The organism is Rathayibacter sp. AY1F6, assembly GCF_002932035.1.
Lineage (GTDB): Bacteria > Actinomycetota > Actinomycetes > Actinomycetales > Microbacteriaceae > Rathayibacter.
This window is the reverse complement of sequence record NZ_PSVD01000018.1, coordinates 1-56,942: the sequence shown is the minus strand read 5'-3', so window position 1 is coordinate 56,942 and position 56,942 is coordinate 1. Positions and strand designations below refer to the sequence as shown.

The following is a 56,942-nucleotide window of genomic DNA, read 5'->3' as shown; positions in this document are numbered from 1 at the left end:
TCCTCGGCACACCGACCATCGCGCTGGGGATCGCGCTCCTGGCCGGTCTGGTCCTGCTCGGACGCGGCGGCCGGATGAACCGCACCGAGCTGCAGGCCTCGCTCTCGAGCTCGCTGCCGCCGATCGCGGGCATCCTGCTCATCGTCGGCGCGGGCGGCGGTTTCAAGCAGGTCCTCGTCGACACCGGGATCGGCGGGGTGGTCGCCCAGCTCGCGGAGGGGAGCGGCGCCTCGGCGCTGCTGCTCGCCTGGCTCGTGGCCGTCGTGATCCGCGTCGCCACCGGCTCCGCGACCGTCGCCACCGTGACCGCCGCAGGGATCCTCCAGCCGCTGACCGAGACCATGGACGGGCCGATGGTCGCCCTCATGGTGCTCGCGATCGGCGCCGGCTCGGTGTTCCTGTCGCACGTCAACGACGCCGGGTTCTGGCTGGTGAAGGAGTACCTCGGGCTCAGCATCGGCCAGACGCTCAAGACCTGGACCGTGATGGAGTGCCTGGTCTCGGTGACCGGGCTCGCCGGGGTCCTCCTGATCGGTCTCTTCGTAGGAGGTATCTGATGACCGCTCTTCCCACCGTCCCCGTCCGCGCCGTCGTCGTCATGGGCGTCTCCGGCAGCGGCAAGTCGACCGTCGCGTCGCTCCTGGCGCGCCGACTCGGCTGGGAGTTCCTCGAGGGGGACGACCTGCACCCGCAGGCGAACGTCGACAAGATGCACGCCGGCATCCCGCTGACCGACGAGGACCGGGCGCCCTGGCTGGCCGAGATCGCCCGCGTGGTGGACCAGCAGATCGCCGCGGGCGGCTCGGTCGTCGTGACCTGCTCGGCCCTGCGCCGCCGCTACCGCGACGTCCTGCGCCGCGACGACCTCGTCTTCGCGCACCTCGCGGGATCGAGGGACCGTATCGCCGGGCGGCTCGCCTCGCGGGTCGGCCACTTCATGCCGACCACGCTGCTCGACTCGCAGTTCGAGGCGCTCGAGCCCCTCGGCGACGACGAGCTCCACGTCACGGTCGACCTGGGCGGCGCTCCGGAGGAGGAGATCGCCGAGATCCTCGGGGGGCTCGGCCTCGCGCCCGCGGGCGCCTAGAGCAGCAGCGACTCCACCGGCACGGCCGGGAGGTCGAAGGCCGCGGCGACGGCGGTGTTCGTCACCCGGCCGTCGTGGGTGCTCAGGCCGCGGGCGAGCGCCGGGTCGGCGGCCAGGGCGGCCCGCCACCCGCGGTCGGCCAGCGCGAGCGCGTAGGGGAGCGTCGCGTTGGTGAGCGCGCGGGTCGAGGTCTCGGGAACGGCGCCGGGCATGTTCGCGACGCAGTAGTAGACGCTCCGGTGCACGGGGAACACCGGGTCGTCGTGCGTGGTCGGACGCGAGCCCTCGAAGCAGCCGCCCTGGTCGATCGCGATGTCGACCAGCACCGAGCCCGGCTTCATCGTGGCGACCATCTCGTCGGTCACCAGCTTGGGCGCCTTGGCGCCCGGGATGAGGACGGATCCGATCACGAGGTCGGCGTCGGCCAGCTGCGCGGCGATCTCGTAGGCCGAGGAGGCGCGGGTCTGGATCGCGCCCTGGAAGCGGTTCTCGAGCTGCGCGAGGCGGGGGAGCGAGAGGTCGACGATCGTGACGTCGGCCCCCATGCCGAGGGCGTTGGCCGCGGCGTGCTCGCCGGCCGTGCCGCCGCCGATCACGACGACCTTCGCCTTCGGAGTGCCGGGGACCCCGCCGAGCAGCGTGCCCCGTCCGCCGACGGCGCTCATGAGGTGGTACGCGCCGACCGTGATCGACAGGCGCCCGGCGACCTCGCTCATCGGCGAGAGCAGCGGCAGCCGCCGGTCGTCCAGCTGGACCGTCTCGTAGGCGATGGAGGTCGTCCCGGCGGCGAGCAGCGCATCGGTGCACGGGCGGGAGGCGGCGAGGTGGAGGTAGGTGAAGAGCACCTGGTCGCGGCGCATCCGCGGGTACTCGGCCTCGATCGGCTCCTTGACCTTGAGGACCAGCTCGGATTCGCCCCAGACCTCGTCGGGCCCGTCGACGACGCGGGCGCCGGCGCGGCGGAAGTCGTCGTCCGACACGCGGGAGCCCAGGCCCGCGCCGGCCTCGACCAGGACCTCGTGGCCGCGGCGCACCAGCTCGTGGACGCCGGCCGGAGTGGCGGCAACCCGGTTCTCGTTGTTCTTGATCTCGGTGGGGATCCCGACGCGCACGGCGGCTCCTTCGCTGCGGCCCGCGGGGCGGGCGGTGGGCGCCGATCCTGCACCGGCTCGCCCCCATCGTGCGAAGATCGTGCCCGGGGCGGAGGAATTCCGCATAATCGGTCGGAAGTCACCGCACGGGCCGAAGGTTCGTCGGCGGAGTGGGGGAGCGGGCGCATGCCACCGAAGGATCTGCACGACCTCGACGACCTGGATCCGGTCGACCGGACCCTGGTGCGCCTCCTCCGCGCAGACGCGCGGACGCCCAACAGCCGGCTCGCCGAGCGCGCCGGCATCGCCCCGTCGACCTGCGTCGCACGCGTCCGTGGCCTCGTCGAGCGCGGCGTCATCACCGGCTTCACCGCCGAGCTCGACCCGGCGGCGCTCGGCCTGACCCTGCAGGCGCTGATCAGCGTCAGCATCCGCGTCGGCCAGCGCCAGGCGATCACGCGCTTCGCGGAGGAGATCCGCGCGCTGCCCGAGGTGGTGCAGGTGTTCTTCCTCGGCGGCTCGGAGGACTTCATCATCCACGTCGCGGTCCGCGACTCCAGCGACGTGCGGGACTTCGTGGTCTCGAACCTCTCGGCGAACCCGGCGGTGGCCTCGACGCGCACGAGCCTGGTGTTCGACCACCACCGCAAGGGCCCGGCGGTCCCCGAGTAGCGCGAGGAGGCGCGGCCCGAGCGGCCGCTCGGCCCGCGCCCGTCCCTCGGGGCTAGTGCGCCCCGGGGTTCACGTCGCCGCCCCCGCGCTGCATGAGTCCGGGGATGCGCTTGGCGAGCCCCGGGATCGCCTCGTCCGAGATCGAGATCCGCGTGTCGCGCAGGCGCTGGCGCAGCAGGGTCTCGACGTCCTCCTCCGGTCGCAGCTCGGCGTCGCCGGCGACCTGCAGCAGCACGCCGCGCAGCTTCTCGTCGAGCTGCGCGTCGTCGCTGCCGTGCTGGATCGGGTGGTCCTGGGATGCGTTCGTCATGCCTCCATGCTGGCACCGGCGACCCCGTGCCGAGAGGACTTGCGCCGCGGCAGGATGGTCGCATGCCGTTCACCCGCGCCGAGCTCGCAGCGTTCCAGGACCGCACCGTCGAGGACCTGCTGGGCGACGACGTCCGGCTCCTCTTCGTCGGCATCAACCCGGGACTGTGGACCGCCGCCACCGGCGCGCACTTCGCCCACCCCGGCAACCGCTTCTACCCGGCGCTCATCGCGGCCGGGATCCTCGAGCGCGCGCCGCGCGTGTCCGAGGGGATGAGCGCCGCGGACCGCGCGGAGCTCGTCTCCCGCGGCGTCGGCATCACCAATCTCGCCTCCCGGGCGACCGCCCGTGCCGACGAGCTGACCGCGGAGGAGCTGCGCGAGGGCGCTCAGCGGCTGGTCGCCACCGTGGAGCGGGTGCGGCCCCGGGCCGTCGCGGTCGTCGGCATCACCGCCTACCGGATCGCGTTCGGAAGCCGCAGGGCGGTGCAGGGCAGGCAGGAGGAGGACGTGGCGGGCGCGCCGCTCTGGGTGCTGCCAAACCCGAGCGGCCTGAACGCGCACGACACCGTCGCCTCGCTCGGGCGCGCCTACCGCGAGCCGGCGCTCGAGGCGGGGATCGTCTCTTCCGACGCGCTCCTGCCCGGGGACGTCGGACCCCGCCCGCAGGAATAGCCGTCGACCCCCGGAGGTTGCAGAAGTCCATGAGTATGCATGAAGTCAAGTTCGGCGTCGACACGTTCGGCGACGTCACCGCCGGCCCCGACGGCGCCCCGCTGCCGCACGGCCAGGTCCTCCGCGACGTGGTCGAGGAGGGAGTCCTGGCCGACCGGGTCGGCATCGACTTCTTCGGGATCGGCGAGCACCACCGCGCCGACTTCGCCGTGAGCGCACCGGACGTCGTGCTCGCCGCCATCGCGGCCCGCACCGAGCGCATCCACCTCGGCTCCGCCGTGACGGTCCTCTCCTCGGACGACCCGGTGCGCGTCTACCAGCGCTTCGCCACCCTCGACGGACTCTCCGGCGGCCGGGCCGAGGTCATCCTCGGCCGCGGCTCCTTCACCGAGTCCTTCCCGCTCTTCGGCTACGACCTCGCGCAGTACGAGGTCCTCTTCGAGGAGAAGCTCGACCTCTTCCACGCTCTGATAAAGGGCGGCCCGGTCACCTGGCAGGGCACGACCCGCCCCGCGCTCACCGAGCAGAGCGTCTACCCGACCCTCGACAACGGCACTCTCCGCACCTGGATCGGCGTCGGCGGCAGCCCCGAGTCGGTCGTCCGCGCCGCCCGGTACGGCTTCCCGCTCGTCCTGGCGATCATCGGCGGCTCGCCGGCCCGCTTCCGCCCCTATGTCGACCTCTTCGGCCGCGCGCTCGACCAGCTCGAGCAGCCCCGCCTCCCGGTCGCCGTGCACTCGCCCGGCTTCGTCGCCGACACCGACGAGGAGGCGCGCGAGCTGTACTTCCCGCACCACAGGGCGATGATGGACGCCATCGGCCGCGAGCGCGGCTGGTCCCCGATGACCCGCGAGCGCTTCGAGGAGGAGGCCGGCCCCGACGGCGCCATCCACCTCGGCTCGCCCGAGACGGTCGCCCGGAAGATCGCGCGAACGGTCGAGGCCCTGGGCATCGACCGCTTCGACCTCAAGTACAGCGCCGGGACGCTGCCGCACCCGGCGATCATGCGCAACATCGAGCTCTACGGCACGCAGGTCATCCCGCGGGTGCGCGAGCTGCTCGCGCACTGACCCCCGCCGGGCGCCCGTTCCCCCGCTGGGCGCTCGGCGCGTTCCGAGCCGACGCGGTGCGCGCTCCCACCGGGCGCCCGGCCCGCGTCGATACACTCGGAACCCCCCCGCCCCGACCCTCCCGGAAGCACATGCCCGACAGCCACGCCGCCCGCACCCCCTACGAGGTGCTGGGCGTCGCCGCCACCGCGTCCGACGACGAGCTCCGCCGGGCGTACCGGCTCCGCCTCCGCGAGACCCATCCGGACACGGGAGGCGACGCCGCGTCGTTCCACGCGGTGCAGCTCGCCTGGGAGCGGATCGGCAGCGCCTCCGCCCGCGGCGACTACGACCGAGGCGCTCCCGCCCCCGGGAGGTCCTCCCCGCAGTCGCCGTACACTGGCTCGCCGCGCCCGCAGACCGCCTCGGCCGTGCGCGCCCGCTCCTACGGTCACCCGGGAGGCGCAGCGCGCGAGTACTACCTGCGCCTGGTGCGCGAGTGGCTCGGCCGCGGCGTCGAGACCGAGGACCCCTTCGACCCGGCGATCGTCCGCTCCGCTCCTCGCGAGATCCGCTCCTGGCTCGCGAAGGCTCAGGCCGAGGAGGCGACGGCCGCGCTCGTCGGCGCGCTCGGCATCGCCTACACGATCTGGAACGACGTCGCGGTCGGCGACGGCGGGCTCAAGATCGACCACCTCGTGCTCGGGCCGGCCGGCCTGCTCGCGCTGACCTCCGCCGACTGGGGCGACCCGGTCCGCTTGAAGAAGGGCGAGCTGGAGGGCCCCGGGATCGCCGAGGACGAGAAGCCGATCGCCTCGCTCGCGAAGGCCGCGCGCCGTCTCGGCCGCGAGCTGGGCGTCCGCTTCTCGACGAGCGTCGTGGTCGTGCCGGACGACGCGCTGGAGCAGCCGTTCGAGCAGGTCGAGCGCGGCAGGCACCAGGGCGCCGTCGTCATCCGCCGCTCGCTGCTGCCGCAGCTGCTGCGCTCCGGCACGGACGACCCGCGGCTCGGCGGGTACGGCGAGTCGTTCGAGGTCCGCACCCGCGTGCAGAACCGCATCCGCTTCGTCTGACGCCGCGCTAGCCGCCGCTCGCGACCGCGGCAAGGGGTTAGCGCGCATCCGGCGCCCCGCCCACCATGGGACGTGCCCCCGGGCATCCACGACGAGCGGAACGAGGACGGACGATGGTGCGATTCGGATACACCCTGATGACCGAGCAGAGCGGACCCAAGCAGCTGGTGGGCTACGCGGTCGACGCCGAGAGGCTCGGCTTCGAGTTCGCGGTCTCGAGCGACCACTACTCGCCGTGGCTGACCGAGCAGGGGCACGCCTCCTACGCCTGGACGCTGCTCGGAGCGGTCGCGCAGGCCACGTCGACCATCGACCTCACGACCTACGTCACCGCGCCGACCATCCGCTACCACCCGGCCGTGGTCGCGCAGAAGGCCGCGACGCTCGCGATCCTCTCCGACGACCGCTTCACGCTCGGCCTCGGCTCGGGCGAGAACCTCAACGAGCACGTCGTCGGCGAGGGCTGGCCCTCGGTCGCCGTGCGCCAGGACATGCTCGAGGAGGCCGTCCACCTCATCCGCGAGCTGCACACCGGCGAGCTGGTGACCTGGGAGGGCGAGTACTTCCGCGTCGACTCCGCCCGCATCTGGGACCTGCCGGACAAGCCGGTCGAGATCGGCCTGGCGGTCTCGGGGGAGAAGTCGATCGCCCGCTTCGCGCCGATCGGCGACCACCTCATCACGACCGAGCCCGACGCGGATCTGATCTCGCAGTGGACCGCGGTCCGCGGTGCGGACGCCGCCCCCTCGCGCACGATCGGCCAGATCCCGATCTGCTGGGCGCCGGACAAGGAGCAGGGAGTGGCGCTGGCCCACGAGCAGTTCCGCTGGTTCGCCGGCGGCTGGGCGGTCAACTCCGATCTGCCGACCCCCGCCGGCTTCGCCGGAGCGAGCCAGTTCGTGCGCCCGGAGGACGTCGCCGAGCAGATCGCCTGCGGCCCCGATCTCGACGAGCTCGCCCAGAGCTTCGTGCCCTACATCGAGGCGGGCTTCACCGACATCGCCCTCGTCCAGGTCGGCGACGAGCTGCAGCAGCGGTTCCTCGACGAGGCGGCGGAGGGGCTCCTGGAGCGCCTGCGCGCACTCGCCCCCTGAGGCCGCTGGCGGGTCGCGCGGTCAGAATCCGCGGAGGCGCTCGATGTCGCGCCGGTCGCGCTTGGTCGGGCGGCCCGCTCCGCGGTCACGGACGATCACGCCCGGCGCGGACTCCCGGGGTGGCGGCGGGGGTGTCCGGTCCTCCATGCACTCGGCGGCCACCGGCGCACCGACCCGCTTGACCACGAGTCCGCGGACGATCAGCTCCCGGTCGAAGCCGCCGATCCGGGCGCGGACCTCGTCGCCGACGCGCACGGTCTGCGCCGCCTTGGCCCGCTCGCCGTTGACGCGGATGTGGCCGGCCCGAGCCGCGGTCGTCGCGGCGGAGCGCGTCTTGTAGATGCGCACCGCCCAGAGCCACGCGTCCACCCGCACGGCACCGGTCACCGGGATCTGCATCCCCCCAGTCTACGAACGGCGCCCGCTCGCCACCCACCCCGCGGTCCTACACTGGCCGCCGACAAGGAGGTTCCCATGAACCGAGACGACAGCATCTACACCGGAGCGGACGACGCGCTGCGGAGCGGCGACGACCGCATGGTCGCGGCGAACGACAGCTCCGGAGCCGGCGGAACCCGCGGCGACGTCGGCATGAGCACGACGAGCGGCGAGGGCACCGGGGTCCCCACCCGCGGCGCGCCTCCGCAGAGCGGATCCCCGTCCGAGCTGCGCCCCACCGGCTTCCCGCACGCGGGCCTGGAGTTCTCGCTCGTCCCGTCCGGGCACGAGGAGTGGCGGATCGAGCACCCGGGCGGTCGCACCGTCGGCGTCCTCGCCGTCATCTCGCACGCGGGCGAGGAGTCGGAGGCCGTGTTCGTCACACGCCGCGTCGGCTCCGAGGAGGCCGTGGCCGAGGGCACCGACTGGCGCGGCATCGTCTCGGCCGTGATCAACGACGAGGCGGCGGACGAGCGCGATCCGGTCCAGCTCGACCCCACCGTCGAGCACGTCCGCGGCGGACTGATCAGCCGCGGCCCCGCGGACGTCGACGGCCTCTCCTGAGCCCTCTCTCCTCCGGGACGCCGTCCGCGCTCGGCGCGGGGCGTCCCACGGAGGAGGGTCGGACGCTCAGCGGGCGAGCAGCGCGGCGTTGATCCTGGCCGAGAGGTCGGCGTCGGCGCGGCGGTCGGTCCCGTCGACGGCACGGACGGGAGCGGCGTTGCGCGCGCTCGAGACCAGCCACGCCGCGTCCGCCGCCTCCAGATCGCCCGCGCGCAGCGGACGCACCGCCGTCCCGAGGCCGAGGCCCGGCGCGAGCGCGAACAGGTCGGCCTGCGTGGTGCCGGGCAGCAGCCCGAGGCTCGGCGGAGGAGTCACGAGCTCCCCGCCCGCCAGCAGCACGAGGTTCGAGGTCGGCCCCTCGAGCAGGTAGCCGTCGCTCGACACGAACAGGGCGTCGTCGGCACCGCGCCGGGCGGCCTCCCGCACGGCCGCACGGTTCACCGCGTACGAGAGCGTCTTCGCGCCGGCGAGCAGCCAGGGGGACGTCGACTGCACGTCCGAGCGCAGCCCGCGGTCCAGCAGCACTACGCGCACGCCGTCGCGGCGGGCCGGGCCGAAGTCCGGGCTGGTCTGGACGAAGACGACGCCGGTGGGCCGCCCGCCGCCCTCGACGCCGCGGGTCAGGATCGTCTTCACCATCGCCTCGGCGACGGGCGGGTGCGCGGCCACCGCCGCTCCGATCGCCTCGAGCCAGGCGGGCCGGTCCGGCCGGGGCAGGTCGAGCATCCGGGCCGAGCGCTCGAGGCGGTCCAGGTGCGCGTCGAGCGCCTGCAGCCGTCCGTCGACCAGGTTGATCGTCTCGAACACGCCGTCGCCGCGGGTGAAGCCGAGGTCGGTGACGTCCAGATCGCCGCGCCCGCTCGGATCGATGCGGTGCGCGGGTCCTCCCGGCGAGTGCGCCTCGGCGTCGAGGGAGGGTCGGTCGAGGACGACGAGGGTCTCAGCGGGCACGGGCGGTGCGGTCCTTCCGGGAGCGGCGGCGGGGGGAGAAGCGGAGCAGCGCGATCGTCAGCAGGGCGCCGATCAGGGAGCCGCTGCCGTTCGAGACGAGGTCCTGCACGTCGGAGACGCGGGTCGGCAGCCACAGCAGCTGCGCGGTCTCGACGGCCGCCGACACGGCGAGCCCGATGACGGCGGCCCACAGGCGGCGACCCGCCGGCAGCTGCGCGGCGATCAGCGCACCGAGCGGCACGAAGAGCAGCACGTTCGCAGTGAACTCCGCCACGTCGAAGTCGAACCAGCCGGTGAGCGGCGTGGAAGCGAGGAAGGCGATGATCCCGCGGATCAGCGCGTTGGGCTCCCCGGCCGGGTAGGGCGCGGGCGTCAGCGTGATCAGGGCGATCAGCGCGAGCCAGGCGAGCGTCGCGAGGCGGAGGGGTCTCGAGCGGCGCATCGTCCGATTCTGCCAGCCCGTCGGGGTCGGGCGCGGCGGGCGCGGTGTGGGAGGCTGGAGGGCATGACCAGCGAGGACCCCGGCGCGGACGCCGTGCTCCCGCGCCACCCCTTCGACGCGTCGCTCGGCGACGGCTGGGTCGAGATCGGCGACGGACGCCGCTTCTGGGGGCGCTTCGGCGCCGCCGGCCTCCTCCTGCGCGATCCGTCGGGACGCGTCCTGCTCCAGCACCGCGTCAGCTGGAGCCACTTTGGCGACACCTGGGGGCTGCCCGGCGGCGCCCGTCACCCCGAGGAGACGGCCTTCGAGGCGGCCCTCCGGGAGTCGGAGGAGGAGGCGGGCGTCCCCGCCGACCTGATCCTGCCCGTGCTCTCCAGCGTCGTCGTGATCGGACCGTGGAGCTACTCCACCGTCCTGGCCGAGTCCCGCGAGCACTTCACTCCCCGCATCAGCGACGCCGAGAGCACCGAGCTGCGCTGGGTCGCCCCCGACGAGGTCGACTCCCTGCCGCTGCACCCGGGCTTCGGAGCGGCCTGGCCGGGTCTGCGCGCGCTCGGCTCCTCGATCCCGGTGCTCGTCGTGGACGCCGCCAACGTGGTCGGCTCACGCCCCGACGGCTGGTGGCGCGACCGCGCCGGCGCCGCGGAGCGCCTCCTCGCCTCCCTGGCCCGCCTCGCGGAGGCCGGCGTCCCCGGCCGTCTCCTGGGGATCGACGCCGACACGGTCTGGCCGCGCATCGCCGTGGTGCTCGAGGGAGTGGCGCGCGCCGCCCGTCCGGAGGCGGGCGCTCTCACGGAGCGGCTGACGGTCCACGCGGCCGACGGCTCGGGCGACGACGCGATCGTCGAGCTGGTCGGCGCGCTCGAGACCGCGGTCGTCGTGACGGCCGACCGGGGGCTGGCCGCCCTCGTCGAGGCGCTCGGGGCCGCCGTGGTCGGTCCGCGGTCGCTGCTCGACCTCCTCGATCCCGCCCGGGAATAGGCCGCGGGGGCACCCGGTTGCATCCCCCATGGCTACGACTGCGATGACCCTCGACTCCCACGACCAGACGATCGCCGACGGCATCGTCCTCATCGACTTCTGGGCCGACTGGTGCGGCCCGTGCAAGCAGTTCGCTCCGGTCTTCGAGGCCACGAGCGAGAAGAACGCCGACATCACGTTCGCGAAGGTCGACACGGAGGACCAGCAGCAGCTCGCCGCGAGCTACGGCATCTCCTCCATCCCCACCCTCGTGGTGTACCGCGACGGCATCCCGCTGATGGCTCAGCCCGGCGCCCTGCCCGCCCCCGCGCTCGACAACCTGATCGAGCAGGTCCGCGGCCTCGACATGGTCGAGGTGCGCCGCCAGTACGAGGAGGCGAAGGCCGCTCAGGAGGCCGGCGTCGCCCCGCAGGCCTGATCCGCCCGGCGCCTCGACCCGCTCCGCAGGCGGGAGGCGCCCGCAGACGCACGAGAACCCCCGGCAGCCGTGAGGCCGCCGGGGGTTCCGTCGTTCCGAGCCGGGATCAGCCGGTGTTCTGCAGACCCGCCGCGACTCCGTTGACCGCGAGCAGGAGCAGCCGCTGGTTCTGCTCCGTCCCGGATCCGCCCGGGCCGGTGCGGAGCGCCTTCAGTGCGCGCAGCTGCAGGAGCGAGAGCGCGTTGACGTACGGGGTGCGCAGGCGCACGGCACGGCCGAGCACGCGGTGGCCCGTGAGCAGGCTCTCCTCGCCGGTGATCGAGAGCACCCACCGGCGGGTGAGCGCCATCTCGTCGAGCACGAGTCCGGCGAGGTCGTCGCGGGAGTCGAGGGCGAGGTACCGGCGGGCGATGCCCTCGTCGGTCTTCGCGAGCGACATCTCGACGTTGTCGACCATCGTCGTGAACAGCGGCCAGGAGGCGTAGGCCTCGCGGAGCAGGTCGAGGTCGCCGACGGCCTCGAGCGCGCTGCCCAGCCCGAACCAGCCGGTCAGGTTGACGCGGGCCTGGGTCCAGGCGAAGACCCACGGGATCGCTCGCAGGTCCTCGAGCGACTCGACGGAGAGGCCGCGGCGGGCCGGACGCGAGCCGAGGGCGAGCAGGCCCACCTCCTCCTGCGGGGTGACCCGGGCGAACCACGGCGCGAAGCCGTCGGCCTTCACGAGCTCGAAGAAGCGGCGGCGCGACTCGCGGTCCATCGTCGCCGCCACCTCGGCGAAGCGCTCCGCGGCGCCCGCGTTGCGCTCGCCGACCGCGGGGGAGGAGGCGAGCAGCGTCGCTCCCGCCACCTGCTCGATGTGCCGGGTGGCGATGTCCGGGTTGCCGTAGCGGGCGAAGATGACCTCGCCCTGCTCCGTCAGCTTGAAGCGGCCGTCCACCGATCCGGGCGGCTGCGCGAGGACGGCCCGGTTGGCCGGCCCGCCGCCGCGGCCGAGCGCTCCGCCGCGCCCGTGGAACAGCGTGAGCACGATGCCCTCGTCGGCCGCCCACTGCGCGATGCGCGCCTGCGCGTCGTAGAGCGCGAGCGTCGCCGAGACCGGTCCGACGTCCTTCGACGAGTCGGAGTAGCCGAGCATCACCTCGAGCCGGTTGCCGGTGGCCGCGAGGCGCGCCTGCACCTGGGGGAGGCGGATCATCTCGGCGAGGATGTCGGTCGAGGCGTCGAGGTCGGCGAAGGTCTCGAAGAGCGGGACCGCGTCGATGATCGGCGGCTTGCCGTCGGTCGCCGCCTCGGCCAGTTCGAAGACCGTCCGCAGGTCGTCGGCCGACTGCGTGAAGGAGACGATGTACCGCCTCGCCGCGTCGGTGCCGAAGCGCTCCTGGACCTTCGCGATCGCCCGGAACACCGACAGGACCTCGAGGCCGCGCTCGTCGAGCTCCTCGCCGGCGCGGATCGCGGCGATCGTCTCGCGGTGCACCTTCGAGTGCTGGCGCACCTCGATCTCGGCGAGGTGGAAGCCGAAGGTCTCGAGCTGCCAGACGAAGTCCTGGAGGTCGCCGTAGGCGGCGCGGACGTCCTCGGCCTCGACCAGGGACTCCTGGAGGGTGCGCAGCTCGGCCAGCAGCTCGGCGGCGGCGGAGTAGGCCAGCGGCCCCTCGGACCGGGTCGCGGCCAGGCGCTCGGCCGCGAAGAGCAGGACGCGGCGGTGCGCCTCGTTGGGCGAGCGCTCGGCGATGTCGGCGGCGAGCTCGGGAGCCCGCTCGACGCAGGAGGCCCAGAGCGCCTCGACGGCGGCCGACGGGGGAGTGGTCGACGCGTCGAGGGTCAGCGCGCGGCCCACGCGGCGGGCGACCCGCTCGAGGCCCATGAGGACGTGCTCGGAGGCGATGTCCACCGCAGCGAGGGTCGTCTCGGCGGTGACGAAGGGATTGCCGTCGCGGTCGCCGCCGATCCAGGTGCCCAGGCGGACGAAGGCCGGTGCGACCGGAGCCCGGGTGCCCGAGCCCTCGCCGAGCAGAGCGTCGTCGAGGCGGCGGTAGACGCGGGGGAGCACCGAGAACAGCGACTCGTCGAAGACGCTCATCGCGGTGCGCACCTCGTCGAGGGGAGTGGGCTTGGACTCGCGCAGCGGAGCGGTGCGCCACAGCGTGTCGACCTCGGCCAGCAGCCTGCGGCGGATCTCCACCAGCACGACGCCGCCCATGCGCGGGTCGTCGCGCTGCTCGAGCAGGTCGCTGATGCGGCGGATGGTCGAGGCCACTGCGCGGCGGCGCGCCTCGGTCGGGTGCGCCGTGAGGACCGGGCGGAACTCCAGTCGGGACAGGCGCGCGAACGCCTCGTCCTCCCCGAGCTCCCCGGTCAGCCGGCGCATCGAGGCGAGGATCGAGTCCTCGGGCGACTGCGCGCCGGCGTCGGCCTCGCGCCGGCGCAGCACGCGGACGCGGTGGAACTCCTCCGCCACGTTGACGAGGTGGAAGTAGCAGGTGAACGCCCGGGCGACCTCCTCGGCGCGCTCGAGCGTGAGCGAGGCGACGAACTCCTCCGCCTCCGCGGTCCCGGCGGCGTCGCCGCTGTCGTAGGCGCTGATCGTGAGCGCGCGCAGGCGCTCCACGTCCTCGTAGAGGGAGGGCTCGCCCGACTCGCGGAGCACCTGGCCGAGCAGCTCGCCCAGCAGGTGGACGTCGGCGCGGATCCTCTCGTCGAGCGGAGGCGCGGTCGTCCCGTCGGCGGAGGAGGGGGCGGTGGCGGAGGCGGGTGCTGCGGTCGCGGCGGACGCGTCGGAGAACGGATGCACGGGAGAGACCTTAGCGGCGGTGCGTATCGAGCACATGACGCCTGCGTCACTATCCGAACTGGAATGATCGAGGGGTGACCGTGACAACCGCACCCCCCGCTCCCGCCGTCCAGACCGAGCAGGCGGCACCCCATGTCGTCGTGCTGTTCGGCGCCGTCGGCGACCTGGCCCGGCGCAAGCTCATCCCGGGGATGGCCCACCTCGCGCTCTCCTCCCTCGCACCGGACCTGCAGATCGTCGGCACCTCGCTCGAGGAGCACGACGACGCCTCGTTCCGCGCCTTCGCGAAGCTGGCCTACGACGAGTTCGGGAGCCGCTCCCTGACGCCGGCGCAGTGGGACGAGTTCGCGTCCAAGCTCCGCTACGTCCCGCAGTCCGCCGGTCCGGCCGCGCTGGCCGCCGCCGTGACCGACGCCGAGGCGGTCCTCGGCCCGGACGTGAGCCGGCTGCACTACCTCAGCGTCCCGCCCAGGGCAGCTCTCTCCGTCGTGCGGATGCTCGCCGAGGCCGGGCTGGTCGAGCGCTCGCGGATCATCATGGAGAAGCCGTTCGGCGTCGACCTCGAGAGCGCGGTCGTCCTCAACGCGGAGCTCCACGAGACCTTCAGCGAGGAGCAGATCTTCCGGATCGACCACTTCCTCGGCAAGGAGCCGGCGCAGAACATCCTCGCCTTCCGCTTCGCCAACGGCCTCTTCGAGCCCATCTGGAACCGCAACTTCATCGATCACGTCCAGATCGACATCCCCGAGCGCCTCACGCTCGACCGTCGCGCCGAGTTCTACGAGTCCACCGGCGCGTACAAGGACATGGTCGTCACCCACCTCTTCCAGGTGCTGGCGTTCATGGCTATGGAGCCGCCGACCGCGCTGGAGCCCCAGGCCATCAGCGAGGAGAAGAACAAGGTCTTCCGCTCGATGCGTCCGCTGAACCCCGAGAACGTGGTGCGCGGCCAGTACATCGGCTACCGCGACGAGCCGGGCGTCGCCGCCGACTCCGAGACCGACACCTTCGTCGCGCTGAAGTGCGAGATCGACAACTGGCGCTGGGCGGGAGTGCCGTTCTACCTCCGCACCGGCAAGCGGATGGCCGAGGGCCAGCGCATCATCTCGATCGCGTTCCGCGAGCCCCCGAAGAGCATGTTCCCGCAGGGCTCCGGAGTCGGTGCCCACGGCCCGGACCACCTCACCTTCGACCTGGCGGACGCCTCGAAGGTCTCGCTCTCGTTCTACGGGAAGCGCCCCGGTCCCGGCATGCGGCTCGACAAGCTGAGCATGCAGTTCGCGCTCCAGGAGACCGACCGCGCGGGCGACGCTCTCGAGGCCTACGAGCGCCTGATCCTCGACGCGATGCGCGGAGACCACACGCTGTTCACCACCGCGGAGGGCATCGAGCGGCTCTGGGAGGTCTCCGCGCCCCTCCTGCAGGATCCGCCGCCCGTCCGTCTCTACGCGCCCGGCTCCTGGGGGCCGAACGCCATCCACCAGCTGATCGCGCCGCACGCCTGGCGCCTGCCGTTCGAGCGGGTCTGGCGCGACAAGCGCTGACCACGCCGCCGTGCGCCCCGCCTAGGCTGGGCGCATGGCGCGCACCGGTGAGGACCGGATCTGGACGGTCCCGAACGTCCTCAGCATGGTGCGTCTCGCGCTGGTGCCGGTGTTCCTCGTGCTCGTGGTCCTCGGCGAGGACGCGCTCGCGCTCCTGACCCTCGTCGTCTCGAGCCTCACCGACTACCTCGACGGCTGGATCGCGCGCCGCTTCGACCAGATGACGCGCCTCGGCCGCGTCCTCGATCCGGCCGCCGACCGCCTCTACATCTTCGCCACCGTCCTGGGCCTCGCGGCCCGCGGACTGGTGCCCTGGTGGCTGGTCGCCGTGCTGCTCGCCCGCGACCTGATGCTCGTGGTCCTGGCGGTCGTCCTGGCGAACAACGGCTACGGACCGCTTCCCGTGCACCACCTGGGGAAATTCGCGACCTTCTGCCTCTTCTACGCGCTCCCGCTGATCATGCTGGGGCAGGCGTTCCCGGCCCTCGCGCCCGCCTCGCTCCCCATCGCCTGGGCCTTCGCGCTGTGGGGCGCGTTCCTCTACTGGTGGGCCGGGATCGTCTACGCCGTCCAGACACGGGACCTCGTCCTGGGGGTCCGCACAGGTGCGCAGGGGTCCGACGAGGGTCACGATTCGGATACGCTGACCTGATAGGAGGTACGTCTTGGTCGAGCCCGTCGGTGGAGCATCATCCGCCCAGCACAATTCCGTTCCCGGTGAGCCGTCGACGGAGACGACTCTGACGTTCACCGACGACATCGGCGCCCAGCTCGCCGCTCTCGACAACCGCGCGTCGCGCGAGGAGGCCGAGGCCGTCGGCGCTCTGCCCTCGGGATCCGCGCTGCTGGTCGTGCGGCGCGGACCGAACACCGGCGCCCGCTTCCTCCTCGACACCGACTCCACGACGGTCGGCCGTCACCCCGATGCGGGCATCTTCCTCGACGACGTCACGGTCTCGCGCCGGCACGCCGAGTTCGTCCGCCGGGGCACGGCGTTCGAGGTCCACGACCTCGGCTCCCTGAACGGCACCTACTTCGACGGGGTCCGGATCGAGTCCGCGATCCTCACCGACGGCTCCGAGGTGCAGGTCGGCAAGTTCCGACTCACCTTCTACGCGTCCCGCGCCGACCTCGTCGCCGCTCCGGACGCGTGAGCCGTGGGCCGCTCCTCCGCGCGCGCCCTCCCCACCGGCTCCGCCGCTCTGCTGAGCATCGGGCAGGTGCTGGCCAGGCTGACCAGTGAGTTCCCGGACGTCACCCCGTCCAAGCTGCGCTTCCTCGAGGAGCAGGGGCTCGTCTCGCCGGCCCGCACCGACTCCGGCTACCGCAAGTTCTCGGGCTCCGACGTCGAGCGGCTCCGGATGATCCTCGCGCTGCAGCGCGACCACTACCTCCCCCTCAAGGTCATCCGCGGGTACCTCGACGACATCGACGCCGGGCGCGAGCCCGCCCTGCCGGCCGGCGTCGGGGGTCCGAGCGCCTCGCTCCTCGGCCCCGCCACGCGCTTGACCCGCGAGGGCCTCGCGGCCGAGTCCGGTGCCACGCCCGCTCTCGTCCAGGAGGCCATCGCCGCCGGGCTCGTGCGGGGCGGCGACGTGTTCGGGGACGAGGCCGTGACGACGCTCAAGGCGCTCGTCGACCTCGGCCGATCCGGTATCGAGCCCCGCCATCTCCGACCGCTCCGCGTCGCCGTCGAGCGCGAGATGTCGCTCATCGAGAGCGTCGTCGCCTCCAGCGCCCGCCGCGGAGAGGCGTCCGGCTCCGCCGGCGCTGCCGAGAACGCGGTGGGGCTCGCGACCCAGCTGGGCACGATCCGCGGGGCGATGGTGCGCAGCGCCCTCTCGCGGATCGCCCGCTCGTGAGGGCCGCGCCGCCGGCCGTCGGGCGGCCCGTGCGACACGCCGCGGCGCCGAGGCCGATGTCGTTTACTCGGCCTGCGCCGGTCGGTACGGTAGGGAGCGCGTTCGGAGGATCCGGCGTCCGGATCCGAGAGGCACAGGGATGAGAGAAGTCAGCCGCGACGTCAGCGGCCAGCGCGACCTCGTCCTGTTCACCGACGGACTGCCCGAGCTCGACGCCGACGCGGGCTACCGCGGGGCCGTCGCGGCGCGCGCCGCGGGGATCACCTACCGTCAGCTCGACTACTGGGCGCGGACCGAGCTCGTCGAGCCCACCGTGCGCGGCGCGTCCGGCTCCGGCACGCAGCGCCTCTACGGCTTCCGCGACATCCTCGTGCTGAAGCTGGTCAAGCGCCTGCTCGACACCGGGATCTCGCTCCAGCAGATCCGCACGGCGGTCAACCAGCTCCGCGAGTCCGGGGTCGACGACCTCGCCCAGACGACCCTGATGAGCGACGGCGCGAGCGTCTACCTCTGCACCTCGAACGACGAGGTCATCGACCTGCTCAGCCGCGGCCAGGGCGTCTTCGGCATCGCCGTCGGCAAGGTCCTCCGCGAAGTCGAGTCGAGCCTCGTCGAGCTCGACCACCAGTCGGTCGACCCGGGCGACGAGCTCGCCCAGCGCCGCGCCTCCCGCCGCGTCGGCTGACCGCCCACCCCTCGCGGGTCGGCCGCGGCCCCGGGGACTCCGGGGTCTCCTCCGCGCGCTCAGCTGATCAGGAGCGGACCTGCCTGCAGCCGTGCTGAGCGGGCAACGGGCGGCACCCGAGTCTCACCGAGCTGGTCGAATGGCGGGCCCCGCCCGCGTGATCCGTCCGCCGGACGCGAGCTCCCCGCCGATCACGCCCGCTAGCATGCGGGTCCGATGACGGGCTCCGTCCGTGTCCCGCCCTGCGGATCCGACGATGGGCTCCGCCCGCGCATCGAGAGTCCGCGCTGAACTCCGACGCCGAGCGTCCGCCGGCGCCGTCCCTGGCACTCCTCGGGCACCGAGCATCGCCCGCGTCCCGAGATCTCGAGCCGGAGAAGTCCGGCGGACCCGCCGGCCCTAGGTCGCGGCGGGGACCTGCTCGCCGATGCGTCCGGTGCGGATGACGCGGTCGAGCAGCAGGTCGAAGTTGTGCGCCATCTCCTGGGCGCTCTCCCCGGGCCAGACGTGGACGGGCTTCGCCGCGCCCTGCGCCTGCTGAAGGGAGGTGCGCTCCGGGAGCTGCGGGCTGAGGACGAGCGGCCCGAACATGTCGCGCAGCTCCTTGATCCGGAACTGGTGCTCCAGCGACTGGACGCGGGCGCGGTTGACGATGATGCCCAGCGGCTGGAGGCGCGGGCTGAGTCCGCGGCGGATCTCCTCGATCGCCCGGAGCGCCCGGTCGGCGGCGGCCACCGAGAACAGGCCCGGCTCCGTGACGACGGCGACGCGGTCGCTCGCGGCCCAGGCCGTGCGGGTCAGGGCGTTGAGCGACGGGGCGCAGTCGATCAGCACGAGGTCGTAGTCGGCCTCGACGCTCGCGAGGGCCTCCTCGAGCTTCCAGATGTCGCGGATGCTGGGGTGCGGCCCGTCGAAGTTGATCGCGGAGGGGCTGCCGATCAGCACGTCGATCGTGCCGTGGTGCTCCTTGGTCCAGCCGGAGGGGGCGATCGCCGAGCGGACGATCTTCTCCTTCGGCGACGTCAGGACGTCGGCGATGTTGAGGTGGCCGGCGACGTTGATGTCCATTCCGGTCGACACGTCGGACTGGGGATCGAGGTCGACGACCAGCGTTCGCAGGCCCTTCGAGAACGCCGCGGATGCAAGGCCGAGCGTCACCGTGGTCTTGCCGACGCCGCCCTTGAGGGAGCTCACGCTGAGTACATGCATGGCTGACTACTTTACGTTCCTCCGGGCGGCAGAACCTAACCGTTCGCTGCACGCGCCGTCCGCGCCGCATCCGGAAGCGGGCCGCACTAGCAGTCGGAGCGCGCTCCGACCAAGCCGCCCGGCGCGATCCGGGCCCGCCGGTACACTCGTCCTGAGCGGAAGGAGGCTCGTTCGCATGGATGAGCGCAACGACGAACAGCCCGACACCGGCACCGGTCCCACGCCGCGGACCGCCATGGACGCGGCTCGGGAATCGGGTCAGTACTCCCCGCGAGCGAGCGACACCGCTCCGACCCTCCTGCCCGACGGCGTGCGGATCACTCCGCCCGGCCCGCGACGCCGCTCCACCGCCCCCGCTCCGGTCGAGGACGAGGACGCGATCGACGTCGGCCGCCTCGGCCTGCCGCCCTCGCGCTCGCGCGCTCTCGTGCCCCCGGAGCCGAGTCCTGCTCCGACCCCCTCACCGGCTCCCGCTCACCCGTCCGGCGCGAACGGACCGGTCTCGGCGGGGATCCCCGCCCGAGCGGAGTCCGCCGAGAAGCCCGCGGCGTCCGAGTCCGCGGGGGAGCCCGCCGCCGTCCCCACGCGCCGCGACCGCCTCCGCGCCGAGTCCTCGAGCGCCGCTCCCGCCCCGTCCGCGCCGAGCGCCGCCGTCCCCGAGTCGGCGTCGATGCTCACTCCGGACAGGCTCCTGGAGGTCAACCGCAAGACCCGTCCCGCTCCCACGGGCGGCTGGCACCGCTTCCTCTACGGCCTGACCTTCCACACGGTCAACCTCGGCGACTCCGCCAAGGTGAAGGCGTGGAAGGCGATGGACGAGCGGATCGGCCGGCAGTTCGAGGGCGGCACCCGCTTCGTCCCGGTCATGACCCGCAAGGGCGGCGTCGGCAAGACCACGGTCACGACGCTCCTGGGCATGGCCCTCGCCGACGCGCGCGAGGACCGCATCATCGCGGTCGACGCGAACCCCGACCGCGGCACCCTGGCCGAGCGCGTCCCCAAGCAGACGCGGGCGACCGTCCGCGACGTCGTGAACCGCGCGGCCGGCGTGACGGGGTTCACCGAGTTCTCGACGATGGTCTCCCGCGACGAGACCCGCCTCGACGTCCTCGCCTCCGACACCGACCCGCAGCTCTCCGAGGCCTTCGACGAGGACGACTACAACGTGGTCGCCGACCTGGTCGAGCGCTTCTACTCGATCATGCTCACCGACTGCGGCACGGGCATCGTGCACTCGGTGATGCGGCCCACGCTGCAGCGCGCCGACACGGTGGTGATCGTCTCGGGCGGCAGCGTCGACGAGGCCCGCCTGGCCTCCGAGACCCTCACCTGGCTGGACGCGAACGGCTACGGCGCCCTGGTGCGCAACGCGGTCGTCGCGCTCAACACGGCGACGCAGGGCACGAGCCTGGTGAAGCTGGAGGAGATCGAGTCGCACTTCCGCTCCCGCGTCCGCGACATCGTCCGGATCCCCTACGACCCGGTGCTCGCCGCCGGCTCCGTGGTGAAGTGGGAGCAGCTGCGCGAGGGCACGAAGGACGCCGCGCGCCTGCTCGCCGCGCTCGTGGTCGAGGGCATGCCGGTCCGACGTGTCTGAGCCCCGGGCTTCCGGGGCGGCGTCCGCCGCGCACCAGGACCGCACCGACGGGCCCGACGCGTCCACCGACGCCTTCGACCTGATCGTCATCGGGGCCGGCTCCGGCAACTCGATCGTCGGTCCGGAGTTCGACGGCCTGCGGGTCGCGATCCTCGACGACGGGGAGTGGTTCGGCGGCACCTGCCTCAACGCCGGCTGCATCCCGACCAAAATGTTCGTCCATGTCGCCGACGTGGTCACCGACGTCGACCAGGGCGGCCCGATCGGCGTCCACTCCCGCCTCCGCCGCCCCGAGTGGGCCGAGGTGCGCGACCGGGTGTTCGGCCGGATCGACGCGATCAGCGAGGGCGGTTTCGAGTACCGCGATCAGCGATCCCCGAACGTGACCGTCCTCCGCGAGAGCTTCGGCTTCGAGTCGCTCGGAGACGGCGACCGCCCGCACGTCCTCGTCAGCGCCAGCGGTGCCCGCATCAGTGCGCCGCAGGTGGTCGTGGCCGCCGGCTCGCGGCCCAGGCCGCTCCTCGCCGCGTACGAGCCGGACCCCCGCATCCAGGACTCCTCCTCCGTCATGCGGCTCGACGAGCTCCCCGAGCGGATGCTGATCCTCGGCGGCGGCGCGGTGGCCGTCGAGTTCGCCCACGTCTTCTCCTCCTTCGGCACGGCCGTGACCGTCGCCGTCCGCGGCGACCGCCTCCTCCGCGCCCTCGACGAGGACGTCTCGCGCCGGTTCACCGGGATCGCCGCCGAGCGGTACACGGTGCTCACCGGAGTGAGCGCCGAGAGCGTCGACGCCCGCCCTGACGGGCTCCGCGTCGCCCTCAGCGACGGCACGACGGTCGAGACCGACCTGCTCCTCGTCGCCCTCGGCCGCGACCCCAACAGCGACACGGTCGCCGCCGCCTCCGTCGGGATCGATCTGCACGAGGACGGCCGGATCAGCGTCGACCCCGAGCAGCGCGTCCTCTCCGGCGGACGCCCCGTGCCCGGCCTCTTCGCCCTCGGCGACGTGTCGTCCCGCTGGCAGCTCAAGCACGTCGCCAACCACGAGGCGCGCCTCGTGGCGCACAACCTCCTGCACCCGGGCGAGCTGCTCTCCAACACCCTCTCGCCGGTGCCCGGCGCGATCTTCGCCCACCCGCAGATCGCCCACTTCGGGCTCACCGCGGCCGAAGCGCGGGACCAGGGCCTGGACGTCGTCACCGTCACCCAGGAGTACGGCTCCACCGCCTTCGGCTGGGCGCTCGAGGACGACTCCAGCGCCTGCCTCCTGGTCGTCGGCATCGACGGCGCCCTCCTCGGCGCGCACATCATCGGGCCGCAGGCCAGTATCCTCATTCAGCCGCTCGTCCAGGCCGCCAGCGCCGGCACCGGCATCCGCGGACTCGCCCGCAGCCAGTACTGGCCGCACCCCGCAGCGAGCGAAGTCGTCGAGAACGCCCTCCTGAGCGCGGAGGAGGCCCTGAGGGAGCGCACCACATGACCGAACGCCAGATCCGCATCTTCGGGGACCCGGTGCTGAAGACCCCGTCCACGACCATCGAGACGGTCGACGCCGGCGTCCGCGGCCTCGTCGAGGACCTCGTCGACAGCGTCCGACCGCCCGGACGCGCCGGCGTCGCAGCCCCCCAGATCGGCGTCAACCTCCGCGCCTTCAGCTACAACGTCGACGGCGTCATCGGGTACATCCTCAACCCCGAGATCATCGAGCTCAGCGGAGACCCGCAACCGGTCGACGAGGGCTGCCTCTCCGTCCCGAACCTCTGGTACCCCGCGATCCGCTACCCGCACGCGAAGGTCCGCGGCACCGACCTCGACGGCAACGAGATCGTCCTCGAAGGCGACGGCCTCATGGCCCAGGCCCTCCAGCACGAATGCGACCACCTCGACGGACGCCTCTACCTCGACCGCCTCTCCCAGGACGACCGCCGCGCCGCCATGAAGGCCGTCCGGGAATCCGACTGGTTCTGAGTTGGATTCCGAGCCGGTCCTTGCCCGGCTCGGCGCGGTCGGCTTCTCGAGGTGGGCGCGTTCGGTGGAGCGTCGTGCGTTCCGCCGACGGTGAAGCGCTGGCACGCGCTTCACCGGATACGGCTGCGTTGAGGGGGGAGCCGGTCCCTGCCCGGCCCGGCGCGGTCGGCTCAGCGAGGTGGGGGCGTTCCGTGGAGCGTCGGGCGTTCCGCCGACGGGAAAGCGCTGGGACGCGCTTTCCCGGATACGGCTGTGTTGGTGGGGAGCCGGTCCTTGCCCGGCTCCACGCAGTCGGCCGCTCGAGGTGGGCGCGTTCCATGGAGCGTCGTGCGTTCCGCCGACGGGAAAGCGCTGGGACGCGCTTTTCCGGATACGGCTGTGTCGAGGGGGGGCCGGTCCTTGTCCGGCTCCGCGCGGTCGGCTTTTCGGGGTGGGCGCGTTCTATGGAGCGTCGTGCGTTCCGCCGACGGGAAAGCGCTGGGACGCGCTTTCCCGGATACGGCTGTGTCGAGGGTGGGCCGGTCCTTGTCCGGCTCCGCGCGGTCGGCTTTTCGGGGTGGGCGCGTTCGGTGGAGCGTCGTGCGTTCCGCCGACGGGAAAGCGCTGGGACGCGCTTTTCCGGATACGGCTGTGTCGAGGGTGGGCCGGTCCCTGCCCGGCTCCGCGCGGTCGGCTTTTCGAGGTGGGCGCGTTCTGTGGAGCGTCGTGCGTTCCGCCGACGGGAAAGCGCTGGGACGCGCTTTCCCGGATACGGCTGTGTTGAGGGGGAGCCGGTCCCTGCCCGGCCCGGCGCGGTCGGCACCGCGACAGGGGCGCGTCGAGGAGAGCGTCGGGCGTTCCGCCGACGGGATAGAGCTGGGCGCGCTGTCCCGGAGGCGGCTGCGATCGGGACGGCCTGGTGGTAACGGCGGGAGAGCGCGGGGTCAGCGGAGGGAGATGCCCTCGGTGGCGGGGGCGGCGGAGTAGACGGCGGCGATGGTGTCGGCGAAGTCGGCGAGGATGACGTTGCGCTTGATGCTCATCTTCGGAGTCAGGTGACCGCTCGCCTCCGTGAACTCGGTCGGGAGGATCACGAACTTCCGGATCGACTCGGCGCGGGACACGCGCTCGTTCGCCGCATCGACGGCCCGCTGCACCTCAGCCAGAACGACCGGGTTCACGGCCGCGTCCTCGAGTGAGAGGCCCTTGTCCTGCCCGTTGTTGGCGAGCCACGTCGGCAGCATCTCGGAGTCGAGCGTGACCAGAGCGGCGATGAACGGGCGCTGATCGCCGACGACGACGACCTGGCCGACCAGCGGGTTCGCGCGGATCGGATCCTCCAGCGCCGCCGGAGCGACGTTCTTGCCGCCGGCGGTGACGATGATCTCCTTCTTCCGCCCGGTGACGCGCAGGTACCCGTCCTCGTCCAGAGTTCCGAGGTCGCCCGTGCGGAACCACTCGCCGTCGAACGACTCGGCCGTCGCCGCCTCGTTGTTCCAGTAGCCGCCGAAGACGTCGATGCCGCGCACCTGGATCTCGCCGTCGCCCGCGATCCGGATCGAGACCCCGGGCATCGCCGGGCCCACCGAGCCGATCTTGAACCGCTCGGTGCGGTTGACCGTGGCGGGCGCCGTCGTCTCCGTGAGGCCGTAGCCCTCGAGGATCTTGATGCCGAGGCTGTGGAAGAAGTGCCCGAGCCGGTCTCCCAGCGGCGCCGAGCCGGACACGGCGAAGCGGACGTTCCCGCCCATGGCGGTGCGCAGCTTCGAGTAGACGAGCCGGTCGAAGAGGAGGAACTGCAGCTTCAGAGCGAGCGGCACCGAGCCCGCCTCGAGCGCCATCGAGTGGGCGACGGCGACGTCGGCCGCGCGGCGGAAGATCTTCCCCTTCCCCCCGGCCTCGGCCTTCTGCTCGGCGGAGTTGTAGACCTTCTCGAACACGCGCGGCACGGCCAGGAGGAACGTCGGCTTGAAGGATGCGAGCGAGGGGAGCAGCTGCCTGGTGTCGGCCTGGTGCCCCACCTTCACCCCGCCGTGCACGCAGAGGATCGCGATGAAGCGGGCGAACACGTGCGCCGTGGTGATGAACAGCAGCGTCGACGCGCCGGGCTGGTGGATCAGCTCCGTCAGGGCGACCGCCGAGTTGCGGCTGAGCTCGACGAAGTTCGAGTGCCGGATGATGCAGCCCTTGGGGCGGCCGGTGGAGCCGGAGGTGTAGATGATCGTCGCGATGTCGGTGCCGGTCGCCAGCGAGCGGCGGCGCTCGATCTCGGCGTCCGGCACGTCGACGCCGCGCGCGACGAGCTTGTCCAGATCGCCCAGCCCGATCTGCCAGGCGAGTCGGACCTCGGGAAGGTCGGCGCGGATCTCGTCGAAGCGGGCGAAGTGCTCGGGAGTCTCGACGATCACGGCGTGCGCGCCGGAGTCGGCGAGGTTCCACTGCACCTGCGCGGGGGAGGAGGTCTCGTACACCGGGACGAGGATCCCGCCGGCGAACCAGACGGCGAAGTCGATCAGCGTCCACTCGTAGCGCGTCTTGCAGATCAGCCCGACCTTCTCGCCCGGCTCGAGGCCGGCGGCGACGAAGCCCTTCGCGAGGGCCGTGACCTGGTCGAGGAACTCCTGCGCCGTCACATCGCGCCATCCGTCGCCGTCGGGCAGCGCGAAGAGCGGGCGATCGGGCGTCTCGCGGACGCGGTCCAGCAGGAGGGCGGTCGTGTTGGCCTGGGGATCGGCCGGAACCACCAGGGGGGAATCGAACTGGTCCACGGCAACTCCTTCGGTACCTGAATGAACGTCGTCTCCACCCTACCGGCGCGGCGCAAGCTGTGGATCCGTTCAGGGTAACGATCCAGGGGTGGCTCCGCGAGGAGGGCCGACACGCGTCGCCGGGTCTCGCCGCTGAGCCGCATCGGAGCGCTCGCGGTCACTACACTCGTCCTGGCCGCCGCTCAGGGCGGCCCGCCGACGCTGCCGCGCCGGCGGCGACGGGAAGGCGGTTCGCGTGCACGCGATCGGGATCGACATCGGCGGCACGAAGATCGCCGGAGCCCTGGTCGACGAGTTCGGGGGGATCCTCCGCGAGGACCGTCGGCCCACTCCCGCCGGGCACCCCGAGCTGATCGTCGACGTCGTGGTCGAGATGGTCGAGCATCTGCGCTCCGGCCTGCTCCCGGGAGACGTCTCCGCGGTCGGAGTCGCCGCCGCCGGCTTCATCGACGCCTCGCAGTCGATCGTCTACTACGCCCCGAACATCAACTGGCGCAACGAGCCCTTCCGCGAGAAGCTCTCGGCCCGCATCGACCTGCCGATCATCATCGAGAACGATGCGAACGCCGCCGGCTGGGCCGAGTTCCGCTACGGCTCGGGCCGCCTCGTCAGCGACATGCTGATGCTCACCATCGGCACCGGAGTGGGTGGCGCGATCGTCATCAACGACCGGCTCCTGCGCGGCGGCTTCGGCGCCGCGGCCGAGATCGGGCACATGCGCGTCGTCCCCGGAGGCCTGCCCTGCGGCTGCGGCGCCCGCGGCTGCATCGAGCAGTACGGCTCGGGCCGCGCGCTCCAGCGCTTCGCCGGCGAGCTGGCCGACGCGGGCGGAATCGGCCAGGGCATCGCCGACGCCCGCGCCCGCAACGGCGGCGAGCTGAACGGCCACCTCATCTCCGAGCTGATCACCGCCGGCGACCTCGGCGCCCTCGCGGCGCTGCGACAGCTCGGCCACTGGCTGGGCGAGGCGGCGGCCAGCCTGAGCGCCGTCCTCGACCCGCAGATGTTCGTCATCGGCGGCGGAGTGGCGCAGGCGGGCGACCTCCTGCTGGACCCCATCCGCCAGGCCTACCTCGACAACCTCCCCGCCCGGGGCTACCACCCCGAGCCCGAGTTCCGCATCGCGGAGCTCGTCAACGACGCCGGAGTCGTGGGGGCCGCCGACCTGGCGCGCCTGCACGCGAGCTCCCTCTAGCGGCACCCGCCGCACCCGATCCGCCGCACCGCCGAGGAGCCCGATGTTCTACTGGTTCATGAAGCACATCGTCGCGGGCCCGCTCCTGAAGACGATCTTCCGGCCGTGGGTGGTCGGCGCCGACAAGGTGCCGCAGAACGGCGGCGTGATCCTCGCGAGCAACCACCTCTCCTTCATCGACTCCGTGATCCTCCCGCTGGTGATCGAGCGGAACATGGTCTTCCTCGCCAAGAGCGACTACTTCACCGGCAAGGGCCTCAAGGGCTGGGCGACGCGGACGTTCTTCACCGCCACGGGGATGCTGCCCATCGACCGCTCCGGTGGCAAGGCGTCGGAGGCCTCGCTCAACACGGGCCTCCGCGTCCTCGCGGGCGGCCACGCCCTGGGCATCTATCCCGAGGGCACGCGAAGCCCCGACGGCCGCATGTACCGCGGCCGCACCGGTGTCGCGCGCATGGTCCTCGAGGCCCGCGTGCCCGTCATCCCGGTCGCCATGATCGACACCGCGCGCATCATGCCCATCGGCAAGCGCCTGCCGAAGCTGGGCCGCATCGGCATCGTCTTCGGGGAGCCGCTCGACTTCAGCCGCTTCGAGGGCATGGAGGGCGACCGGTTCATCCTCCGCTCGATCACCGACGAGATCATGTACGAGCTCCTCGCCCTGAGCGGCCAGGAGTACCTCGACGTCTACGCGACCTCGGTCAAGGAGAAGCGCGCGGCCCTCACCCGCTGAGCGCCCGCTCGATGCCGGGGCCCCCTCCCGGCCGAGCGCCCTGCCAGGCGATAAGCTCGTCAACCGCTGCCGTCCGTCCGGACGGCAGCCCTCCGCGCGCCGCTGGCGCCCGTCAGAACCGGGAACACCCTCGTGGTCATCGATCCGAACGAACCGTACGTCCTCGCCGCCCCCTCCGTGGTCGCCGGCCTGGACTATTGGCGCGAGCTCGAGATCAAGCAGCAGCCGCAGTGGCCCGATGCGGAGGCCGTGCGAGCGGCGTCCGCCGAGGTGGCCGCGCTCCCTCCGCTGGTGTTCGCCGGCGAGGTGGACCAGCTGCGCGAGCGTCTCGGAGCCGCGGCCCGCGGCGAGGCGTTCCTCCTGCAGGGCGGCGACTGCGCCGAGACCTTCGCCGGAGCGACCGCCGAGCAGATCCGCAACCGCGTCAAGACCGTGCTGCAGATGGCCGTCGTCCTGACCTACGGCGCGAGCATGCCCGTCATCAAGATGGGCCGGATGGCCGGCCAGTTCGCGAAGCCGCGCTCGAGCGACCTCGAGACCCGCGGCGACGTGACCCTGCCCGCCTACCGCGGCGACATCGTCAACGGCTACGACTTCACCCCGGAGTCGCGCGCCGCGGACCCGCGTCGCATCGTGCAGGGCTACCACACCGCCGCCTCGACGCTGAACCTCATCCGCGCCTTCACGCAGGGCGGATTCGCCGACCTGCGCCTCGTCCACTACTGGAACAAGGGCTTCACCGAGAACCCGCAGAACCAGCGCTACGAGCAGCTGGCCCGCGAGATCGACCGCGCGGTCAAGTTCATGGTGGCGTGCGGGGCCGACTTCGAGGGCATGAAGCGCACCGAGTTCTACACCGGCCACGAGGGCCTGCTGATGGACTACGAGCGCCCCATGACGCGCATCGACTCGCGGACCGGCACGCCGTACAACACCTCCAGCCACTTCATCTGGATCGGCGAGCGCACCCGCGAGCTCGACGGCGCGCACGTCGACTTCCTGTCGCGGGTGCGCAACCCGATCGGCGTGAAGCTCGGCCCGTCGACCACGCCCGAGACGATGCTCGAGCTGATCGACAAGCTCGACCCCGAGCGGGAGCCCGGTCGCCTCACCTTCATCACCCGCATGGGTGCCGGGAGGATCCGCGACGCCCTCCCGCCGCTGCTCGAGGCCGTCAAGCGGAGCGACGCCCTGCCGCTGTGGGTGACCGATCCGATGCACGGCAACGGGCTGACGACGCCGACCGGCTACAAGACCCGTCGCTTCGACGACGTGGTCGACGAGGTCAAGGGCTTCTTCGAGGCGCACCGCGCCGCGGGGACGCACCCGGGCGGCATCCACGTCGAGCTCACGGGCGACGACGTCACCGAGTGCCTCGGCGGCTCGGAGCACATCGACGAGGCGACGCTCGCCACCCGGTACGAGTCGGTCTGCGACCCGCGCCTCAACCACATGCAGTCGCTCGAGCTCGCGTTCCTCGTGGCGGAGGAGCTCCGGGGCCGCGCGATCTGATCCGACCCCGACCGCCGGTCGAGTCCTCGTTGAGGGCTCGACCGGCGGCGTCAGGTCGTGATGGTGATCGACAGCTGGATCGTCGTGCCGCGCTGCACGAGATCGCCGGCCTTGTTGGACTGGTTCGTGACCTTGGTCAGCTCGTTCGGCGCCGCGTCGATCAGCGGGCCGAGCGTCGTCAGGGAGTAGCTCCACGACAGGTCCGCCGCCTCGAGGGCCGCCTTCGCCTCGTCGCGGTTCATCCCCACGACGTTCGGCACGGCGACGGGCTCGGGCCCCTTCGACACGACGACCGAGACGGTGTCGCCGGTCACGGCGGGCGCCTCCGGGTTCGCCTGCGTGAGGACGACGCCCGCGGCCACGGTGTCGCTCCAGTCCTCGCCGCTGCGGTCGAGGGCGAGACCGGCCGCCTCCGCCTTCGCCGTCGCGTCGTCGATCGAGAGGCCGACGACGTTCGGGATCGGTCCGAGGCTCACCACCATCGCGATGGTGCTGGTCTCGGACATCGTCTCGGGCAGCGCCGATCCGTCAGGCAGCGAGGCGGAGACGACCACACCCGCGTCGACGTCGGCGTCGAAGATCTTCGAGACGTCGCCGACGGTGAAGGAGCCGCCCGTCACCGCGGCAGCAGCGTCGGCCTCCGAGAGGCCGGCGAGCGACGGGACCGGCAGCTGGCGCGGCCCGCTCGAGACGGTCAGCGTGATGACGGAGCCCTTGTGCACCCCCTGCCCGCCGGGCGGATCGGAGCTCACCACCGTCCCCGCGGGCACGGTGAGGTCGGGCGTCTCCTGCGGCTGCACCTCGAAGCCCTGCGCCTGCAGCTGGGCCGTCGCGTCCTGCTGCGATTGGCTGACGACGTCCGGGATCGACACGATCGCGCCGGGTCCCTCGCCGAACCACCAGGCCGTCCCGCCGCCGATGAGCGCCAGGAGGAGGACGACCACCGTGAGCAGGACGCCGCGGCGCCGTCGGACGCGGCGCCTGCTCGCGAGCCGGGCGACGGTGTCGTCGTCCTCGTCGACCACGAGCACCGCTCCGGGGGCCGGCGCCGGGTCGAAGACCGAGGTCTGCCCGGGCTCCGCCGGATCGAAGACGGCCGTCGCGGGCGCCGGATCGGCGACGGGCGCCGGGAGCGGGGTGACCGCCTGCGTGTCGCCGCGGCGGTCGCTCGGTGTGATGCCCATGAGCCGCTCGGCCTCGAGCAGCTGCGCGAGCATGACACCGGCGTCGCGGGGCCGCATGTCCGGGTCGCGCTCGGTCGCCCAGAGGACGAGCTCGTCGAGCGAGGTGGGGACGGAGGCGACCGTCGCGCTGGGGTACGGGACGGAGTCGTTCGCGTGCTGGTACGCGATCTGCATCGGCTGCTCGCCCGTGAAGGGCTGCTCTCCGGTGAGCATCTCGTAGATCATGATCCCGATGGCGTAGATGTCGCTGCGGGTGTCGGCGGTGCCCCGCGTGACCAGCTCGGGGGAGAGGTAGGCGATCGTGCCGAGGAGGGCCTGACCGGAGGCGGTGTTGGCGGAGGCGGCGCGCGCGAGGCCGAAGTCGCCGATCTTGATCCGGCCGTCGTCGGCGAGGAGCACGTTCTCGGGCTTGAGGTCGCGGTGGAGGATCCCGGCGCGGTGCGCGGCGGCGAGACCCGAGAGCACGGAGTGCATGATGTCGACGACCTGCTGGGCGGTCAGCCGGCCGCGCTCCTTGAGCAGGTCGCGCAGGGTGATCCCGGGGAGGTACTCCATCACCAGGTAGGCCATGTCCGAGTCCTGGCCCTGGTCGAAGACGCTGACCACGTTCGGGTGGGCGAGACGGGCGGCGGAGCGCGCCTCCTGGACGAAGCGGTTCTTGAACGTCGCGTCGTCGGAGAGGTGGCCGTGCATGACCTTCATCGCCACGCGGCGCTCGAGGCGCTGATCGTGCGCGAGGTAGACCGTCGCCATGCCGCCGCGGGCGATCCTCGAGCGCACCTCGTACCGGCCGTCGACGAGACGGCCGAGGAGAGGGTCGAGCTGGCTGGTGGTCACGCGACGAGTCTAGGCAAGACCCCCGGGGGAACCGGTGAGCGACGCCCGGGCGGCGCAGGACGGGCTCGGCTCCTTCTCCGGGGCGCCCGCAGTTGGCGGCCCTCCGGGCTCGTGGCAGTCTTGACGCGTGACCGACTCGTCCGCTTCCCCCGCCACCTCGACCGATTCCGAGCTCGAGTGGCTGACCGTCCCCGACCTCGTGGAGCTGACCGGGCTCGGCGCCGGCCGGGTCCGCCGCCTCCTCGAGGAGCGCCACCTGCTCGGCACCCGCCGCGACGGCGTGCTGAAGGTCCCCGCCCTCTTCCTCCGCGACGGGGAGCCGATGAGCGAGATCCGCGGCACCGCGATCCTGCTCGCCGACTCCGGCTTCACCGACGACGAGGCGGTCGACTGGATGCTGACGGTCGAGGAGAGCCTGGGCACGAGCCCGATCGTCGCCCTCCGCGCCGGCCGCAAGGCCGAGGTCCGGCGGGTCGCCCAGGCCCTGGCCTGATCCCGCCCGTCCGCTCCTAGGAGGTGCGGACCGTGACCTGGGCGGCCAGCTCGCGCAACTCCGCCACGCCCTCCGTGCGGAGCGGCGCGTCGGGGAGGACCGCGATCGCCGCGGCCACCTCCTGGTCGATGCGATCCTCGAGCCGCTCGAGGGCGCCGCTGCCCGCGATGATCTCCTGCGCCCGCGCGATGGACGCCGCGTCGGCGTCGCTCCGGCCCACGACCGCGTCGAGCTCGGCCCGCTCGCCCGGCGAGCACGCGCCGCGGGCGAGGCCGAGCAGCACGGTGCGCTTGCCCTCCCGCAGATCGTCGCCGGCCGGCTTTCCCGTCACCGCCGGGTCGCCGAAGACTCCGAGGACGTCGTCGCGCAGCTGGAAGGCGATCCCGACCGGGAGCCCGAAGCGGCGCAGGGCGTCCAGCTGAGCGTCGTCGCCGCCGGCGAGGGAGCCGCCGATCACCAGCGGCGCCTCGATGCTGTACTTCGCGCTCTTGTAGACCACCACCCGCTCCGCCCGCTGCAGGTGCTCGTGCTCGGGGTGCTGCACCCACGCGCTCTCCTCGAGGATGTCGAGGTACTGGCCCAGCGTGACCTCGGTGCGCATCAGGTTGAACTCGGCGCGCGCGCGCTCGGCCGCGACTCGATCCCCGAGCGACCACTCCGCCGCGGCGAAGATCTCGTCCGACCAGACCAGGAGGAGGTCGCCGAGGAGGATCGCGGAGGAGCGGCCGAACTCGTCGCGGTCGCCGGTCCAGCCGCCGTCGGCGTGGAAGGAGGAGAAGCGCCGGTGGGCCGCGGGAGCGCCGCGGCGGGTGTCGGAGTTGTCGATCACGTCGTCGTGGACGAGGGCGGCGGCGTGGAACAGCTCCAGCCCGGCGCCCACCCTCGCGATCGGATCGGAGCCGCTCGGATGGGCCTCGCTCGAGGTGCTCGACACCGCGTTCCAGCCCGCCTCGCAGAAGCGCGCGCGGAACCGCTTGCCCCCGCTGAGAAAGTCCCGCGAAAGGTCGCCGAGGGCGGAGACGTCCTCTCCTATGGAGCGCAGAATTGGCGTGCGCCCGGTGAGGAATTCATCGATTCGGAGCTGGACGCGATCGACCAGTCGAGAGCTGTGGTTCACCCGACCAGCCTATGCACCGAAGGTGCCTGGTGCCTGCGTCGGGCTCGGTCTACACTGAAGCGCCGCCCGACCGGTCGAGCCCAGACGCCGCCTATTCCGGTGCCGATCCCCGAAAGGGTCGACGCCGCACCCTGAAGGGGTCACGATGCCGCTTTCGGAACACGAGCAACGGCTCCTCGATGAGATGGAGCGGAACCTCTACCAGAACGACGCCGATTTCGTGGCGGCGGTCGGCAAGGGGCGCGGCGGCACCAACTACCGGGCCCTCGTGCTCGGCATCCTGCTCGGCATCCTCGGTCTCGCCGTGCTCGTCGCGGGCGTGGTCGTGCGCCAGCCCCTCGTCGGCATCCTCGGGTTCGCCTTCATGCTCGGCGGCGTGATCGTGGCCATGCGCCCGGCCGCCGGCGGCTCCGCCGAGCCCGGCCTGCCCGACGTCGGCCGTCCGTCGAAGCCCCGCTCGGGCAACCGCCAGGGGTCCGGCTTCATGGACCGTCTGAACGACAGGTGGGACAACCGCGGAGACGGGCGCGGCTAGCCTCCCCTCCGCTCCACCACAGGGTCGATCCTCACGGATCGGCCCTTTTTTCGTGCCCGCGGCCTCCCTCCCGCGGCATTCCCCCTCCACTTCGCCCCACTGTCGCGATTCCGCGGAAACACGCGGATGACCGGGGCCTCTCCAGCGCGCCCCGCGCCGCGCCGGGGTTGTGAGTGGGGGGAAGTGGAGTACTGTGGAGGACACACCATCCTTGGCCGGAAGAAGTGGGGGGCAGTCCGTGTTCCTCGGCACCTATTCCCCCAAGCTCGACGAGAAGGGCCGCGTGATCCTCCCCGCCAAGTTCCGCGACGAGCTCTCCTCCGGAGTCGTCGTCACGCGCGGCCAGGAGCGGTGCCTGTACGTGTTCAGCCAGGCCGAGTTCGAGGTGATGCACGAGAAGATCCGGCAGGCGCCGGTGACCAGCAAGCAGGCGCGGGACTTCCTCCGGGTATTCCTCTCGGGCGCGAGCGCCGAGACGCCGGACAAGCAGAACCGCGTGACCCTCCCGGCTCCGCTGCGCGCCTATGCCGGCCTCGACCGCGACCTCACCGTCATCGGAGCGGGCAACCGCGCCGAGATCTGGGCGCAGGGCGCCTGGGAGACCTACCTGCAGGAGCAGGAGTCCGTGTTCTCCGACACCCAGGAGGAGGTGATCCCCGGCCTGTTCTAGGTCCTGTCGCGCGACTCCCAGCCACTCGGCGCCCGGACGCACCTTCCCCGGTGTCCGGACGCGAGGTGGATGGGGATCGGACGACAGGAACGGGAACGGCGGGACCGCCATGGCAGAGAACACTTCGAAGGACGCTCCGCGCCCGACCGAGGAGCGGCACCTCCCGGTGCTGCTCGAGCGCTGCGTCGAGCTCCTGGCTCCGGCGCTGGAGCGCGACGGGGCGGTCGTCGTCGACGCGACGCTCGGCATGGGCGGGCACTCGCTCGCGCTGCTCGAGCGCTTCCCCGGCCTGCACCTCGTGGGCCTGGACCGCGACCCCGAGGCGCTGCAGCTCGCGGGGGAGCGGCTCTCCGCCCACGCCTCCAGGATCGACCTCGTGCACGCCGTCTACGACGAGCTGCCCGACGTGCTCGACGAGCTGGGCATCGACACGATCGACGGTGCGCTCTTCGACCTCGGCGTCTCCTCGCTCCAGCTCGACGAGACCGAGCGCGGGTTCTCCTACTCCAAGGACGCGCCGCTCGACATGCGGATGGACTCGACCGCCCCGCTCACGGCGGCGAGCATCCTCGCCGACTACGACGAGACCGCCCTGCGCCGCATCTTCCACGAGTACGGCGAGGAGCGCCTCGCCGCGCGCTACGCCAAGAAGATCGTGGAGGCCCGTCGCGAGGCTCCGCTGGAGCGCTCCGGCCGTCTCGTCGAGATCATCCAGGCGGCGACCCCGGTCGCGATCCAGCGGAACGGCCACCCCGCCAAGCGCGTCTTCCAGGCGCTGCGGATCGAGGTCAACCAGGAGCTGTCCGTCCTCGAGCGGGCGATCCCCGCCGCGCTGGGCCGGATCAACGAGGGCGGGCGGATCGTCGTCGAGGCGTACCAGTCGCTCGAGGACCGGATCGTCAAGCGCGCGCTCCAGGCCGCGTCCTCCTCCACCGCCCCGGCCGGCCTCCCGATGGAGCTGCCGGAGCACCGACCCGAGTTCCGACTCGTCATCCGCGGAGCCGAGCTCGCCTCCGACGACGAGAAGGCCCGCAACCCCCGAGCGACACCCGTGCGTCTGCGCGCGGCCGAGAGGATCAGGAGCACCGCATGAGCGCCACCGCCGTCATCGACCCCGCCGTCATCGACACCGCCCGCCGAGCACGCCCCGAGGAGGAGGCGCCCCGCCCCCGCATCGAGGCCGTCCCGGCCGGTCAGGCGCAGTCGCGCCCGAAGCTCGTCTACGGGATCGTCGCCGTCGCCGGCCTCTTCGCGATCATCGTCGTCCAGCTCCTGGTGAGCGTCGGCCTCTCGCAGGGGGCCTACCAGATCTCGGCGCTGCAGACCGAGCAGAAGTCGCTCACCCGCAGCAACGCGGAGAAGCAGGACGCCGTCGACACGCTGAGCTCGCCGCAGAACCTCGCCACCGCCGCACAGGGCCTGGGCATGGTCGCCAACACCGCGCCGGTCTACCTCCGCCTCTCGGACGGCGCCGTGCTGGGCGACCCCTCCTCCGCCGCGTCGAGCGAAGTCGCGGGCACCGCCTCCGCGCCGCTCGTGCCCAACGCCCTCGTCCCGGCTCTCCAGCCCGGCGCGAGCGCGTCCTCCCCGGCTGTCGACGGTGCGGCCGTACCGTTGCAGGGCGAGCTGCCCGCGCCCATCACGCACTGACGCACGGCGTCGCGGTCCGCCTCCGCGCGGGCACCCGCCCCGCGGGGCGCACGACGACCATCCGGACCCGACGAACGGCGGCCCGCCCGCCCGGAGCAAGAAGGACACCGCCGCAGTGAGACACCACCGCTCGAGCAGACGCCGCACGGCCGTCACGTTCGTCATCATCGTCGCCGTCGTCGGACTCTTCATCGGCAAGCTGGTTGACATCCAGATCGTGCGGGCGAACGAGCTCACCGATGCGGCCGCCCAGAACCAGTCGAACAGCGTCGTCACCTACGGCCAGCGCGGCCCCATCGTGGACCGCTCCGGGACGGTGCTCGCGGACACCACCACGCGCTACCGGCTGACGACCTCGCCGAAGAACGTGGCCGAGTTCCCGCGCGAGCTGGGCGAGGACCAGAAGGTCATGGTCAGCGTGCAGCAGGCCGCCTCCGAGATCGGCGCGATCACCGGGCAGTCGGTCGAGCAGATCACCGGAGCGGTGGACGCCGCGCTCGCGAAGGACGCCAAGGCCAACTACCTGATCCTCTCGGAGGGGCTCGACCTCGAGGCCTACCAGAAGCTCGTCGCGCTCGACATCCCGTGGACCTACTTCGAGACCCAGCAGGGACGCAGCTACCCCAACGGCGCGGTGGCCGGCAACCTCGTCGGCTACGTCGGTGCGGACGGAGCGGCCCAGGAGGGCATGGAGTACGCGGAGAACACCTGCCTCGCGGGGCAGAACGGGTCCGAGAGCTACGAGCGCAGCGCCGACTACGTCCGGATCCCGGGCAGCACCGTCTCGGAGACCCCGGCCGTCGACGGCGGGACGCTGAAGCTCACCATCGACTCCGACCTCCAGTACTACTCCCAGCAGGTCCTCTCGCAGCGCGTCGCCGAGGTCGGCGGCAGCTACGGGATCGTCGTGGTGCAGGAGGTCAAGACCGGCAAGCTGCTCGCCGTGGCCGAGACGCCGACCGTCGACCCCAACAACGTCGAGGCGAGCGCCTCCGCCGACCGCAGCTCGCGCGCCTTCCGGGCGCCGTTCGAGCCGGGCTCGACCTTCAAGCCGATGACGGCCGCGATGCTGATCGACCAGGGCCAGGCGGGCCCGACGACCCAGGTCGTCGTCCCGGACTCCTTCGAGAAGGACGGCGCCTCGTTCAGCGACGACTTCGCGCACACCCCGACGAACTACACGCTGACCGGCATCCTCAAGGACTCGTCGAACGTCGGCATCTCGATGCTCGGCTCCCGCCTGTCGGCCCAGACCCGCTACGACTACCTGCAGAAGTTCGGTCTCGGCACGCCCACCACGAGCGGCTTCCCCGGCGAGGAGGGCGGCCTGCTCGCCGACTACCAGGACTGGGACAACCAGACGAACTACACGACGATGTTCGGCCAGGGCGTCTCGGCGACCGCGGTGCAGGTCGCGAGCATCTACCAGACGCTCGGCAACGGCGGAGTGCGGCTCCCGTCGCAGCTGATCGACGGCTGCACCACGGCCGACGGCTCCGTCGTGGACGTCCCCGATGCGACGGGCACCCAGGTGGTGTCGAGCTCGGCCGCGAAGCAGGTCGTCGACATGCTGCAGACCCATTACAACGAGGGCTGGCTGGCGAGCGACATCCACGTCGACGGCTACAACATCGCCACCAAGACCGGTACCGCGCAGCAGCCCGACGGGAAGGGCGGCTACTCGAAGAGCTACACCGTCTCGCTCGCCGGGCTCGCGCCGGCGGAGGACCCGGAGTACGTCGTGACGGTCACCATCGCCGATCCGGTTAAGATGAACACGTCCCAGGCGACGGCTCCCGTCTTCCAGCAGGTCATGACCCAGGTGCTCAAGACCAACCGGGTGGAGCCGTCCACGGTGCCGCCCGTCGAGTACCCGACGACGTGGTGAGCCCCGCCGGGACCACGATCCACGCACCAGAACGAGAGAAAGAGCGGGCAGTGCACGACCCTCGCCCGCAGTCCTCCCTCCGCCCCGAGCACCCCGTGCCGCGGAGCCTCTCGCAGCTCGTGGCCGAGTTCTCCCTCGGCCCGGTCCGCGGCCTCGAGGGCGTCGAGGTGAGCGGAGTCACGCTGGACTCGAACCAGGTCGAGTCCGGGGACCTCTACGTCGGTGTCGCAGGACGCCGTGCCCATGGCGCGGCCTTCGCGTCGGCCGCCGCGGCGTCCGGAGCCGTCGCCGTGCTGACCGACCCGGCCGGAGCGGAGCTCGCCGCCGACAGCGGCCTGCCCGTGCTGGTGACCCCCGACCCGCGGGCCGCACTCGGCGACGTCGCCGCGTGGATCCACCGCACCCGCGAGGACGTCCCGACGCTCTTCGGCGTGACGGGGACCAACGGCAAGACGAGCGTCGTCTACATCCTCGACGCGCTGCTGCGCCGGCTCGGAGTCGTCTCCGGCCTCAGCTCCACCGCCGAGCGCCGGATCGGCGACGTCGCCGTGGTCAGCTCGCTGACCACTCCCGAGGCGAGCGAGCTGCACGGCCTGCTCGCGCGGATGCGCGAGTCCGCCGTCCGCGCGGTCTCGATCGAGGTCTCGGCGCAGGCGCTCACGCGGCACCGGATCGACGGCCTCGTCTTCGACGTCGTCGGCTTCACGAACCTCAGCCACGACCACCTCGACGACTACTCCGATCTGCGCGAGTACTTCGAGGCCAAGGCCGACCTCTTCGAGCCGGAGCGCGCACGCCGCGGCGTCGTCACGGTCGACAGCGCCTGGGGGCGCGAGCTCGCCGAGCGCAGCCGCATCCCCGTCGCGACGCTCGCCGGCTCGCCGGTCGTCGGAGTCGCCCCGACGACGCCCGCCGACTGGTCGATGACGGTGCTGGACGCGACGCCCGACAGCACCACCTTCCGCCTGGAGGGGCCCGAGAACCGCTCCGTCGTCGTCACCGTCTCGCTGATCGGCTGGTACATGGCGTCCAACGCGGCGCTGGCGATCGTGATGCTGGTGGAGTCGGGCTTCGACCTGGACGCCGTCGCGCACGCGCTCGAGGACAGCCGTCTCGACGTCTACATCCCGGGCCGCGCCGAGCTCGTCTCGGGGGAGCGCGGACCGCGCGTCTACGTCGACTACGGCCACACCCCCGACGCGTTCCAGAACGCGCTCGAGGCGCTGCGGACCATCACGCCCGGCCGCCTGTTCATGGTGTTCGGGGCGGACGGGGACCGCGACACGACCAAGCGGAGCGATATGGGCGCCATCGCCGCCCGCCTCGCCGACGTCGTGGTCATCACGGACTTCCACCCGCGCTGGGAGGATCCGGCCGCCATCCGCGCCGCGCTCCTCCAGGGCGCCCGGGCCGCCGTGCCCGACCGGGAGATCCACGAGATCGCCGACCCGCGCGCCGCCGTGCGCGCCGCCGTCGCCCTCGCGCGCGAAGGGGACTCGATCCTCTACGCCGGGCCCGGCCACGAGGACCACCAGGAGATCGCAGGAGTGCACATGCCGTATTCGGCCAGAGACGACGTCCGTCACGCGCTGCGCGAGGCGGGCTGGCTGTAGATGATCGCCCTCACCCTCACCGAGATCGCCGAGGCCGTCACCGGACGCCTCCACCTGGCCGGCTCGTCCGCCACGGCCGCCACCGTGATCGATGGAGCGACCGAGACCGACTCCCGCGAGATCGCGCCCGGCGGCATCTTCGTCGCCAAGCGCGGCGAGCACACCGACGGCCACCTCTTCGCTCCCGCCGCTCTCGAGCGCGGTGCCGCGCTCCTCATCGTGGAGCGCCCCCTCGACCTCGACGTGCCGCAGGTCCTCGTCGACGACTCCGTCGAGGCGCTCGGCGCGCTGGCGACCGAGGTCGTCCGGCGCGTCCGCGCGAAGGGCGGGCTCACCGTCATCGGCGTCACCGGCTCGAACGGCAAGACGACGACCAAGAACCTCCTCCGCACCGTCCTCGAGCGGGTCGGCGAGACGGTCGCTCCGCGCGGATCCTTCAACAACGAGGTCGGCGCGCCGATCACGATGCTCCAGGTGTCCGAGTCGACGAGCTTCCTCGTCGCCGAGATGGGCGCGAGCGCGGTCGGCGAGATCCGCCGCCTCGTCCGGATGGCCAGGCCCGACGTCGGCGTCGTCCTCGCCGTGGGCCTCGCGCACGCCGGCGAGTTCGGCGGGATCGAGCGCACGCTCGAGGCCAAGACCGAGATGGTCGCCGACCTCACCGCCGACGACGTCGCCGTGCTGAACGCCGACGACGGCCGGGTCGCCTCGATGGCGGGCCGCACCGCCGCCCGGGTCCTCTGGTTCGGCCGCGGCGAGAGCGCGGACGTCCGCGCCGTCGACATCGACGCGACCGCCGACGGCACCCGCTTCGCCATCGAGGTCTCGGCGGGGGAGGGCCGCGAGGCCGCTCGCGCCGAGCTCCTGCTGCGCGTCCTCGGCGAGCACCACGTGATGAACGCCCTCGCGGCGACCGCCGCCGCGCTCTCTGTCGGAGTGGCGCTGCCCGCGATCGTCGAGGCTCTCGCGACCGTCACCCTCGCCGAGCGCGGCCGCATGGAGGTCCTGGGTGGCGAGGACGTCCGCGTCATCAACGACGCGTACAATGCGAGTCCCGACTCCACCGCGGCCGCCCTGCGCACCCTCGCCCAGATCGCGAAGCCCGGGGGGCGCACCGTCGCCGTCCTGGGAGAGATGAGCGAGCTCGGCGAGTGGGCCGACGAGGAGCACGAGCGCGTGGGTCTGCTGGCCGTCCGCCTCAACATCTCCCAGATCGTGGTGGTGGGCCGAGGCGCCCGCCGGATCCACGTCGCGGCCGAGCGCGAGGGATCGTGGAGCGGCGAGTCCGTCTTCGCGGAGACCTCCGACGAGGCGTTCGACCTCCTCGAGGACTACCTGCGACCCGGCGACACCGTGCTGGTCAAGTCGTCCAACTCCGCGGGGCTGCGCTTCCTCGCCGACCGTCTCGGGGAGCGTCACCGATGAGGGCACTCCTCCTGTCCGGCGCGTTCTCGGGAGCCTTCACGCTCCTGATGACGCCCCTGTTCATCCGCCTCTTCCACCGCCTGCAGTGGGGCCAGTTCATCCGCGAGGACGGACCGAAGTCGCACCACGTCAAGCACGGCACGGCGACGATGGGCGGCATCGTCATCATCATCGGCACCGTGGTCGGCTACTTCCTCGGGATGCTGTTCGGCAACCGGGCGATCGCGCCGTCGGCCCTGCTGGTGCTCTTCATGATGGTCGGGCTCGGACTCGTCGGCTTCGTCGACGACTTCCTGAAGACCCGCAACCAGCGCAGCCTCGGCCTCGGCGGCTGGGCGAAGATCGCCGGCCAGGTCATCGTCGCCGCGGCCTTCGCGGTGATCGCGATCATGGTCCGCGACTCCAATGGGCTCACCCCCGCGTCCACCTCGATCTCGTTCATCCGCGACCTGCCGTTCGACTTCGCCTCCCTCGGCTGGATCGGCATCGGCCTGTTCGTGCTGTGGATCTGCATCATCGTCACCAGCACGTCGAACGGCGTGAACGTCGCCGACGGGCTCGACGGACTCGCGACCGGGTCCTCGATCCTCGCGATCGGCTCCTACGTCATCATCGGGTTCTGGCAGTCGAACCAGTGGTGCTTCGACCAGCACCTCAACCCCGAGGTCGTCGACAAGTGCTACCAGGTGAGCGACCCGTTCGACCTGGCCATCATCGCGGCGGCCGTCTCCGGTGCCCTGGTGGGCTTCCTCTGGTGGAACACCTCGCCGGCGCAGATCTTCATGGGCGACACCGGCTCGCTCGGCCTCGGCGGCGCGCTCGCGGCCCTGGCGATCCTCACCCGCACCGAGCTGCTGGTCATCCTCATCGGCGGCCTGTTCGTCATCGTGACCGGCTCGGTCATCCTCCAGCGGATCTACTTCAAGCTGACCCGGGGCAAGCGCATCTTCCTGATGAGCCCGCTCCACCACCACTTCGAGCTCAAGGGCTGGGCCGAGATCACGGTCGTGGTCCGGTTCTGGATAATCGCCGGCATCTTCGTCGCCGCCGGAGTCGGGCTCTTCTACCTGGAATGGCTGTCGCTGGCATGACCGATCCCGCCCGTCCCGACTCCCTCCGCAGCTGGCACTCGGACTGGCGCGGCCTGCGCGTCGCCGTGCTGGGCCTGGGCGTCACCGGGTTCTCGGTGGCCGACACCCTGACCGAGCTCGGCTCCGAGGTGCTGGTCCTCGCCGACCGCGCCGATGAGGAGCGCGAGCGCCTGCTCGAGGTGATCGGCGCCCGCCTGCACCGGGCCGACCTCCTCGACTCCGCTCCGGAGGAGCTGCACGCGTTCTCACCGGAGCTGGTCGTGGTGTCGCCCGGCTTCCGGCCGACGCACCCGATCCTCGTGTGGGCGGCGGAGTCCGGGATCCCCGTGTGGGGCGACGTCGAGCTCGCCTGGCGTGTCCGCGACAAGGTCGTGCGCGCCGACGGCACTCCGGCCGACTGGGTGGCCGTCACCGGCACCAACGGGAAGACCACGACCGTCCAGCTCACGGCGACGATGCTCGTGGCCGGCGGCCTCCGCGCCGCCCCCTGCGGCAACATCGGCGTGCCCGTGCTCGACGCGGTCCGCGACCCGCAGGGCTTCGACGTCCTCGTCGTGGAGCTCTCGAGCTACCAGCTGCACTACCTGGGCGCGATCGAGCCGATCGCGAGCGCGTGCCTCAACATCGCCGACGACCACCTCGACTGGCACGGCTCGTTCGACGCCTACCGCGCGGCCAAGGGCAAGGTCTACGCCGGCACCCGCGTCGCCTGCGTGTACAACCGCGCCGACGCGGCGACCGAGCAGATGGTCCTCGACGCCGAGGTGGTGGAGGGCGCCCGGGCGATCGGGTTCGGCCTCGGCGTGCCCGGCCCGAGCGACTTCGGGATCGTCGACGGCATCCTCTGCGACCGCGCCTTCCTCGAGGACCGCCGCACCAGTGCCCTCGAGATCACCACCGTGGACGAGCTCGCCGCTCGGAACCTCGCCGCTCCGCACATCGTCCAGAACGTGCTCGCCGCGGCAGCGCTCTCCCGAGCGTGCGGGATCGAGGTCACGGCCGTCCGCACCGCGCTGGCGTCCTTCGAGCTCGACGCCCACCGCATCCAGGTCGTCGCCGAGCACGACGGGGTGACCTGGGTGAACGACTCCAAGGCCACGAACCCGCACGCCGCCGACGCCTCGCTGCGCGCGTACCCGTCGGTCGTCTGGGTCGTCGGCGGCCTGCTCAAGGGCGTCGACGTGGACGCCCTCGTGGCCGCGCACGTCGGCCGCCTGCGGGGCGCCGTGGTGATCGGCGCCGACCGCTCGGCGCTGCTCGCGGCATTCCGACGACACGCGCCCGCCCTCCCCGTGAGCGAGGCGGTGCCGGACGACACTGGTGCGGTGATGCAGGCGGCCGTCGAGGCGGCCGCGACGCTCGCCCGCTCGGGGGACGTCGTCCTGCTCGCACCCGCCGCGGCCTCGATGGACCAGTTCCTCGACTACGCGGCTCGGGGCCGCTCCTTCGCGGCCGCCGTGGCGACACACCTGGGAGGGGGAGCCGATGACCGCTCCGACGACGAGCCGCCCCGCGGGCCGCTCGCGCACTGAGCCGCGCGGGAAGGACCGGAGCGGGGCCCGCTCCGCGCGGATCGTCCTCTCGAAGGTCTTCGCCTCCCACTCGCCGAACTTCTACCTCCTCTTCGGAACCACGCTCTTCCTGGTGCTGTTCGGACTGACGATGGTGCTCTCCTCCTCGTCGGTCACCTCCTACGTGTCGAGCGACGACTCCTTCGGGGGCTTCCTGCGCCAGGGCGGGTTCGCCCTCCTCGGGATCCCGATGATGCTGGTGGTCTCGCGGCTGCCCCTCGGCGTGTGGAAGCGCGTGACGCCGATCCTGCTCATCGCCGGCTGCGTCCTCCAGTGCCTCGTGCTCTTCACACCGCTCGGCGACTCCGTCGGCGGGAACCGCAACTGGATCCGCCTCGGCGCCTTCAGCATGCAGCCCTCCGAGATCATCAAGCTCGCGCTCGCCCTCTGGCTGGGGCTCCTGCTCGCCCGCCGCTACCGGTCGCCGAAGGACTGGAAGGACGCGCTCATCCCCGTCCTGATCGTCGGCGGCGCGGCGATCGGACTGGTCCTCATCGGAGGCGACCTGGGCACGGTCGTGATCATGGCGGGCATCGTCCTCGCCGCACTCTTCTACGCGAACGTCCAGATGAAGGTCCTCGTGCCGATCGTGGTGGTCGGCGCGATCGGAGCGGTGCTGTTCGCCGTCTCCAGCGACAACCGCCTCACCCGGATCATGTCCTTCCTCGGCGACTGCTCCAACGTCGAGGAGTACCAGAACTCGTGCTGGCAGCCGGTGCACGGCACCTGGGCGATGGCCTCCGGCGGGATCTTCGGCGTGGGCCTCGGCAACTCCAAGGCCAAGTGGTCCTGGCTGCCCGCCGCGGACAACGACTACATCTTCGCCATCATCGGCGAGGAGCTCGGGCTGATCGGAGCGATCGTCGTCCTGGCGCTGTTCGTGGTCCTCGCGGTCGCCTTCTTCCGCGTCATCCACGCGTCCTCCGATCCGTTCGTGCGGATCAGCACCGGCGCGATCATGGTCTGGCTGATCGGCCAGGCGTTCGTCAACATCGGCGTCGTCCTGGGGGTGCTCCCGGTGCTGGGGGTCCCGCTGCCGCTGATCTCCTCCGGAGGCACCGCCCTGCTCAGCTCGCTCCTCGCCATCGGCGTCGTCCTCTCCTTCGCCCGCACCCAGACCGCGCCCCTGCCCGGCGCTGGCGTGCTGCGCCGCAGGAAGGCGGCGGCGGAATGACCCGCTACCTGCTCGCCGGCGGCGGCACCGCCGGCCACGTCAATCCGCTGCTCGCGACGGCCGACGAGATCCGCAGGCGGAACCCGCGCGACGAGGTGCTCGTGCTCGGCACCGCCGAGGGGCTCGAGGCGCGCCTCGTCCCCCTCCGCGGCTACGAGCTCTCGGTGATCCCGCGGCTGCCGTTCCCGCGCCGCCCGAACGCGGCGGCGCTGCGGTTCCCCGGAGCCTTCCGCGCGACCATCGCCGGCATCGTCCGGACGATCCGCGACCGGCGGATCGACGCGGTGGTCGGCTTCGGCGGGTACGCGGCAGCACCCGCCTACCTGGCGGCGCGCCGCGCCGGCGTCCCCTTCACCGTCCACGAGGCCAACGCGCGCCCCGGGCTCGCCAACCGTCTCGGCGCGCGCGCGACCCGCTCGGTCGGCGTGGCCTTCGAGGGCACGCCCCTGCCGCACGCGCGGGTCGTCGGCATGCCGCTGCGCCGCGAGATCGCCGAGCTCGACCGGGCCGCGCGCCGCGACGAGGCGATGGCGGCGCTGGGCCTCGACCCGTCCCGGCAGACCCTCCTGGTGACCGGCGGCTCCCTCGGCGCTCGACGGATCAACGCGACGGTGCACGCCGCCGCCCGGGATCTCGTGGCCACCGGCTTCCAGGTCCTCCACATCACGGGCGACCGCGCCGAGATCACGGACCCGGGGGTGGCCGGCTACCACCTCCTCGCCTACTGCGACCGGATGGACCTCGCGCTGTCCGCCGCGGACGTGGCCGTCTCCCGCGCGGGGGCAGCGACGGTCAGCGAGCTGACAGCCCTCGGCCTGCCCGCGGTCTACGTCCCGTACCCGGTCGGCAACGGCGAGCAGCGCTACAACGCGCGCGGCGTCGTCGACGCCGGGGGAGCGGTCCTCGTCGAGGACGCCGCCTTCCTCCCCGGCTGGGTCCAGCGGGAGCTCGTACCGCTCCTGGGCGACACCGCCCGTCGCGACGAGATGGCGCGCCGGGCCGCCCGCGTGGGAGTCCGCGACGGCTCCGGGCGGCTCGTCGACCTGATCGAGTCGACCCTCTCCGAGCCGCGCTGAGCCCGCTCCGCGCGGCTCGGGAGAGCACTCCCGCCCACCGTCTACACTGATCCGGCGCACCGCGGGAGGCCCCTCCCGCCCGCCGCGACCCACCCGAAAGCGAGAGCCCCGTGATCAAGCCCGACCTCGGCATCACCGTCCCCGACGAGCTCGGCTCGGTCCACTTCATCGGCATCGGCGGCTCCGGGATGAGCGGGATCGCCCGGCTGTTCCACCACGCCGGGCACCGGGTCACCGGGTCCGACGTCCGCGAGTCCCACCCCATCGAGCAGCTGCGGGAGCTCGGCGTCCCGGTCGCCATCGGCCACGACGCGGCGAACCTCGGGGACGCCGAGGCGGTCGTCGTCACCTCCGCCCTGTGGCCCGACAATCCGGAGTACCTGCTTGCGAAGGAGCGCGGCCTGCCCGTGCTGCACCGCTCGCAGGCCCTCGCCTGGCTGGTGCGCGGCAAGCGCCTGGTCGCGGTGGCCGGAGCGCACGGCAAGACCACGTCGACCGGCATGATCGTCACCGGTCTGCTCGGCGTCGACGCCGACCCCAGCTTCGTCAACGGCGGCATCATCGAGAGCCTCGGCACCTCCTCCGCCGCCGGCTCCGGCGAGGTCTTCGTCGTCGAGGCCGACGAGTCGGACGGCAGCTTCCTCCTCTACGACACCGCGGTCGCCCTCATCACGAACGTCGACCCGGACCACCTCGACCACTACGGATCGCTGGAGGCGTTCGAGGAGGCCTTCGTCACCTTCGCCTCCTCCGCGAGCGAGCTCGTCGTCATCTCCTCCGACGACCCCGGCGCCGTCCGCGTCACCGAGCGGCTGGTCGGCGGACGGGTGCTGACCTTCGGCGAGGCCGAGGGGGCGGACGTCCGCGTCGTCGACCTCGACCTCGTCGGCCCCGTCGGCTTCTCGGTCGAGTACGAGGGCAGGCGCTACTCGGCCCGCCTCCGCATCCCCGGCCGGCACAACGCGATCAACGCGGCCGGCGCGTTCGCAGTGCTGGTGGGCCTGGGCTTCGATCCGGCCGCCTCGCTCGAGGCCGTGTCGGCGTTCGGAGGCACGGAGCGCCGCTTCGAGCTGCACGGAGCGGTCCGCGGAGTCAGCGTCTACGACGACTACGCCCACCACCCCACCGAGGTGGCCGCCGCCCTCTCCGCCGCGCGCACCGTGGTCGGCGAGGGCCGCATCATCGCCGTGCACCAGCCGCACCTCTACAGCCGCACCCGCCTCTTCGCCCGCGAGTTCGCTGAGACGCTCGAGCGCTACGCCGACGAGACGATCGTCCTCGACGTCTACGGGGCGCGCGAGGATCCGGAGCCCGGAGTGACCGGAGCGCTGGTCAGCGAGAAGTTCGCCGACCCGTCGCACGTCTCGTTCGTCCCGGACTGGGCGGAGGCGGCCCGCCTCGCGGCCGGCATCGCGCGCGAGGGCGACTTCGTCATCACCCTCGGCTGCGGCGACGTCTACCGGATCATCCCGCAGGTGCTCGAGTCGCTCGGCGCGAGCGAGGCCGCGCCGGTCGCACGATGACCGCGGTCCTCGCGCCCGAAGCGGGGGAGCGGCCGTGAAGCGGCCCGACGGCGGACGCCCTCCGGCGCCCGGTCGGAGCGTCCCCACGCGCGGCGGCGAGCCGGAGCCGGACACCGAGCCGATCCGGATCGTCTCCGCGATCCGCGTGGACCCGGAGCCGGCCGAGCGCACTCCGTCGCGCGCGGGCGCGGTCCGCCGCACCCTCTCGGGCCTGCGTGTGCCCGGTGCCGAGAACCGGGCCGTCTCCCGGGCCGCCCGCGAGCGGAGGCGCTACGAGCGGGGGGAGGTCCGCCGCTTCACGAAGCGCGCGCGTCGGCGCCGCCTGATCGCCCTGGTCGTGGCCGGGTCGCTCGTCGCCCTCGCCCTGATCGTCGGAGTCGCGGCCTTCTCGCCGCTCATGGCCGTGCGCACGATCGAGATCTCGGGCACCCAGCGCGTCGACGCCGCCGCCCTGCAGAGCGAGCTCGACGACCAGCTCGGCGTCCCGCTCACCCTGGTGGACCGGGACGAGGTCGGCCGCGTGCTGGGCGCGTCCCCGCTCATCCAGAGCTACTCGGTGCAGACCCGGCCGCCGAGCACCCTCGTGGTGTCGATCGTCGAGCGCACGCCCCTCGGCGTGATCGCGGCGGGGGGCCGCTTCGAGCTCGTGGACGCGGCCGGAGTCGTCATCGAGACGGCGGACTCGGCGCAGCCCGGCTACCCGGTCCTCACCACCGCGTCCGGCGACGCCTCGGGAGCCGGCTTCCGCGCGACCGCGCGGGTGCTGCGCTCCCTGCCCGCGTCGCTCGCTCCGCAGGTGACGGCCGCCACGGCCACGACTGGCGACGACGTCTCGCTCACCCTGCAGAACGGCACGGAAGTCGTCTGGGGCGGGTCGGACGAGTCGGCGCTCAAGGCCGTCGTGCTCGAGAAGCTGATGGCCGCGACCGACCCCGCCGTCGTCGGCACTTACGACGTGTCCTCGCCCCAGGCCGCCGTCGTGGCGCCCCGGCCCTGACCGGCGGCGGATCCGCGCGTTCTTTCGAGCGTTGCGGGCGTGTCTGCTGGGAGCGCGACCGGACTCCGCCTACCGTCGGAGCCGAACCCCAAATGCATACTCAGCATAACTTTAAGCCTCAACTACAGGTTTAAGGTTCAGCCCGGAGGCCGGAGACGTGACTTCAAACCAGAACTACCTCGCCGTGATCAAGGTCGTCGGCATCGGCGGTGGCGGCGTCAACGCCGTCAACCGCATGATCGAGCTCGGCCTGCGCGGTGTCGAATTCATCGCGATCAACACGGACGCCCAGGCGCTCCTGCTCAGCGACGCCGACGTCAAGCTCGACGTGGGCCGCGAGCTGACCCGCGGACTCGGCGCCGGCGCCGACCCCGAGGTCGGCCGCCGCGCCGCCGAGGACCACGCCGAGGAGATCGAGGAGGTCCTCGCGGGGGCCGACATGGTCTTCGTCACCGCGGGCGAGGGCGGCGGCACCGGCACCGGCGGCGCGCCCGTCGTCGCGCGGATCGCCAAGTCGATCGGCGCCCTCACCATCGGCGTCGTGACCAAGCCCTTCGGGTTCGAGGGACGCCGTCGGCAGACGCAGGCCGAGGCCGGCGTCGCGACGCTGAAGAACGAGGTCGACACGCTCATCGTCGTCCCGAACGACCGCCTGCTCGAGATCAGCGACCGCGGCATCTCGATGCTCGAGGCCTTCGCGACCGCCGACCAGGTGCTCCTCGCCGGCGTCCAGGGCATCACCGACCTGATCACCACGCCCGGCCTGATCAACCTCGACTTCGCCGACGTGAAGTCGGTCATGCAGGGCGCGGGCTCGGCGCTGATGGGCATCGGCTCATCGCGCGGCGCCGATCGCGCGATCAAGGCGGCCGAGCTGGCCGTCGCCTCACCGCTGCTCGAGGCCAGCATCGACGGCGCGCACGGCGTGCTCCTCTCGATCCAGGGCGGCTCGAACCTCGGCATCTTCGAGATCAACGACGCGGCGCGCCTCGTCCAGGAGGCGGTGCACGCCGAGGCGAACATCATCTTCGGTGCCGTGATCGACGACACGCTCGGCGACGAGGTGCGCGTCACCGTCATCGCCGCGGGCTTCGACGGCGGAGAGCCGGGCGGGACCGCTCAGGCCGCGATCGCCCAGCCGCGCCAGCAGCAGAGCTCGGCGAGCGAGTCGGCCGCCGAGCCCGTCCCGGCTCCCGCCGCCGCCCCTGCGGCCGGCTCGATCTGGTCGAGCACCCCCGTCGCCGCCCCGGCCCCTGTCGCCGACCCGTCCTTCGACGACGACGACAGCGACCTGGACATCCCCGACTTCCTCAAGTAGTCGTGCCGGATCCGGAGCTGGCCGCGCGCTGGGCCGAGGTCTCCGAGCGGGTCGCCGACGCGACCCGCTCGGCCGGTCGCGAGGTGTCCTCGGTCACGACCATCGTGGTGACCAAGTTCCACCCCGTGTCGCTGCTCCGCGACCTCCTCGAGCTGGGCGTCGTCGACTTCGGCGAGAACCGGCACCAGGAGGCGCAGGAGAAGTCGGCCGAGCTGGCGGGGACCGCTGCGCGCTGGCACTTCATCGGGCAGCTCCAGAGCAAGAAGGCGCGCCAGGTGCGCCGCTACGCCGACGCCGTCCACTCCGTCGACCGGCTCGCGCTCGTCCCGCTGCTGGAGGCGGGGGAGGAGCCTCTCGACGTGTTCCTGCAGGTCAACCTCACCGAGGATCCCGACCGCGGGGGAGCGTCGCCCGCCGACGTCGAGCCCCTCGCAGAGGCTCTCGCCGGGGCGCCCGGCCTCACGCTGCGCGGCGTGATGGCGGTCGCTCCGCTGGACGAGGAGCCCCGTCAGGCGTTCGCCCGGCTCCGGTCGATCTCCGACCGCGTGCGCGCCGTCGAGCCCTCCGCCACGGCGATCTCGGCGGGCATGTCGAACGACTTCGCCGAGGCGATCGCGGAGGGTGCGACACACCTGCGAATCGGATCGGCAATCACCGGAGAACGCCCCGCCCGCACCTAACCTCGTGGTGACCCACCTGTGGGAGCACACACGACACGGAGGACACCCCATGGCCAACCCGCTGAAGAAGACGATGGTCTACCTCGGACTCGCCGACGAAGAGGTCGAGTACGAGCGCGCAGAGCCCGTCGAGGCGGCCCCGGCGACGGCCCACCGCGCACCGGTCTCCCCGGTGCAGCCCGTCCCTCCCGTCGAGCCGGTGCAGCAGCCCCGCGCGACGGTCACCCCGCTCCGCAAGCCCACCCCCCAGACCCCGAAGGCGACGGCACCCGCCGAGATGAACGAGATCCTCACCGTCCACCCGAAGCAGTACCGCGACGCGCAGGTCATCGCGGAGAACTTCCGCGACGGCATCCCCGTGATCATCAACCTCTCGCAGATGAGCGATGCGGACGCCCGCCGCCTCATCGACTTCGCGAGCGGACTCTCGCAGGGCCTCTACGGCCGCATCGAGCGCGTGACGAGCAAGGTCTTCCTGCTCTCGCCGTCGCACATCACCGTCGCCGGCGACTCCGCCTCCGCCGAGAGCGACGCCGACGCGTCGTTCTTCGCGAAGTCCTGATCCCGGGGAGCCCTGGCCCCCGGTGACCTCCGTCGTCTCGCTCCTCGGGAGCGTCCTGTACTTCGTGCTGCTGCTCTACTTCTTCGCGATGTGGGCGCGGTTCGTGCTCGACCTCGTCCGCGTGATCCGACGCGACTGGCGCCCCCGCGGTGCCGGCCTCGTCGCCGCGGAGGGCGTCTACACCGTCACGGACCCGCCGATCGGCTTCTTCCGACGCCTGATCAAGCCGGTCTCGATCGGTCCGATCGCGCTCGATTTCGGCTGGAGCCTCACCATGCTCTGCGTCATCGTGGGCATGTACATCGCCACGTGGCTCCAGCGCGCCTGACCGTCCCTGTATCGTTGGCACGTCCGGACGTTCCCCGCGGTGTCAGCACTGCGCCGTGCGCCTGAAGTTGCTAGCTTTAGTCGCGCGTTGTTAAACGTGTACCTACTTGAAATCGAAGGTGGAAAGCCATGGCGCTCACTCCCGAAGACGTTGTCAACAAGCGGTTCCAGCCGACCAAGTTCCGTGAGGGATACGACCAGGACGAGGTCGACGACTTCCTCGACGAGGTCGTCGTGGAGCTCCGCCGCCTGAACCAGGAGAACGAGGAGCTTCGTCAGCGCCTCTCCTCCGGCGACAGCCGCCCCTCGGACGCCCGAGTCCCCGACGCCCCGCGCGAGAGCACTCCTGCTCCCGCCCCGGTGGTCGACGAGGCACCCGAGCCGGAGCCGCAGCCCGAGCCCGAGCCCACCCCGGCTCCCGCACCGGTCGTCGCTCCCGTCAGCTCCTCGCAGTCGGCCCCGGTCGACGAGGCCGAGAGCTCCAGCGGACTCCTGCAGCTCGCCCGCCGCCTCCACGAGGAGCACGTGCGCGAGGGTGCTGAGAAGCGCGACGCGCTCGTCGCCGAGGGTCGTGCCACGGCCGCCCGCATCGTCGCCGAGGCCGAGGCCAAGCAGCGCCAGCAGGTCGCGAAGCTCGAGGAGGAGCGCGCGACGGTCGAGCACCGCATCGACGAGCTCCGCACCTTCGAGCGCGAGTACCGCCAGAAGCTGAAGAGCTACATCGAGGGCCAGCTCCGCGACCTCGACACCCAGCCGGCGTCGACGGAGTCCTCGCTGTCGGGCTTTGGGGCGTAGTCCCGCCGCAGCGGACGTCAGGCCGAGGGTGCTCGTCACCCTCGGCCTCGTCGCGCTCGCGGTCTTCGCGATCGATCAGACCGCGAAGTTCCTGGTCACGACGAACCTGACCCTGGGCGAGGACGTCCACGTCCTCGGCGACGTCCTGATCCTGCACTACGTGAAGAACCCGGGTGCCGCCTTCTCCCTCGCGAGCGGGTCGACCTGGATCTTCTCGATCATCGCGGCGTGCGTCGTCGTCGCCGTGATCTGGTTCTCGCGCCGGATCCGCTCCACCGCGTGGGGCGTCTTCTTCGGCCTGCTGCTCGGCGGCACCCTCGGCAACCTCTTCGACCGGCTGTTCCGAGAGCCCTCCTTCGGGCTCGGACACGTCGTCGACTTCCTCTTCACGCCGTGGCTGCTCCCGGCGATCTACAACGTCGCCGACATCGCGATCTGCACGGCGATGGCGCTGTTCGTCCTCCTGAGCGTGCGGGGCGTCGGCCTCGACGGCACCCGCGAGCGCGCGGGCCGCGACGAGCAGGACCAGGTCGTGTCCGAGAACGGCGCTCCCGCCGCCCCCGGAGCGGGCGCCCCCGCAGCGGCCTCCTCCGTCGAGGAGGCGGCCCGCGACGCCGACCGCCCCGGCGGACGCTGATGGCGCAGTCCCGAGAGCTGCCGGTCCCGGACGGGCTCGACGGCCTCCGCGTGGACGCGGCCGTCGCGAAGCTGCTCGGCTTCTCGCGCACCTTCGCGGCCGAGGTCGCCGAGGCGGGCGGAGTGAGCGCCGACGGACGGGTCCTCGACAAGAGCGACCGCGTGCACGCCGGCACCTGGCTGAGCGTCGAGTGGAGCCCGCGCGAGGAGCCGCGAATCGTGCCGATGGCGGTCCCCGGCCTCGGCATCGTGCACGACGACGACGACATCGTGGTGATCGACAAGCCCGTCGGAGTGGCCGCGCACCCCGCCGTGGGCTGGGAGGGACCGACGGTGCTCGGCGCCCTCGCCGCCGCGGGCTTCACCGTGTCGACCTCCGGTGCGGCCGAGCGCGCGGGCATCGTGCACCGGCTCGACGCCGGCACGAGCGGCCTCATGGTCGTCGCGAAGTCCGAGCGCGCCTACACGCACCTCAAGCGGGCGTTCCACGACCGCACGGTCGAGAAGGTCTACCACGCGGTCGTGCAGGGCCACCCCGACCCGCTCGCCGGGACGATCGACGCCCCGCTCGGCCGCCACCCGTCCTCGGACTGGAAGTTCGCGGTCCGCGCCGACGGCAAGCCCTCGGTGACCCACTACGAGACGATCGAGGCCTTCCCGTTCGCCTCCCTCCTCGAGATCCACCTCGAGACCGGCCGCACCCACCAGATCCGCGTGCACATGGCCGCCCAGCGCCACCCGTGCGTCGGCGACGCGATGTACGGCGCCGATCCGACCCTCTCGAAGCGGCTCGGCCTCACCCGCCAGTGGCTCGACGCGGTCCGGCTCGGCTTCACCCACCCGGGCTCGGGGGAGTGGGTGCAGTTCGAGGCGTCGTACCCCGACGACCTGGTGCACGCCCTCGAGGTGCTGCGCGGGGAGTGATCCGCGCTCTCCCGGCCGGACCCGCGTCCGGCGCGGTTAGACTTCTTCCCGCCGTGTCTACGGGCCCTCCCGGGTCGCCGGCCATCCCTCCCCTGCCCGCAGTCCGCCGGAGGCGCATCCTTGCCGAGTAACGATTCCTTCGTCCACCTCCACGTGCACAGCGAGTACTCGATGCTCGACGGTGCAGCGCGGGTGAAGCCGCTGATCGACGCGGCGGTCGAGGAGGGCATGCCGGCCATCGCCGTGACCGACCACGGGAACGTGTTCGGCGCCTTCGACTTCTGGCGCACCGCGACGGCGGCGGGGATCAAGCCGATCATCGGCACCGAGGCCTACCTCACCCCGGGGACGCACCGCTCCGACAAGACCCGCATCCGCTGGGGCGACGGCGGAGGGGACGACGTGTCCGGCTCCGGCGCGTACACCCACATGACGCTGCTCAGCTCGACCACGACGGGCATGCACAACCTCTTCCGCCTCTCCTCGCGCGCGTCGATCGAGGGCTACTACTTCAAGCCGCGCATGGACCGCGAGATCCTCTCGCAGTACTCCGAGGGCCTGATCGGCACCACGGGCTGCCCGAGCGGCGAGGTCCAGACGCGCCTGCGCCTCGGCCAGTACAAGGAGGCCCGCCAGGCGGCCGCCGACTACCGCGACATCTTCGGCAAGGAGAACTTCTTCGCCGAGATCATGGATCACGGCCTCGACATCGAGCGGCGGGTGATCGGCGACGTCATCCGGCTCGCGAAGGACCTCGACCTCCCGTTGGTCGCCACCAACGACCTGCACTACACGCACGCGCACGACGCGACCTCGCACGCGGCGCTGCTCTGCGTGCAGTCCGGAACCACCCTCGACGATCCCAAGCGCTTCAAGTTCGACGCGGACGAGTTCTACCTCAAGTCGCCGCGCGAGATGCGCCAGGTCTTCCGCGACCACCCCGAGGCCTGCGACAACACGCTCCTCATCGCGGAGCGCTGCGACGTCCAGTTCGACACCTCGGCGAACTACATGCCCCGCTTCCCGGTGCCGGAGGGCGAGACGGAGGACACCTGGTTCGTGAAGGAGGTCGAGGCCGGACTGCGCGAGCGCTACCCGGACGGCATCTCCCAGGAGGTGCGCGACCGGGCGGACTACGAGACCCGCGTCATCCTGCAGATGGGCTTCCCCGGCTACTTCCTCGTCGTCGCCGACTTCATCAACTGGTCCAAGCGCAACGGGATCCGCGTCGGTCCCGGCCGCGGCTCCGGTGCCGGCTCGATGGCGGCCTACGCGATGAAGATCACCGACCTCGATCCGCTGCGGCACGGCCTGATCTTCGAGCGCTTCCTCAACCCCGACCGCGTCTCCATGCCCGACTTCGACGTCGACTTCGACGACCGTCGCCGCGGCGAGGTCATCCGCTACGTCACCGAGAAGTACGGCGACGAGCGCGTCGCGCAGATCGTCACCTACGGCACCATCAAGGCGAAGCAGGCTCTCAAGGACGCCTCGCGCGTCCTCGGCTTCCCGTTCGGGATGGGCGAGAAGCTGACGAAGGCCATGCCGCCCGCGATCATGGGCAAGGACATCCCGCTCAGCGGCATCAACGACCCCGCCCACGCGCGCTACAAGGAAGCGCTCGACGTGCGCAACGTCATCGCCGAGGACCCGCAGGCCAAGCTGGTCTTCGACACCGCGCTCGGACTCGAGAACCTCAAGCGCCAGTGGGGCGTGCACGCGGCCGGCGTCATCATGTCCAGCGATCCGCTGCTCGACATCATCCCGATCATGAAGCGGGAGCAGGACGGCCAGATCGTCACGCAGTTCGACTACCCCGCGTGCGAGTCGCTCGGGCTGATCAAGATGGACTTCCTGGGGCTGCGGAACCTCACGATCATCGACGACGCCCTCGACAACATCCGCGCCAACCGCGGACTGGACCTCGTGCTCGAGGACCTCGAGCTCGACGACCAGGCCGCCTACGACCTCCTCGCGCGTGGCGACACGCTCGGCGTCTTCCAGCTCGACGGCGGCCCGATGCGCGGCCTTCTCCGACTGATGAAGCCCGACAACTTCGAGGACATCTCCGCAGTCCTCGCGCTCTACCGGCCGGGCCCGATGGGCGCCGACTCCCACACCAACTACGCGCTGCGGAAGAACGGCGTGCAGGAGATCACCCCGATCCATCCGGAGCTCGAGGAGCCGCTCTCGGAGGTGCTCGGAGGGACCTACGGCCTGATCGTGTACCAGGAGCAGGTCATGTCGATCGCGCAGAAGCTCGCGGGCTTCACGCTCGCGCAGGCCGACCTGCTGCGGCGCGCGATGGGCAAGAAGAAGAAGTCCGAGCTGGACAAGCAGTTCGAGGGCTTCTCGGGCGGCATGATCGCCAACGGCTACTCGATGGAGGCCGTCAAGACCCTCTGGGACATCCTGCTGCCCTTCTCCGACTACGCCTTCAACAAGGCGCACTCGGCGGCGTACGGCGTCGTCTCCTACTGGACGGCGTACCTGAAGGCGCACTACCCCGCGGAGTACATGGCCGCGCTTCTCACCAGCGTCGGCGACTCCAAGGACAAGATGGCCGCCTACCTCAACGAGTGCCGGCGGATGGGGATCAAGGTGCTCCCGCCGGACGTCAACGAGTCGATCGGCTTCTTCACCGCCGTCGGCACCGACATCCGCTTCGGCCTCGGCGCCGTCCGCAACGTCGGCATGAACGTCGTCGAGGGCATCCGGGCCGCCCGCGAGGAGAAGGGGCGCTTCGAGACGTTCCACGACTTCCTCCGCAAGGTGCCGCTGCAGGTGACCAACAAGCGCACCATCGAGTCGCTCATCAAGGCCGGCGCCTTCGACTCGCTCGGCTCGACCCGCCGCGCCCTGGTCGAGGTGCACGAGGACGCCGTCGAGGCGGCGGTGGGGGAGAAGCGCAACGAGGCGAACGGCCAGGTCGGCTTCGACTTCGACAGCCTCTGGGACGAGCCGCAGGCCGCGATCCAGGTGCCCGAGCGGCCTGAATGGGCCAAGCGCGACAAGCTCGCCTTCGAGCGCGACATGCTCGGGCTCTACGTGTCCGACCATCCGCTCGCCGGACTCGAGACCGAGCTCGCCAAGCACTACAGCACCACGATCGCCGACCTGCTGATCTCGGAGACGATCGCCGACGGCGAGACCGTGGTCGTCGCGGGCCTCGTCACGAGCGTCCAGCACCGCATGGCCAAGGCCTCCGGCAACCAGTACGGGATGATCCAGGTCGAGGACTTCGGCGGCGAGATCACCTGCATGTTCATGGGGAAGGCGTACCAGGAGTTCGCCCCGGCGCTCACGAACGACTCCATCGTCGTCGTCAGAGGCCGCGTCAGCATGCGCGACGACGGGATGAACCTGCACGCGTTCAGCCTGTTCGCCCCCGAGATGAGCCAGGACGGCGACTCGGGACCGCTCACCGTCTCGATGCCCGAGTCGCGCGCGACCACCGACACGGTCTCGCAGCTCAGCGACGTGCTCATCCGCCACTCCGGCCAGACCGAGGTGCGGCTGAAGCTCATCAAGGGCGACACGGCCCGCGTGTTCGAGGTGCCGTTCCCCGTGCGCATCACCCCGGACCTCTTCGGCGAGCTGAAGAGCCTGCTGGGGCCGAACTGTCTGTATTGAATTCCGAGCCGGTCCCCGACCGGCTCGGCGCGGTCGGCTGGGGAGGGTGGCCGGGTTCGTGAGAGCGTCGTGCGTCCGGCTACGACGATCCGCTGGCACGCGGATCGCCGGTTCGCCGGGCCTGTGGCGAGCCGGTCCCCGACCGGCTCGGCGCGGTCGGCTGGGGAGGGTGGCCGGGTCGGTGAGAGCGTCGTGCGTCCGGCTACGACGATCCGCTGGCACGCGGATCGCCGGTTCGCGGTGTCTGTGGCGAGCCGGTCCCTGCCCGGCTCGGCGCGGTCGGCTGGGGAGGGTGGCCGGGTTCTCAAGAGCGCCCTGCGTACGGCTACGACGATCCGCTCGCACGCGGATCGCCGGTTCGCCTCGGAGGGTCGGGCGAGAGGGTGGCGGATCGGAGGGCGAGCCTGCGGCCGCCGGTGTCCTCCTGGTGGTCGAGTAGCCGCGCGGCGGCGTATCGAGACCGGGCGAGCGCCCGTAGATGCTGGTCGAGTAGCCGCGGAGCGGCGGATCGAGACCGGGCGAGGGTCGGGCGG

53 protein-coding genes (1 of these 53 running past the window's edge) are annotated in these 56,942 nt (G+C 72.1%); 43 read left to right on the top strand and 10 right to left on the bottom strand.

Translation table 11 applies throughout. From position 1 onward, the window contains the following. Positions 1 to 557, top strand: part of the annotated coding region (locus tag C5C44_RS13335) for a GntP family permease (protein ID WP_374953974.1) (this coding region is incomplete at its 5' end). 816 nt of the annotated region lie to the left of the window's left edge; 557 of its 1,373 annotated nt are in view. Beyond that, positions 557 to 1,087: a gluconokinase gene (locus C5C44_RS13330; protein WP_104336008.1), complete on the top strand. Its 531-nt coding sequence runs from the start codon at positions 557 to 559 to the stop codon at positions 1,085 to 1,087. The genes C5C44_RS13335 and C5C44_RS13330, both read left to right, overlap by 1 nt. Here the strand turns inward: C5C44_RS13330 and ald are convergent. Then, positions 1,084 to 2,199, bottom strand: coding sequence for an alanine dehydrogenase (gene ald, locus C5C44_RS13325; RefSeq protein WP_104233361.1), 1,116 nt, complete (start codon positions 2,197 to 2,199; stop codon positions 1,084 to 1,086). The two genes, C5C44_RS13330 and ald, sit on opposite strands and share 4 nt — an antisense overlap. Before the next feature lie 165 nt (positions 2,200 to 2,364). Between ald and C5C44_RS13320 the strand changes: the two genes are divergently transcribed. After that, positions 2,365 to 2,850, top strand: a complete 486-nt coding sequence (locus C5C44_RS13320; protein ID WP_104222560.1) for an Lrp/AsnC family transcriptional regulator — start codon at positions 2,365 to 2,367, stop codon at positions 2,848 to 2,850. A 52-nt stretch (positions 2,851 to 2,902) separates the two neighbouring features. Here C5C44_RS13320 and C5C44_RS13315 read toward each other — a convergent pair whose 3' ends face one another. Then, the gene (locus C5C44_RS13315) at positions 2,903 to 3,160 is read right to left on the bottom strand and encodes a hypothetical protein (RefSeq protein ID WP_104222561.1); all 258 of its coding nucleotides are present in this window, start codon (positions 3,158 to 3,160) and stop codon (positions 2,903 to 2,905) included. A gap of 62 nt (positions 3,161 to 3,222) precedes the next feature. On the opposite strand from C5C44_RS13315, the gene C5C44_RS13310 reads away from it, so the two are divergent. From C5C44_RS13310 to C5C44_RS13295, 4 genes are all read left to right on the top strand, one after another. Continuing rightward, on the top strand, positions 3,223 to 3,834 hold the full coding sequence (locus tag C5C44_RS13310) for a mismatch-specific DNA-glycosylase (RefSeq protein WP_104336007.1): 612 nt from the start codon (positions 3,223 to 3,225) through the stop codon (positions 3,832 to 3,834). A gap of 35 nt (positions 3,835 to 3,869) precedes the next feature. Next, complete coding sequence (locus C5C44_RS13305; protein ID WP_104336006.1) at positions 3,870 to 4,904, top strand: LLM class flavin-dependent oxidoreductase; 1,035 nt, start codon at positions 3,870 to 3,872, stop codon at positions 4,902 to 4,904. Between the two features lie 131 nt (positions 4,905 to 5,035). Further along, on the top strand, positions 5,036 to 5,956 hold the full coding sequence (locus C5C44_RS13300) for a DnaJ domain-containing protein (protein ID WP_104247154.1): 921 nt from the start codon (positions 5,036 to 5,038) through the stop codon (positions 5,954 to 5,956). Positions 5,957 to 6,069: 113 nt separating this feature from the next. Next, positions 6,070 to 7,050 (top strand): TIGR03557 family F420-dependent LLM class oxidoreductase, encoded by a 981-nt coding sequence (locus C5C44_RS13295; protein WP_104250740.1) that lies wholly within the window; start codon positions 6,070 to 6,072, stop codon positions 7,048 to 7,050. Positions 7,051 to 7,071: 21 nt separating this feature from the next. Here C5C44_RS13295 and C5C44_RS13290 read toward each other — a convergent pair whose 3' ends face one another. Continuing rightward, the gene (locus C5C44_RS13290; RefSeq protein ID WP_181027140.1) at positions 7,072 to 7,449 is read right to left on the bottom strand and encodes an RNA-binding S4 domain-containing protein; all 378 of its coding nucleotides are present in this window, start codon (positions 7,447 to 7,449) and stop codon (positions 7,072 to 7,074) included. Positions 7,450 to 7,524: 75 nt separating this feature from the next. On the opposite strand from C5C44_RS13290, the gene C5C44_RS13285 reads away from it, so the two are divergent. Continuing rightward, positions 7,525 to 8,052: a hypothetical protein gene (locus C5C44_RS13285; RefSeq protein WP_104238684.1), complete on the top strand. Its 528-nt coding sequence runs from the start codon at positions 7,525 to 7,527 to the stop codon at positions 8,050 to 8,052. A gap of 66 nt (positions 8,053 to 8,118) precedes the next feature. Here C5C44_RS13285 and C5C44_RS13280 read toward each other — a convergent pair whose 3' ends face one another. Both C5C44_RS13280 and C5C44_RS13275 read right to left on the bottom strand, forming a co-directional pair. Next, positions 8,119 to 9,003, bottom strand: coding sequence for an aminotransferase class IV (locus C5C44_RS13280; RefSeq protein ID WP_104336005.1), 885 nt, complete (start codon positions 9,001 to 9,003; stop codon positions 8,119 to 8,121). After that, entirely contained in the window at positions 8,993 to 9,445 is a 453-nt protein-coding gene (locus tag C5C44_RS13275) for a VanZ family protein (RefSeq protein WP_104336004.1), read from the bottom strand. Before C5C44_RS13275 ends, C5C44_RS13280 begins: the two co-directional genes overlap by 11 nt. A gap of 63 nt (positions 9,446 to 9,508) precedes the next feature. Here C5C44_RS13275 and C5C44_RS13270 point away from each other — a divergent pair, with 63 nt between their 5' ends. Together C5C44_RS13270 and trxA are read left to right on the top strand one after the other, a co-directional pair. Continuing rightward, a complete protein-coding gene (locus C5C44_RS13270) occupies positions 9,509 to 10,426 on the top strand; it encodes an NUDIX domain-containing protein (RefSeq protein ID WP_104336003.1) in 918 nt (305 codons plus the stop codon). 28 nt (positions 10,427 to 10,454) lie between these two features. Further along, complete coding sequence (gene trxA / locus C5C44_RS13265; RefSeq protein ID WP_104222570.1) at positions 10,455 to 10,844, top strand: thioredoxin; 390 nt, start codon at positions 10,455 to 10,457, stop codon at positions 10,842 to 10,844. Between the two features lie 106 nt (positions 10,845 to 10,950). Here the strand turns inward: trxA and C5C44_RS13260 are convergent, their stop codons facing one another. Then, entirely contained in the window at positions 10,951 to 13,674 is a 2,724-nt protein-coding gene (locus C5C44_RS13260) for a phosphoenolpyruvate carboxylase (protein ID WP_104336002.1), read from the bottom strand. A gap of 44 nt (positions 13,675 to 13,718) precedes the next feature. Here C5C44_RS13260 and zwf point away from each other — a divergent pair, with 44 nt between their 5' ends. From zwf to C5C44_RS13235, 5 genes are all read left to right on the top strand, one after another. After that, positions 13,719 to 15,182 (top strand): glucose-6-phosphate dehydrogenase, encoded by a 1,464-nt coding sequence (gene zwf, locus C5C44_RS13255; RefSeq protein WP_104225448.1) that lies wholly within the window; start codon positions 13,719 to 13,721, stop codon positions 15,180 to 15,182. A 34-nt stretch (positions 15,183 to 15,216) separates the two neighbouring features. Continuing rightward, complete coding sequence (locus C5C44_RS13250; protein WP_104222572.1) at positions 15,217 to 15,834, top strand: CDP-alcohol phosphatidyltransferase family protein; 618 nt, start codon at positions 15,217 to 15,219, stop codon at positions 15,832 to 15,834. A 13-nt stretch (positions 15,835 to 15,847) separates the two neighbouring features. Further along, complete coding sequence (locus tag C5C44_RS13245; protein WP_104222573.1) at positions 15,848 to 16,336, top strand: FHA domain-containing protein; 489 nt, start codon at positions 15,848 to 15,850, stop codon at positions 16,334 to 16,336. A 3-nt stretch (positions 16,337 to 16,339) separates the two neighbouring features. Beyond that, positions 16,340 to 17,044 (top strand): MerR family transcriptional regulator, encoded by a 705-nt coding sequence (locus C5C44_RS13240; protein WP_104222574.1) that lies wholly within the window; start codon positions 16,340 to 16,342, stop codon positions 17,042 to 17,044. 139 nt (positions 17,045 to 17,183) lie between these two features. Beyond that, positions 17,184 to 17,729 carry a MerR family transcriptional regulator gene (locus C5C44_RS13235; RefSeq protein ID WP_104222575.1) on the top strand — a complete coding sequence of 182 codons (546 nt, stop codon included), beginning with the start codon at positions 17,184 to 17,186 and terminating at the stop codon, positions 17,727 to 17,729. Between the two features lie 399 nt (positions 17,730 to 18,128). Here C5C44_RS13235 and C5C44_RS13230 read toward each other — a convergent pair whose 3' ends face one another. Continuing rightward, positions 18,129 to 18,938, bottom strand: a complete 810-nt coding sequence (locus C5C44_RS13230) for a ParA family protein (protein WP_104222576.1) — start codon at positions 18,936 to 18,938, stop codon at positions 18,129 to 18,131. Positions 18,939 to 19,113: 175 nt separating this feature from the next. Between C5C44_RS13230 and C5C44_RS13225 the strand changes: the two genes are divergently transcribed. Genes C5C44_RS13225 through def form a run of 3 tightly spaced genes read left to right on the top strand, consistent with a single transcriptional unit; the run spans position 19,114 to position 22,503 of the window. After that, entirely contained in the window at positions 19,114 to 20,535 is a 1,422-nt protein-coding gene (locus C5C44_RS13225; RefSeq protein ID WP_258066744.1) for a MinD/ParA family protein, read from the top strand. Continuing rightward, positions 20,528 to 22,015 (top strand): mycothione reductase, encoded by a 1,488-nt coding sequence (locus C5C44_RS13220; protein WP_104336001.1) that lies wholly within the window; start codon positions 20,528 to 20,530, stop codon positions 22,013 to 22,015. Before C5C44_RS13225 ends, C5C44_RS13220 begins: the two co-directional genes overlap by 8 nt. Continuing rightward, the gene (gene def / locus C5C44_RS13215) at positions 22,012 to 22,503 is read left to right on the top strand and encodes a peptide deformylase (RefSeq protein WP_104222578.1); all 492 of its coding nucleotides are present in this window, start codon (positions 22,012 to 22,014) and stop codon (positions 22,501 to 22,503) included. The genes C5C44_RS13220 and def overlap by 4 nt, the downstream gene beginning before the upstream one ends. A gap of 923 nt (positions 22,504 to 23,426) precedes the next feature. On the opposite strand, the gene C5C44_RS13210 is transcribed toward def, so the two are convergent. Then, complete coding sequence (locus C5C44_RS13210; RefSeq protein ID WP_104247148.1) at positions 23,427 to 25,250, bottom strand: long-chain fatty acid--CoA ligase; 1,824 nt, start codon at positions 25,248 to 25,250, stop codon at positions 23,427 to 23,429. 235 nt (positions 25,251 to 25,485) lie between these two features. Between C5C44_RS13210 and C5C44_RS13205 the strand changes: the two genes are divergently transcribed. The 3 genes from C5C44_RS13205 (at position 25,486) to C5C44_RS13195 (ending at position 28,690) form a co-directional block, all read left to right on the top strand. Beyond that, positions 25,486 to 26,445: an ROK family glucokinase gene (locus C5C44_RS13205; RefSeq protein ID WP_104222580.1), complete on the top strand. Its 960-nt coding sequence runs from the start codon at positions 25,486 to 25,488 to the stop codon at positions 26,443 to 26,445. A gap of 43 nt (positions 26,446 to 26,488) precedes the next feature. Beyond that, a complete protein-coding gene (locus tag C5C44_RS13200; protein ID WP_104222581.1) occupies positions 26,489 to 27,178 on the top strand; it encodes a 1-acyl-sn-glycerol-3-phosphate acyltransferase in 690 nt (229 codons plus the stop codon). A 177-nt stretch (positions 27,179 to 27,355) separates the two neighbouring features. Next, positions 27,356 to 28,690 carry a class II 3-deoxy-7-phosphoheptulonate synthase gene (locus C5C44_RS13195; RefSeq protein WP_104222617.1) on the top strand — a complete coding sequence of 445 codons (1,335 nt, stop codon included), beginning with the start codon at positions 27,356 to 27,358 and terminating at the stop codon, positions 28,688 to 28,690. 50 nt (positions 28,691 to 28,740) lie between these two features. Here C5C44_RS13195 and pknB read toward each other — a convergent pair whose 3' ends face one another. Next, entirely contained in the window at positions 28,741 to 30,711 is a 1,971-nt protein-coding gene (gene pknB / locus C5C44_RS13190) for a Stk1 family PASTA domain-containing Ser/Thr kinase (protein ID WP_104250750.1), read from the bottom strand. 127 nt (positions 30,712 to 30,838) lie between these two features. On the opposite strand from pknB, the gene C5C44_RS13185 reads away from it, so the two are divergent. Further along, positions 30,839 to 31,204, top strand: coding sequence for an Rv2175c family DNA-binding protein (locus C5C44_RS13185; protein ID WP_104222583.1), 366 nt, complete (start codon positions 30,839 to 30,841; stop codon positions 31,202 to 31,204). A gap of 16 nt (positions 31,205 to 31,220) precedes the next feature. Here C5C44_RS13185 and C5C44_RS13180 read toward each other — a convergent pair whose 3' ends face one another. Then, positions 31,221 to 32,321, bottom strand: a complete 1,101-nt coding sequence (locus C5C44_RS13180; protein ID WP_104225375.1) for a polyprenyl synthetase family protein — start codon at positions 32,319 to 32,321, stop codon at positions 31,221 to 31,223. A 145-nt stretch (positions 32,322 to 32,466) separates the two neighbouring features. On the opposite strand from C5C44_RS13180, the gene C5C44_RS13175 reads away from it, so the two are divergent. The 21 genes from C5C44_RS13175 to dnaE all read left to right on the top strand — a co-directional run bounded on the left by C5C44_RS13175 (position 32,467) and on the right by dnaE (position 56,409). Further along, positions 32,467 to 32,856, top strand: coding sequence for a DUF3040 domain-containing protein (locus C5C44_RS13175; RefSeq protein WP_104222585.1), 390 nt, complete (start codon positions 32,467 to 32,469; stop codon positions 32,854 to 32,856). Between the two features lie 238 nt (positions 32,857 to 33,094). Then, positions 33,095 to 33,526: a division/cell wall cluster transcriptional repressor MraZ gene (gene mraZ, locus C5C44_RS13170; protein ID WP_104222586.1), complete on the top strand. Its 432-nt coding sequence runs from the start codon at positions 33,095 to 33,097 to the stop codon at positions 33,524 to 33,526. A gap of 109 nt (positions 33,527 to 33,635) precedes the next feature. After that, on the top strand, positions 33,636 to 34,619 hold the full coding sequence (rsmH, locus tag C5C44_RS13165) for a 16S rRNA (cytosine(1402)-N(4))-methyltransferase RsmH (RefSeq protein ID WP_104222587.1): 984 nt from the start codon (positions 33,636 to 33,638) through the stop codon (positions 34,617 to 34,619). Beyond that, complete coding sequence (locus C5C44_RS13160) at positions 34,616 to 35,176, top strand: hypothetical protein (RefSeq protein ID WP_104222588.1); 561 nt, start codon at positions 34,616 to 34,618, stop codon at positions 35,174 to 35,176. Before rsmH ends, C5C44_RS13160 begins: the two co-directional genes overlap by 4 nt. Before the next feature lie 115 nt (positions 35,177 to 35,291). After that, entirely contained in the window at positions 35,292 to 37,064 is a 1,773-nt protein-coding gene (locus tag C5C44_RS13155; protein ID WP_258062170.1) for a penicillin-binding protein 2, read from the top strand. 50 nt (positions 37,065 to 37,114) lie between these two features. Further along, positions 37,115 to 38,677, top strand: a complete 1,563-nt coding sequence (locus tag C5C44_RS13150) for a Mur ligase family protein (protein WP_104336000.1) — start codon at positions 37,115 to 37,117, stop codon at positions 38,675 to 38,677. Next, entirely contained in the window at positions 38,678 to 40,102 is a 1,425-nt protein-coding gene (gene murF, locus C5C44_RS13145; RefSeq protein ID WP_104335999.1) for a UDP-N-acetylmuramoyl-tripeptide--D-alanyl-D-alanine ligase, read from the top strand. Further along, positions 40,099 to 41,193: a phospho-N-acetylmuramoyl-pentapeptide-transferase gene (gene mraY, locus C5C44_RS13140; protein WP_104222591.1), complete on the top strand. Its 1,095-nt coding sequence runs from the start codon at positions 40,099 to 40,101 to the stop codon at positions 41,191 to 41,193. Before murF ends, mraY begins: the two co-directional genes overlap by 4 nt. After that, positions 41,190 to 42,725 (top strand): UDP-N-acetylmuramoyl-L-alanine--D-glutamate ligase, encoded by a 1,536-nt coding sequence (murD, locus tag C5C44_RS13135; protein WP_104335998.1) that lies wholly within the window; start codon positions 41,190 to 41,192, stop codon positions 42,723 to 42,725. Before mraY ends, murD begins: the two co-directional genes overlap by 4 nt. Beyond that, a complete protein-coding gene (gene ftsW / locus C5C44_RS13130) occupies positions 42,679 to 43,938 on the top strand; it encodes a putative lipid II flippase FtsW (RefSeq protein WP_104222593.1) in 1,260 nt (419 codons plus the stop codon). The genes murD and ftsW overlap by 47 nt, the downstream gene beginning before the upstream one ends. Next, positions 43,935 to 45,014, top strand: coding sequence for an undecaprenyldiphospho-muramoylpentapeptide beta-N-acetylglucosaminyltransferase (murG, locus tag C5C44_RS13125; protein ID WP_104335997.1), 1,080 nt, complete (start codon positions 43,935 to 43,937; stop codon positions 45,012 to 45,014). The genes ftsW and murG overlap by 4 nt, the downstream gene beginning before the upstream one ends. A 110-nt stretch (positions 45,015 to 45,124) precedes the next feature. Further along, a complete protein-coding gene (gene murC, locus C5C44_RS13120) occupies positions 45,125 to 46,537 on the top strand; it encodes a UDP-N-acetylmuramate--L-alanine ligase (protein ID WP_104335996.1) in 1,413 nt (470 codons plus the stop codon). Positions 46,538 to 46,571: 34 nt separating this feature from the next. Then, positions 46,572 to 47,534: a cell division protein FtsQ/DivIB gene (locus C5C44_RS13115; protein ID WP_104335995.1), complete on the top strand. Its 963-nt coding sequence runs from the start codon at positions 46,572 to 46,574 to the stop codon at positions 47,532 to 47,534. A 157-nt stretch (positions 47,535 to 47,691) separates the two neighbouring features. Continuing rightward, positions 47,692 to 48,852, top strand: coding sequence for a cell division protein FtsZ (ftsZ, locus tag C5C44_RS13110; RefSeq protein ID WP_104222597.1), 1,161 nt, complete (start codon positions 47,692 to 47,694; stop codon positions 48,850 to 48,852). 2 nt (positions 48,853 to 48,854) lie between these two features. Then, positions 48,855 to 49,532 (top strand): YggS family pyridoxal phosphate-dependent enzyme, encoded by a 678-nt coding sequence (locus tag C5C44_RS13105; protein ID WP_104335994.1) that lies wholly within the window; start codon positions 48,855 to 48,857, stop codon positions 49,530 to 49,532. 49 nt (positions 49,533 to 49,581) lie between these two features. Next, a complete protein-coding gene (locus C5C44_RS13100; protein WP_104222599.1) occupies positions 49,582 to 50,094 on the top strand; it encodes a cell division protein SepF in 513 nt (170 codons plus the stop codon). A 22-nt stretch (positions 50,095 to 50,116) separates the two neighbouring features. Further along, on the top strand, positions 50,117 to 50,422 hold the full coding sequence (locus C5C44_RS13095; protein ID WP_258059242.1) for a YggT family protein: 306 nt from the start codon (positions 50,117 to 50,119) through the stop codon (positions 50,420 to 50,422). A 128-nt stretch (positions 50,423 to 50,550) separates the two neighbouring features. Then, on the top strand, positions 50,551 to 51,216 hold the full coding sequence (locus C5C44_RS13090) for a DivIVA domain-containing protein (RefSeq protein WP_104267391.1): 666 nt from the start codon (positions 50,551 to 50,553) through the stop codon (positions 51,214 to 51,216). Between the two features lie 28 nt (positions 51,217 to 51,244). Then, on the top strand, positions 51,245 to 51,853 hold the full coding sequence (lspA, locus tag C5C44_RS13085) for a signal peptidase II (RefSeq protein WP_104273469.1): 609 nt from the start codon (positions 51,245 to 51,247) through the stop codon (positions 51,851 to 51,853). After that, positions 51,853 to 52,776, top strand: coding sequence for an RluA family pseudouridine synthase (locus tag C5C44_RS13080; RefSeq protein WP_104233341.1), 924 nt, complete (start codon positions 51,853 to 51,855; stop codon positions 52,774 to 52,776). Before lspA ends, C5C44_RS13080 begins: the two co-directional genes overlap by 1 nt. 171 nt (positions 52,777 to 52,947) lie before the next feature. Further along, on the top strand, positions 52,948 to 56,409 hold the full coding sequence (dnaE, locus tag C5C44_RS13075; RefSeq protein ID WP_374953975.1) for a DNA polymerase III subunit alpha: 3,462 nt from the start codon (positions 52,948 to 52,950) through the stop codon (positions 56,407 to 56,409). Positions 56,410 to 56,942: the final 533 nt, after the last annotated feature.

Bases quoted from the DNA above. Each gene is read 5' to 3' on its own strand.
- C5C44_RS13270 (WP_104336003.1), top strand. From the start codon at position 9,509: ATGACCAGCGAGGACCCCGGCGCGGACGCCGTGCTCCCGCGCCACCCC.
- murF (WP_104335999.1), top strand. From the start codon at position 38,678: ATGATCGCCCTCACCCTCACCGAGATCGCCGAGGCCGTCACCGGACGC.
- C5C44_RS13090 (WP_104267391.1), top strand. From the start codon at position 50,551: ATGGCGCTCACTCCCGAAGACGTTGTCAACAAGCGGTTCCAGCCGACC.
- C5C44_RS13175 (WP_104222585.1), top strand. From the start codon at position 32,467: ATGCCGCTTTCGGAACACGAGCAACGGCTCCTCGATGAGATGGAGCGG.
- trxA (WP_104222570.1), top strand. From the start codon at position 10,455: ATGGCTACGACTGCGATGACCCTCGACTCCCACGACCAGACGATCGCC.
- def (WP_104222578.1), top strand. From the start codon at position 22,012: ATGACCGAACGCCAGATCCGCATCTTCGGGGACCCGGTGCTGAAGACC.
- C5C44_RS13100 (WP_104222599.1), top strand. From the start codon at position 49,582: ATGGCCAACCCGCTGAAGAAGACGATGGTCTACCTCGGACTCGCCGAC.
- C5C44_RS13080 (WP_104233341.1), top strand. From the start codon at position 51,853: ATGGCGCAGTCCCGAGAGCTGCCGGTCCCGGACGGGCTCGACGGCCTC.
- C5C44_RS13200 (WP_104222581.1), top strand. From the start codon at position 26,489: ATGTTCTACTGGTTCATGAAGCACATCGTCGCGGGCCCGCTCCTGAAG.
- C5C44_RS13260 (WP_104336002.1), bottom strand. From the start codon at position 13,674: ATGTGCTCGATACGCACCGCCGCTAAGGTCTCTCCCGTGCATCCGTTC.
- C5C44_RS13285 (WP_104238684.1), top strand. From the start codon at position 7,525: ATGAACCGAGACGACAGCATCTACACCGGAGCGGACGACGCGCTGCGG.
- C5C44_RS13290 (WP_181027140.1), bottom strand. From the start codon at position 7,449: ATGCAGATCCCGGTGACCGGTGCCGTGCGGGTGGACGCGTGGCTCTGG.
- C5C44_RS13330 (WP_104336008.1), top strand. From the start codon at position 557: ATGACCGCTCTTCCCACCGTCCCCGTCCGCGCCGTCGTCGTCATGGGC.
- C5C44_RS13160 (WP_104222588.1), top strand. From the start codon at position 34,616: ATGAGCGCCACCGCCGTCATCGACCCCGCCGTCATCGACACCGCCCGC.
- C5C44_RS13275 (WP_104336004.1), bottom strand. From the start codon at position 9,445: ATGCGCCGCTCGAGACCCCTCCGCCTCGCGACGCTCGCCTGGCTCGCG.
- murD (WP_104335998.1), top strand. From the start codon at position 41,190: ATGACCGATCCCGCCCGTCCCGACTCCCTCCGCAGCTGGCACTCGGAC.
- C5C44_RS13300 (WP_104247154.1), top strand. From the start codon at position 5,036: ATGCCCGACAGCCACGCCGCCCGCACCCCCTACGAGGTGCTGGGCGTC.
- C5C44_RS13305 (WP_104336006.1), top strand. From the start codon at position 3,870: ATGCATGAAGTCAAGTTCGGCGTCGACACGTTCGGCGACGTCACCGCC.
- C5C44_RS13310 (WP_104336007.1), top strand. From the start codon at position 3,223: ATGCCGTTCACCCGCGCCGAGCTCGCAGCGTTCCAGGACCGCACCGTC.
- C5C44_RS13235 (WP_104222575.1), top strand. From the start codon at position 17,184: ATGAGAGAAGTCAGCCGCGACGTCAGCGGCCAGCGCGACCTCGTCCTG.
- rsmH (WP_104222587.1), top strand. From the start codon at position 33,636: ATGGCAGAGAACACTTCGAAGGACGCTCCGCGCCCGACCGAGGAGCGG.
- ftsW (WP_104222593.1), top strand. From the start codon at position 42,679: ATGACCGCTCCGACGACGAGCCGCCCCGCGGGCCGCTCGCGCACTGAG.
- C5C44_RS13225 (WP_258066744.1), top strand. From the start codon at position 19,114: ATGGATGAGCGCAACGACGAACAGCCCGACACCGGCACCGGTCCCACG.
- murG (WP_104335997.1), top strand. From the start codon at position 43,935: ATGACCCGCTACCTGCTCGCCGGCGGCGGCACCGCCGGCCACGTCAAT.
- C5C44_RS13320 (WP_104222560.1), top strand. From the start codon at position 2,365: ATGCCACCGAAGGATCTGCACGACCTCGACGACCTGGATCCGGTCGAC.
- mraY (WP_104222591.1), top strand. From the start codon at position 40,099: ATGAGGGCACTCCTCCTGTCCGGCGCGTTCTCGGGAGCCTTCACGCTC.
- C5C44_RS13295 (WP_104250740.1), top strand. From the start codon at position 6,070: ATGGTGCGATTCGGATACACCCTGATGACCGAGCAGAGCGGACCCAAG.
- C5C44_RS13315 (WP_104222561.1), bottom strand. From the start codon at position 3,160: ATGACGAACGCATCCCAGGACCACCCGATCCAGCACGGCAGCGACGAC.
- C5C44_RS13230 (WP_104222576.1), bottom strand. From the start codon at position 18,938: ATGCATGTACTCAGCGTGAGCTCCCTCAAGGGCGGCGTCGGCAAGACC.
- dnaE (WP_374953975.1), top strand. From the start codon at position 52,948: ATGCTCGACGGTGCAGCGCGGGTGAAGCCGCTGATCGACGCGGCGGTC.
- C5C44_RS13250 (WP_104222572.1), top strand. From the start codon at position 15,217: ATGGCGCGCACCGGTGAGGACCGGATCTGGACGGTCCCGAACGTCCTC.